At 66.6% G+C, this 57,671-nt stretch carries 52 protein-coding genes (2 of these 52 only partly in view); 26 read left to right on the forward strand and 26 right to left on the reverse strand.

The annotated features are described in order from the left end of the window. The 7 genes from V3G39_01145 to purB all read left to right on the forward strand — a co-directional run. Positions 1 to 306, forward strand: partial view of a DUF4282 domain-containing protein gene (locus tag V3G39_01145; protein XAS76668.1) — the end only. The gene continues 654 nt to the left of window position 1, outside the view; the window shows 306 of its 960 coding nt (coding positions 655-960); its start codon lies beyond the left edge, outside the window; its stop codon occupies positions 304 to 306. 227 nt (positions 307 to 533) lie between these two features. Next, a complete protein-coding gene (locus V3G39_01150; GenBank protein XAS76669.1) occupies positions 534 to 1,652 on the forward strand; it encodes an 8-amino-7-oxononanoate synthase in 1,119 nt (372 codons plus the stop codon). Next, positions 1,649 to 2,329 carry a dethiobiotin synthase gene (locus V3G39_01155; protein XAS76670.1) on the forward strand — a complete coding sequence of 227 codons (681 nt, stop codon included), beginning with the start codon at positions 1,649 to 1,651 and terminating at the stop codon, positions 2,327 to 2,329. The genes V3G39_01150 and V3G39_01155 overlap by 4 nt, the downstream gene beginning before the upstream one ends. A 24-nt stretch (positions 2,330 to 2,353) precedes the next feature. Further along, a complete protein-coding gene (locus tag V3G39_01160; GenBank protein XAS76671.1) occupies positions 2,354 to 3,724 on the forward strand; it encodes a DUF2254 domain-containing protein in 1,371 nt (456 codons plus the stop codon). A gap of 21 nt (positions 3,725 to 3,745) precedes the next feature. Beyond that, a complete protein-coding gene (locus V3G39_01165; protein XAS76672.1) occupies positions 3,746 to 4,246 on the forward strand; it encodes a low molecular weight protein-tyrosine-phosphatase in 501 nt (166 codons plus the stop codon). A gap of 111 nt (positions 4,247 to 4,357) precedes the next feature. Further along, the gene (locus tag V3G39_01170; protein XAS76673.1) at positions 4,358 to 5,137 is read left to right on the forward strand and encodes a VOC family protein; all 780 of its coding nucleotides are present in this window, start codon (positions 4,358 to 4,360) and stop codon (positions 5,135 to 5,137) included. A 73-nt stretch (positions 5,138 to 5,210) separates the two neighbouring features. After that, positions 5,211 to 6,623: an adenylosuccinate lyase gene (gene purB, locus V3G39_01175; protein XAS76674.1), complete on the forward strand. Its 1,413-nt coding sequence runs from the start codon at positions 5,211 to 5,213 to the stop codon at positions 6,621 to 6,623. A gap of 123 nt (positions 6,624 to 6,746) precedes the next feature. Here purB and V3G39_01180 read toward each other — a convergent pair whose 3' ends face one another. The 5 genes from V3G39_01180 to serS form a co-directional block, all read right to left on the reverse strand. After that, positions 6,747 to 7,400, reverse strand: coding sequence for a VOC family protein (locus V3G39_01180; protein XAS78155.1), 654 nt, complete (start codon positions 7,398 to 7,400; stop codon positions 6,747 to 6,749). A 32-nt stretch (positions 7,401 to 7,432) separates the two neighbouring features. Further along, on the reverse strand, positions 7,433 to 8,260 hold the full coding sequence (locus tag V3G39_01185) for an RNA methyltransferase (protein XAS76675.1): 828 nt from the start codon (positions 8,258 to 8,260) through the stop codon (positions 7,433 to 7,435). A 102-nt stretch (positions 8,261 to 8,362) separates the two neighbouring features. Continuing rightward, the gene (locus V3G39_01190) at positions 8,363 to 9,145 is read right to left on the reverse strand and encodes an HAD family hydrolase (GenBank protein ID XAS76676.1); all 783 of its coding nucleotides are present in this window, start codon (positions 9,143 to 9,145) and stop codon (positions 8,363 to 8,365) included. Positions 9,146 to 9,179: 34 nt separating this feature from the next. Continuing rightward, positions 9,180 to 9,911, reverse strand: coding sequence for a hypothetical protein (locus V3G39_01195; GenBank protein XAS76677.1), 732 nt, complete (start codon positions 9,909 to 9,911; stop codon positions 9,180 to 9,182). A 25-nt stretch (positions 9,912 to 9,936) separates the two neighbouring features. Beyond that, a complete protein-coding gene (gene serS / locus V3G39_01200) occupies positions 9,937 to 11,253 on the reverse strand; it encodes a serine--tRNA ligase (protein ID XAS76678.1) in 1,317 nt (438 codons plus the stop codon). A gap of 137 nt (positions 11,254 to 11,390) precedes the next feature. Between serS and V3G39_01205 the strand changes: the two genes are divergently transcribed. Beyond that, entirely contained in the window at positions 11,391 to 12,311 is a 921-nt protein-coding gene (locus V3G39_01205; GenBank protein ID XAS76679.1) for a diacylglycerol kinase family protein, read from the forward strand. 64 nt (positions 12,312 to 12,375) lie between these two features. Here the strand turns inward: V3G39_01205 and V3G39_01210 are convergent, their stop codons facing one another. Both V3G39_01210 and V3G39_01215 read right to left on the reverse strand, forming a co-directional pair. Beyond that, positions 12,376 to 13,845, reverse strand: coding sequence for a cation:proton antiporter (locus tag V3G39_01210; protein XAS76680.1), 1,470 nt, complete (start codon positions 13,843 to 13,845; stop codon positions 12,376 to 12,378). A 113-nt stretch (positions 13,846 to 13,958) separates the two neighbouring features. Beyond that, entirely contained in the window at positions 13,959 to 14,969 is a 1,011-nt protein-coding gene (locus V3G39_01215) for an Lrp/AsnC family transcriptional regulator (GenBank protein XAS76681.1), read from the reverse strand. A gap of 155 nt (positions 14,970 to 15,124) precedes the next feature. On the opposite strand from V3G39_01215, the gene V3G39_01220 reads away from it, so the two are divergent. Further along, the gene (locus V3G39_01220) at positions 15,125 to 16,861 is read left to right on the forward strand and encodes an MFS transporter (GenBank protein XAS76682.1); all 1,737 of its coding nucleotides are present in this window, start codon (positions 15,125 to 15,127) and stop codon (positions 16,859 to 16,861) included. Between the two features lie 22 nt (positions 16,862 to 16,883). On the opposite strand, the gene pheA is transcribed toward V3G39_01220, so the two are convergent. The 3 genes from pheA to V3G39_01235 form a co-directional block, all read right to left on the reverse strand. Further along, positions 16,884 to 17,837, reverse strand: a complete 954-nt coding sequence (gene pheA / locus V3G39_01225; protein XAS76683.1) for a prephenate dehydratase — start codon at positions 17,835 to 17,837, stop codon at positions 16,884 to 16,886. A gap of 40 nt (positions 17,838 to 17,877) precedes the next feature. After that, on the reverse strand, positions 17,878 to 18,750 hold the full coding sequence (locus V3G39_01230) for a DUF5926 family protein (GenBank protein XAS76684.1): 873 nt from the start codon (positions 18,748 to 18,750) through the stop codon (positions 17,878 to 17,880). Between the two features lie 69 nt (positions 18,751 to 18,819). Continuing rightward, entirely contained in the window at positions 18,820 to 19,605 is a 786-nt protein-coding gene (locus tag V3G39_01235; GenBank protein ID XAS76685.1) for a glycerophosphodiester phosphodiesterase family protein, read from the reverse strand. A 204-nt stretch (positions 19,606 to 19,809) separates the two neighbouring features. Here V3G39_01235 and V3G39_01240 point away from each other — a divergent pair, with 204 nt between their 5' ends. The 3 genes from V3G39_01240 (at position 19,810) to V3G39_01250 (ending at position 22,481) form a co-directional block, all read left to right on the forward strand. Then, positions 19,810 to 20,652: a sigma-70 family RNA polymerase sigma factor gene (locus tag V3G39_01240; GenBank protein ID XAS76686.1), complete on the forward strand. Its 843-nt coding sequence runs from the start codon at positions 19,810 to 19,812 to the stop codon at positions 20,650 to 20,652. A gap of 104 nt (positions 20,653 to 20,756) precedes the next feature. Beyond that, on the forward strand, positions 20,757 to 21,587 hold the full coding sequence (locus tag V3G39_01245) for an ANTAR domain-containing protein (GenBank protein ID XAS76687.1): 831 nt from the start codon (positions 20,757 to 20,759) through the stop codon (positions 21,585 to 21,587). A 243-nt stretch (positions 21,588 to 21,830) separates the two neighbouring features. Continuing rightward, on the forward strand, positions 21,831 to 22,481 hold the full coding sequence (locus V3G39_01250) for a GAF and ANTAR domain-containing protein (GenBank protein XAS76688.1): 651 nt from the start codon (positions 21,831 to 21,833) through the stop codon (positions 22,479 to 22,481). A 25-nt stretch (positions 22,482 to 22,506) separates the two neighbouring features. On the opposite strand, the gene V3G39_01255 is transcribed toward V3G39_01250, so the two are convergent. From V3G39_01255 to V3G39_01270, 4 genes are all read right to left on the reverse strand, one after another. Then, positions 22,507 to 23,970 (reverse strand): UDP-N-acetylmuramoyl-L-alanyl-D-glutamate--2,6-diaminopimelate ligase, encoded by a 1,464-nt coding sequence (locus V3G39_01255; protein XAS76689.1) that lies wholly within the window; start codon positions 23,968 to 23,970, stop codon positions 22,507 to 22,509. A gap of 130 nt (positions 23,971 to 24,100) precedes the next feature. Beyond that, positions 24,101 to 24,685 carry a NifU family protein gene (locus V3G39_01260; protein ID XAS76690.1) on the reverse strand — a complete coding sequence of 195 codons (585 nt, stop codon included), beginning with the start codon at positions 24,683 to 24,685 and terminating at the stop codon, positions 24,101 to 24,103. After that, positions 24,682 to 26,619 (reverse strand): ferrous iron transporter B, encoded by a 1,938-nt coding sequence (locus V3G39_01265; GenBank protein ID XAS76691.1) that lies wholly within the window; start codon positions 26,617 to 26,619, stop codon positions 24,682 to 24,684. Before V3G39_01265 ends, V3G39_01260 begins: the two co-directional genes overlap by 4 nt. Then, positions 26,616 to 26,990, reverse strand: coding sequence for a FeoA family protein (locus V3G39_01270; GenBank protein XAS76692.1), 375 nt, complete (start codon positions 26,988 to 26,990; stop codon positions 26,616 to 26,618). Before V3G39_01270 ends, V3G39_01265 begins: the two co-directional genes overlap by 4 nt. A 236-nt stretch (positions 26,991 to 27,226) precedes the next feature. Between V3G39_01270 and V3G39_01275 the strand changes: the two genes are divergently transcribed. Next, positions 27,227 to 28,876: an APC family permease gene (locus V3G39_01275; GenBank protein XAS76693.1), complete on the forward strand. Its 1,650-nt coding sequence runs from the start codon at positions 27,227 to 27,229 to the stop codon at positions 28,874 to 28,876. Between the two features lie 122 nt (positions 28,877 to 28,998). Beyond that, the gene (locus V3G39_01280) at positions 28,999 to 29,922 is read left to right on the forward strand and encodes a cation diffusion facilitator family transporter (protein ID XAS76694.1); all 924 of its coding nucleotides are present in this window, start codon (positions 28,999 to 29,001) and stop codon (positions 29,920 to 29,922) included. Positions 29,923 to 29,999: 77 nt separating this feature from the next. Here V3G39_01280 and fumC read toward each other — a convergent pair whose 3' ends face one another. Then, positions 30,000 to 31,448 (reverse strand): class II fumarate hydratase, encoded by a 1,449-nt coding sequence (gene fumC, locus V3G39_01285; protein XAS76695.1) that lies wholly within the window; start codon positions 31,446 to 31,448, stop codon positions 30,000 to 30,002. Between the two features lie 66 nt (positions 31,449 to 31,514). On the opposite strand from fumC, the gene V3G39_01290 reads away from it, so the two are divergent. After that, entirely contained in the window at positions 31,515 to 32,999 is a 1,485-nt protein-coding gene (locus V3G39_01290; protein XAS76696.1) for a cryptochrome/photolyase family protein, read from the forward strand. 86 nt (positions 33,000 to 33,085) lie between these two features. Here V3G39_01290 and V3G39_01295 read toward each other — a convergent pair whose 3' ends face one another. Continuing rightward, on the reverse strand, positions 33,086 to 34,657 hold the full coding sequence (locus tag V3G39_01295; GenBank protein ID XAS76697.1) for an alanine/glycine:cation symporter family protein: 1,572 nt from the start codon (positions 34,655 to 34,657) through the stop codon (positions 33,086 to 33,088). A 239-nt stretch (positions 34,658 to 34,896) separates the two neighbouring features. On the opposite strand from V3G39_01295, the gene V3G39_01300 reads away from it, so the two are divergent. Then, on the forward strand, positions 34,897 to 36,426 hold the full coding sequence (locus V3G39_01300) for an FAD-dependent oxidoreductase (GenBank protein XAS76698.1): 1,530 nt from the start codon (positions 34,897 to 34,899) through the stop codon (positions 36,424 to 36,426). A gap of 56 nt (positions 36,427 to 36,482) precedes the next feature. Here the strand turns inward: V3G39_01300 and V3G39_01305 are convergent, their stop codons facing one another. Continuing rightward, positions 36,483 to 37,706, reverse strand: a complete 1,224-nt coding sequence (locus tag V3G39_01305; protein XAS76699.1) for a globin domain-containing protein — start codon at positions 37,704 to 37,706, stop codon at positions 36,483 to 36,485. A gap of 78 nt (positions 37,707 to 37,784) precedes the next feature. Continuing rightward, the gene (locus V3G39_01310; GenBank protein ID XAS76700.1) at positions 37,785 to 39,221 is read right to left on the reverse strand and encodes a hypothetical protein; all 1,437 of its coding nucleotides are present in this window, start codon (positions 39,219 to 39,221) and stop codon (positions 37,785 to 37,787) included. A 147-nt stretch (positions 39,222 to 39,368) separates the two neighbouring features. Here V3G39_01310 and V3G39_01315 point away from each other — a divergent pair, with 147 nt between their 5' ends. Next, positions 39,369 to 40,163 (forward strand): methyltransferase domain-containing protein, encoded by a 795-nt coding sequence (locus V3G39_01315; protein ID XAS76701.1) that lies wholly within the window; start codon positions 39,369 to 39,371, stop codon positions 40,161 to 40,163. A 2-nt stretch (positions 40,164 to 40,165) separates the two neighbouring features. Here V3G39_01315 and V3G39_01320 read toward each other — a convergent pair whose 3' ends face one another. Then, the gene (locus V3G39_01320) at positions 40,166 to 40,708 is read right to left on the reverse strand and encodes a hypothetical protein (GenBank protein XAS76702.1); all 543 of its coding nucleotides are present in this window, start codon (positions 40,706 to 40,708) and stop codon (positions 40,166 to 40,168) included. A gap of 340 nt (positions 40,709 to 41,048) precedes the next feature. After that, positions 41,049 to 42,290 carry an MFS transporter gene (locus V3G39_01325; GenBank protein XAS76703.1) on the reverse strand — a complete coding sequence of 414 codons (1,242 nt, stop codon included), beginning with the start codon at positions 42,288 to 42,290 and terminating at the stop codon, positions 41,049 to 41,051. 58 nt (positions 42,291 to 42,348) lie between these two features. Between V3G39_01325 and V3G39_01330 the strand changes: the two genes are divergently transcribed. From V3G39_01330 to V3G39_01355, 6 genes are all read left to right on the forward strand, one after another. After that, positions 42,349 to 43,341: a helix-turn-helix transcriptional regulator gene (locus V3G39_01330; protein ID XAS76704.1), complete on the forward strand. Its 993-nt coding sequence runs from the start codon at positions 42,349 to 42,351 to the stop codon at positions 43,339 to 43,341. A gap of 35 nt (positions 43,342 to 43,376) precedes the next feature. Further along, positions 43,377 to 44,273 (forward strand): cobalamin-binding protein, encoded by an 897-nt coding sequence (locus V3G39_01335; GenBank protein XAS76705.1) that lies wholly within the window; start codon positions 43,377 to 43,379, stop codon positions 44,271 to 44,273. 95 nt (positions 44,274 to 44,368) lie between these two features. Continuing rightward, the gene (locus tag V3G39_01340) at positions 44,369 to 45,379 is read left to right on the forward strand and encodes a zinc ABC transporter substrate-binding protein (protein XAS76706.1); all 1,011 of its coding nucleotides are present in this window, start codon (positions 44,369 to 44,371) and stop codon (positions 45,377 to 45,379) included. Next, positions 45,376 to 46,218, forward strand: a complete 843-nt coding sequence (locus V3G39_01345) for an ABC transporter ATP-binding protein (GenBank protein ID XAS76707.1) — start codon at positions 45,376 to 45,378, stop codon at positions 46,216 to 46,218. The genes V3G39_01340 and V3G39_01345 overlap by 4 nt, the downstream gene beginning before the upstream one ends. Beyond that, on the forward strand, positions 46,218 to 47,135 hold the full coding sequence (locus V3G39_01350; GenBank protein ID XAS76708.1) for a metal ABC transporter permease: 918 nt from the start codon (positions 46,218 to 46,220) through the stop codon (positions 47,133 to 47,135). The genes V3G39_01345 and V3G39_01350 overlap by 1 nt, the downstream gene beginning before the upstream one ends. Beyond that, positions 47,132 to 47,998 carry a metal ABC transporter permease gene (locus V3G39_01355; GenBank protein XAS76709.1) on the forward strand — a complete coding sequence of 289 codons (867 nt, stop codon included), beginning with the start codon at positions 47,132 to 47,134 and terminating at the stop codon, positions 47,996 to 47,998. Before V3G39_01350 ends, V3G39_01355 begins: the two co-directional genes overlap by 4 nt. Positions 47,999 to 48,065: 67 nt before the next feature. On the opposite strand, the gene V3G39_01360 is transcribed toward V3G39_01355, so the two are convergent. After that, positions 48,066 to 48,524, reverse strand: coding sequence for a transcriptional repressor (locus V3G39_01360; GenBank protein ID XAS76710.1), 459 nt, complete (start codon positions 48,522 to 48,524; stop codon positions 48,066 to 48,068). A 124-nt stretch (positions 48,525 to 48,648) separates the two neighbouring features. Between V3G39_01360 and V3G39_01365 the strand changes: the two genes are divergently transcribed. Together V3G39_01365 and V3G39_01370 are read left to right on the forward strand one after the other, a co-directional pair. Next, positions 48,649 to 49,641, forward strand: a complete 993-nt coding sequence (locus V3G39_01365; GenBank protein XAS76711.1) for a D-alanyl-D-alanine carboxypeptidase family protein — start codon at positions 48,649 to 48,651, stop codon at positions 49,639 to 49,641. Positions 49,642 to 49,692: 51 nt separating this feature from the next. Then, positions 49,693 to 50,487: a DUF1295 domain-containing protein gene (locus V3G39_01370; GenBank protein ID XAS76712.1), complete on the forward strand. Its 795-nt coding sequence runs from the start codon at positions 49,693 to 49,695 to the stop codon at positions 50,485 to 50,487. A gap of 21 nt (positions 50,488 to 50,508) precedes the next feature. Here the strand turns inward: V3G39_01370 and V3G39_01375 are convergent, their stop codons facing one another. The 4 genes from V3G39_01375 to V3G39_01390 form a co-directional block, all read right to left on the reverse strand. Continuing rightward, a complete protein-coding gene (locus V3G39_01375; GenBank protein ID XAS76713.1) occupies positions 50,509 to 50,973 on the reverse strand; it encodes a hypothetical protein in 465 nt (154 codons plus the stop codon). A gap of 249 nt (positions 50,974 to 51,222) precedes the next feature. Continuing rightward, the gene (gene acs / locus V3G39_01380) at positions 51,223 to 53,199 is read right to left on the reverse strand and encodes an acetate--CoA ligase (protein ID XAS76714.1); all 1,977 of its coding nucleotides are present in this window, start codon (positions 53,197 to 53,199) and stop codon (positions 51,223 to 51,225) included. Positions 53,200 to 53,237: 38 nt separating this feature from the next. After that, complete coding sequence (locus tag V3G39_01385) at positions 53,238 to 53,840, reverse strand: acetate uptake transporter (GenBank protein ID XAS76715.1); 603 nt, start codon at positions 53,838 to 53,840, stop codon at positions 53,238 to 53,240. Between the two features lie 219 nt (positions 53,841 to 54,059). Continuing rightward, positions 54,060 to 55,397: a glutamate decarboxylase gene (locus tag V3G39_01390; GenBank protein XAS76716.1), complete on the reverse strand. Its 1,338-nt coding sequence runs from the start codon at positions 55,395 to 55,397 to the stop codon at positions 54,060 to 54,062. A 198-nt stretch (positions 55,398 to 55,595) separates the two neighbouring features. Between V3G39_01390 and V3G39_01395 the strand changes: the two genes are divergently transcribed. Further along, positions 55,596 to 56,411 (forward strand): hypothetical protein, encoded by an 816-nt coding sequence (locus V3G39_01395; GenBank protein ID XAS76717.1) that lies wholly within the window; start codon positions 55,596 to 55,598, stop codon positions 56,409 to 56,411. 72 nt (positions 56,412 to 56,483) lie between these two features. On the opposite strand, the gene V3G39_01400 is transcribed toward V3G39_01395, so the two are convergent. After that, positions 56,484 to 57,671, reverse strand: the 3' portion of a protein-coding gene (locus V3G39_01400) for a cation acetate symporter (protein ID XAS76718.1). The gene runs 309 nt beyond the window's last position; the window shows 1,188 of its 1,497 coding nt (coding positions 310-1,497); the start codon falls outside the window, past its right edge — the gene reads right to left on this strand; it ends in the stop codon at positions 56,484 to 56,486.

The following is a 57,671-nucleotide window of genomic DNA, read 5'->3' on the forward strand; positions in this document are numbered from 1 at the left end:
GCGGGCGACGGTGTCGGGGCACTCATCAGCGACTTCGCATTCAAGAAGTCGCTGACCGAGAAGCTCGCGTCCCTGGTCTTTCTGGTGACGGTTGTGTGGGCAGTGCTGCACTTCCTGGCCAACCTGGTCTTCAACTTCGGCAGCCGGGGCGACGGCCAGTACTCGGTCAGCAACATGGGCACCGGTTCGGCGCTGGTCAACACGCTGGCGGACCTGGCGTGGCTGATCCTGGTCGTGGGAGTCGCGCGGATTCTGCTGGAACTCGCGGTCAACGTCGCCAGGATCGCCGGGCGCGAGAAGAAGTAGCGCCCGCCTCTTCATCGAGCGGCAGGGTCCAGGCTCGAGCGGCGGGGTTAGATACCCGCCGCTCGACGCCGGACCCCGCCGCTCGACGGTGACGGTTGACAGTTGGGTGGAGCCGGCGGTCAGAAACAAACCACGAACAGGTCTATGCGATATCCACGTCGGTGAGCAATGCTGGAGGCCTCGAGACCCTCGGTGCAGCGAAGGTCGCCAGAGGAACAGGTGCAGGGATGAGTGCGTTCGAGCAGTATCTACGCGAGGCAGCAGCGGCGCGGGACGCCGCGGGGCTGACCCGTCGAGTGGTCGTCCGGGGGGTGACACAGGCTATTGATCTCGCCGGAAACGACTATCTGGGACTGCGGCGTGATCCTGCCGTCGTCGATGGAGCCGTCGCCGCGCTGGAGTACTTCGGCTCCGGCGCCAGTGCGTCACGCCTGGTCACCGGCACGTGGCCGATCCATGAGGATCTCGAAGCCGCGCTGGCCGACCACCTGCAGACAGATTCGGCGCTGGTCTTCTCCACCGGGTACCAGGCCAATCTGGCCGTGATGACAGCCCTGGCCGACGCCGACACACTGATCGTCTCCGATGAGCACAATCACGCCTCGCTCATCGACGGTATGCGGATGTCCCGGGCAGCACGCATCGTCGTCGCGCACAACGACGTCGCGGCGTACGAACGGGCTCTCGCGCAACGCACGCAGACACGGGCCCTGATCGTGACCGAGTCGATCTTCTCCGTCCTCGGGGACACCTCACCGATCGCAGCGTTGTCGCAGCTCGCCACCCGGTACGACGCCCTGCTGGTAGTTGACGAAGCGCACGCCCTCGGCGTCGTCGGGGACCGCGGCGAAGGTCTGGTGTCCGCACTCGGACTCGCCGCCGAGCCGCACATCGTCATCACCCTCAGCCTCGCCAAATCCCTTGCCTCACAAGGTGGTGCGGTGCTCAGCTCGGAGTTGATCCGCACTCACCTCATCAACACGGCGCGCTCGTTCGTCTACGACACCGGACTGTCACCAGCCTCCGCGGGCGCCGCGCTGGGCGCCCTCGATGTGCTGATCGAACGGCCGTCGCTGGCCAAGGAGGTTCGCACCATTGCCGCCGAGCTGGCTGCTGCCTGCGGCGTTCCGACCCCTGATGCCGCGGTCATGTCGGTGCGGATGGCCGGGTCTCGCGAGGCGCTGGCCGCAGTCGATGTGTGCGCGGCCCACGGTGTGCGGATCGGTTGCTTCCGACCGCCATCGACGCCGGACGGCAGTTCCCGGCTACGACTGACTGCGCATGCCGGTCTGTCGACGCGAGATCTGCAGCACTGCGCCGAAGTACTGCAGCGAGTGGCTCGTTGACCGAACGGACCGTTGAGGCACCGACCGCGTGCCCGGTCATTCTCGTCACCGGCACCGGCTCGAAAGTCGGCAAAACCATCGCCACCGCAGCTGTCGCAGCAGCGCTGACCGGGCAGGGCCAACGGGTGTCGGCGATGGAACCGGCCTACTCAGCACCATCGGCACCCGCTGCCGGGGGCACCGTCGATGTCGCCGAAACCAGCGAGGTGTCACGCCTGACCGGAATCGATGCACGGCGATTCGGCCCGGCGAGCGTTGACGAACACGCGACCGCGATCGCCGATCTGGCGAGCAGCGGCTGCTATGACGCGGTCCTGGTCGATGGGACAGGCGGTCTGCTTGCGTGGATCGATGCGTCCGGCGGGACCCTTGCCGACCTCGCCACAGCTCTGCAGCGGCACGACCTACGCACCGGCTTCGTGGTCGTCGCAGACTCTGGCCCTGACGCGCTGAGCCATGCCGCACTCACCCTGGAAGTACTGAACGCCCGCAAGCTGGACCTCGTGGGGATCATCGGCGGGTCGGCGCCACGCAGCGACGATCTGGTAGGCCACACGAGGCTCGAGCAGCTACGGCAGGCAGCGGACGGACGGTTTCTGGGTTGCCTACCGCAGCACGCCGGTCAGCTACCGGTAGACAACTTCAGGGCATCCGCAGGCGATTGGCTGCTGCTGTGAAGGTTGACCTGATCTACTGAGCTGATGATGAGCAGGCAGCGCGAGACGCTGTGGGAGTACGAACGCGGCGCCCTGTGGGTACTACCCGGTCTCGCGGTCATGGCGGCGTTGTTGCTCGGCGGTCTGCTCTCCTCGATCAGCGTGCCCAACCGCTCCATAATGCACTACCTCGTCTTCGAGGGCACCTCGGACGATGCGCGCAATCTGCTGATCGGCATCACCGGCACCATCGTCACCGTCATCGCCCTGGTGCTCGGGCTGATGGTGGTCGCGTTGACATTGTCCTCGACGCAGTTCTCGCCCCGCCTGCTACGCAATTTCCTGCGGGACCGGCCGAACAAACTGGTGCTCAGCGCATTCGTCGCAACGTTCTCCTACTCCGCTGCCGGCCTCTACACAGTCGGGGTCTCGGCGGGCAGCCGGAGCGTCAACTTCCCCCGACTCGCCGTCACCGGCGCGATCCTGCTGCTCTTCGTGAGCCTCTTCGCACTCGTCTACCAGGTGCATCACGTCTCCCACTCGATGCAGCTGGACGAGATCATGCGGCGCGTGCAGAACGAGACGCAGAGCGTGCTGCGGCATCAGCGCGTGCGGCCGTGTGACACCCCTGCGCCACTACGGCCGCCCTGGGCCAAGGAGGTGTCGGCGACCCGGTCCGGATACGTGCAGACAGTGCATGCCGAACGGTTGATAGGTCTCGCCGACCGACTGCGGATGCACGTCGCGGTGATCCCGCGGATCGGTGACCATGTCGTGTCCGGGTCGCCCCTCGCGTGGGTGTGGCGCGACGACCCGGCCGATGCCCTGGGCGACGTTCACCTGCACGACGGGGCCCACCATACGGTCCGGCTCGGTTTCGAGCGCACCTCCGAGCAGGATGTGGCTTTCGGGCTGAGGCAACTGGTCGACATCGCCTCCAAGGCGCTGTCCCCCGCTGTGAACGACCCGTACACCGGTGTCCAGGCGGTCAATCACCTCGCGGTGGTGATGGCCACCATCGCCAGGCGCAGTCACGGCACGACGGTGCATGAGGGACCCGGCGGCGGCAGCGTCACGGTACCGGGGTGGACCTTCGCGGACTACCTGGATCTGACGTGCGCGCAGATCCGCCGGTACGGCGCGTCGGAGCCCACCGTCATCCGGGAGCTGATCAGCCTGCTCAGCTCGACCGCGCACCTCACCGACGACCCGGCGCGTCGGGCCGAGATCCTGCATCAACTGGACCTGATGGTGTCCGATGCCGAGCGGGAGATCGCCCAACCCGCCGACCTGGTCGACATCTATGCCGCGGCGAAGGATCTTCGGGACCGGCTGGCCGTGGCGCAGTCGCTGCATGCCGCCCCTGACCCGCCCCCGACGGTGGCCGCGAACAGCCCGGCGCTGCCCCCTCGTTGACCGAGGCTGTTGACTGGGACGATGCCCGCCCCCTACCGCGTCAGTTTCGTGTGCACCGGCAACATCTGCCGCTCCCCGATGGGCGATGTGATCCTGCGCTCCATGCTCGCCGACGTCGGACTCACCGAGGTGGTCGACGTCGATTCCTGCGGCACCGGCGAGTGGCACGTCGGGCAGCCCGCCCAGCCGCTGGCTCTCGCGGCCCTGGCCGAGGCTGGGTACGACGGGTCGCCGCACCGGGCCCGACAACTCGATGCGAGCTTCGTGACCGAACGCGATCTGCTGCTCGCCCTGGATGACGGGCATCTGCGGTGGCTGCGCACATTGTCCCGCAAGGCCCGCGGCACTGCCGAGGTCAAACTGTTGCGCGAGTTCGACCCCACTGCCGTCGAGGAAGGCACGCTGGAGGTCGATGACCCCTACGGCGGCACGCCGCAGGACTACGAGCGGGCCCGTGCGGAGATCGAGCGCGCCTGCGCGGGTCTGACGCGTTGGCTCGCATCCCAGCTGGCGACACGCTGATCCACGACGCGTTCCCTTCGGCGCCCCCAGCCGCGCACGGACGCCTGCTGTCACACCTGCTCGATAGGGTCGAGCTCGGCCCGAACCTTTCCCCGCCCCAAGGAGTACGACATGCCCGCCCGTGACGTCACCGAGATTGCTTGGCCGCCCGGCAGCCCCTGCTGGGCGGAGTGCGCGTTCGAGCCGGAGCACCGCGGCATGCATCACGCGCGCGACTTCTACGAGAAACTCTTCGGTTGGCGCACCGTCGAGGCCGACGAAGACCAGGGCCGTTACGTCACCTGCCTGAATGACGAGCGAGCCGCCGCCGGCCTCTCCCCGGAGCTCGAGGAGGGCGAGAAACCCGACTGGGTCACCTTTTTCGCCACCCACAACGTCGACGCCTCCGCCGAGGCCGTCACCCGAGCCGGTGGCCTCGTACGCACTGGGCCGGTCGACGTCGGCGATCGGGGGCGGGTTGCCTACTGCACCGACCCGGGCGGTGCGCACTTCGCGCTATGGCAGGCGGGGGCCCACCAGGGCTTCGGTATCGTCGCCGAGCCGGGTGCCGTTGCCTGGCACACCCTGCTCACCCGTGACATGGCCCTCACCCGGGCGTTCTACGCCGAGGTGCTCGGCTGGACCTATGAAGACCGCGCACCCGACCTGACGATGGCCGCACTGGCCGACGGCGCCCAGGTCGCCGGTCTGCACCTGGCCGACCACCTGCCCGACAATGTGCCCTCGCACTGGCTGATCCACTTCTCCGTCGTCGACCGCGACTCCTCCGCACAGATCGCGCAGAATCTGGACGCCGATGTGCTGATGACCAGCGACTCCCCGATGGGCCCCGAGGCACTGGTTCGCGGTAAGCACGGCGAGTTGTTCAGCCTCATCCAGGTCAGCGACTGAGCTGAGCCGCGGCCGAGACGGCCACCGAGCCTGTCGTACGACGCGCCACCCGCCGCCTGAGAGGATGGCCGTTATGCGTTCGCTGGCCTCCACCACCCCGCCCATCGCCCTCGGTGCCCTCGACGGCCGCTACCGGGGCGTCGTCGAATCATTGATCGATCACCTCTCCGAGCCTGCGCTCAACCGCGCACGGGTACAGGTCGAGGTCGAGTGGCTGATCCACCTGACCGAGGTAGGCGCCGTGCCAGGCGTACGCAGGTTGACGCAGGACGAGCAGCGTCAGTTACGCGAGATCCCCGAACAGTTCGACCGCGCCGATATCGATGAGCTTGCGGAGATCGAGCGGGAGACGGTGCACGACGTGAAGGCCGTCGAGTACTACCTCAAGCGTCGGCTGCCCCAGGTCGTCGGGGAGAGCGACGCGCCCGCGCTGTCCGAACTCATCCACTTTGCGTGCACCAGCGAGGACATCAACAACCTGTCCTACGCGCTGATGGTCCAGGGCGCCGTTACCAAGGTGTGGGCACCGAAGGCGGCTCGGCTGGTCGCCCAGATCTCCGATATGGCGCGCGATCTGGCCGACGTACCGCTGCTCGCACATACCCACGGGCAGCCCGCGACGCCGACCACGATGGGCAAGGAGATCGCGGTGCTCGCCCACCGCCTCAGCCGTCAGCTACGTCGTATCGAGGGCGCCGACTACCTCGGCAAGATCAATGGCGCAACCGGCACCTACGGCGCGCACACCGCCGCCGTGCCGGATACCGACTGGGTGACCGTCAGCCGTGATTTCGTGGAATCTCTTGGGCTGCAGTGGAATCCACTCACCACGCAGATCGAGAGCCACGACTGGCAGGCCGAGCTCTACTCCGACGTCGCGCGGTTCAACCGGGTGCTGCACAACCTGTGCACCGACTTCTGGACCTACATTTCGATGGGTTACTTCGCGCAGGTCCGCGGCCAGGGCACCGTCGGGTCCAGCACGATGCCGCACAAGGTCAACCCGATCCGCTTCGAGAACGCCGAGGCCAACCTGGAAGTCTCCAACGCACTGCTCGACGTGCTCTCGGCGACGCTCGTGCAGTCCCGGCTACAACGCGATCTGACCGACTCCTCGATGCAGCGCAATATCGGCACGGCGTTCGGGCATTCGCTGCTTGCGCTGGACAACGCCGGGCGCGGCCTGGCCGGTCTCGATGCCGTCCCGGAGACGATGGCCGCCGATCTGGACCGCAACTGGGAGGTACTCGGCGAGGCGATCCAGTCCGCGATGCGGGCGTTGGGTGCGGCCGGCGTTGCGGGCATGGATCAGCCGTACGAGCGCCTCAAGGAGCTCACCCGCGGGCGTCGGATCACCGGCGACGACCTCCGCGAGTTCGTGCGCGGCCTCGGCTTCCCGGCCGACGTCGAGGCCCGGATGCTGGCCCTGACGCCCGCGACATACGTCGGGCTGGCGCCGGCGCTGGTCGATCTCCTCGACCGTTGAACACCGAACAACCGTGATCCAGCATGACCGCCACCGGCGGTCATGCTGGATTTCCACCGGCGGTCAACGCTGTACTTCCGGACTGTCAAAGGCTGCTGCCGATGACACCGGCAGCCCGGGAGATCAGATCGTGACGGGACCGGTATCGGTGTCGAAGCTCACCGAGAGCAGTCCCGGTGTGCCGTGCGGAGCGGCGAAGTCAAAATGAATACCTGGCTCCCACTCGTCGCGGTCCACGCCGGGCTTGCCGTTCAGGCCGAGCCACTCGCGCACACGCGTCGGTGAGCCGCCGATCTGCAGACCCAGCAACTGGGCATGCGTGGGACCGTCGCCCGAGGGGTGTGGGGTGTTCTCGGCCCACTGGATGAAATAAGGGACCTGCGCATCGGAGGTCAGGCCCTTCAGGCCCAACTGCTTCCAGGTCAGCTCGACGCCGTCGGGACGGTGCCGGTTACCAGGCACCGACTGACGGCCCACCAAACCCTCCGCGATGCCGATGTCGTCAACCCGGACGCACCAGCCGAGCCAGCCACCGCCGGCTTCGGAGCGGGCGCGCACAGCCTGGCCGAAGGGCGCCTTGTCCGAGGCGGGGTGATCGAGCACCTCGACCACCTCGACGAACCGCTCTCCCCGCAACGGGATGATCGAATTGCGGGTGCCGAAGCGTGGGTGTATACCGCCGTCACTCGGCTCGACACCCAGCAATGCCCCGACTCTCTTCGCCGTTGCGACTAATCCATCAGCACCGGCGGCGTACACGACATGGTCGACTCGCATGCCGAGCATCGTCGCACTCATTGCCCCAATCTTCATATTCGGGTCACTGCTGAGCCCGACTTCCGCTGCCGCACGGCCTCGTACAGGATGATCGCGGCGGACGTCGCGACGTTCAGAGAGTTCGCCGCGCCCGACATCGGAATCGCGACTTTCTCATCGGCCGCGGCGAGCACATCACCGGTAAGGCCCTGCTTTTCAGCACCGACCGCGATCGCCACCGGCCCCGTCAGATCGACCTCGGTGTACGACGTACGGGTATCCGGAGTGGCTGCGACCAGTCGGACACCGTGCTCACGCAGCCACGCCAGCGTCTGCGCGGTGCTCGCTGTCGCTACCGGCAGCGCGAAGACCGTGCCCTTCGAGGCGCGTACGACATTGGGGTTGCCCCAGTCGGTCACCGGGTCGGCACTGATCACGGCATCGACCCCCGCACCGTCTGCAGTACGCAGCATCGCGCCGAGGTTGCCCGGCTTCTCCACACCTTCCGCGAGCAGAATCAACGCGGCGTCACCGACCGGTAGATCCCTCAGCGCACCCCCTGCGAGCGGCGCAACCGCTACGAACCCGTCCGCTCCCTCGCGGTAGGCGATCTTCTCGAACGCGGCGCGGTTCAAGCGCATCACCTGCGCGCCGCGATCTCCTGCCTCGCGCACCAGGGCAGCGCCGTCCGAGCCGGTCGCTGTCAGCTCCGGGCAGTGCAGCAACTGCCGCGGCACCACCCCGGCGTCCAAGGCGAGCCGCAACTCGTCGTACCCCTCGATCAGCGTCAGGCCCAGTTCGTCGCGTCGCCGGCGTTTGCGTAAGGCGACAACGTCCTTGAGGCGGGGGTTGGACGGGGAGGTGATGATCAGATCCGGCACGGGATGACCCTACGGCGGCAGAGTTCACGCAGCTGGAGGCCGCCCGGCCCGACGTCGCCGCCCGCACCCGGCACTGCCACTGCCACTGCCCGGGAACGTGACTCAGAGCAGCGAGCGCAGCACCATTGCGAGGCCGTCCTCCTCGACAGTGCCGGTGACCTCGTCGGCGACGGCTCGCACGGCCTCTGGGGCCTGGCCCATGGCCACGCCGCGCGCCGCCCACTCCAGCATCTGCAGATCGTTGAAATGGTCACCCACCGCGACCGTGTCCATCGGCTCGACGCCGAGCGTGCGACGCACCTGCTCCAGTCCCGAAGCCTTCGAGACACCCTCGGGGTTGATGTCCAGCCACGCGGTGTAGCCGATGGCGTAGTTCACCCCGTGCAGCCCCAGCCGCTCAGCGAGCGCAGCAAAATCGGCGGAGGTGCCACTCGGCGAGCGGAACGTGATCCGGGTCGTGCGGGTGGACTTCAGTTCCTCCCATGAGACGACGCGCTCGTCACCTTCGAGCTCCCCCACGGGAAAGGGCGCGCTGACAAGGTGGCCGATACCGAGCACCTCGCTGGCGAACACCCCGTCTGTCCACTGCCCCTCCAGCGCGGTCAGTGCCGCACCGGGGTCGAAGGTCACCTCTTCGATCACGTCAAAACCCCCCGCGCCGTCCAACGCGATGGTCACGGCCCCGTTGGAGCAGACGGCGTACCCCGCGCTGAGCCCGAGCTGGTCGGCGATGGGAACCGTACCGATCAACGAGCGTCCGGTCGCCAGGACGACGTGGTGCCCGGCCTGCCGGACAGCCGTGACTGCTTCGTGCACGGCGGGTGCCAGCGCTCCGTCGTGATGCACGATCGTGCCGTCGATGTCCAGTGCTATCAGGTATGCCACGGCGCCAAGCCTAAGCAGTGGGGGGCAGTCCGGGTCACAGCCGGATCAGGCGCACGCCTTCGTTGCGGTCCTGCACCAGTGCACCGACCGCGAGCGCGAGAATGACGAAACTGAGCAGGAGCTGCACCCAGATCGCCCACCCCACCGAAAACGTCGCCGGAGAGCCGAGCGCTAGCGCGTTGAGCGCGAGCTTGCTGTAGAAGTCGCCGACCTGGGAGAACACCACCACCGCACCGTAGATCGCTGTGACGACCTGTCCGAGCGCCGCAGCGATGGCCACCGCGAGCACCCACTGGGACGCCGGCCGCTTCCACCGCAGCACCGCGACCACGATCAGCACCGCAGCGAAAGCGCACATCACCCATGCGCCGAGGCTCGGACCGCTGACGGGTGCCGGTTTAGCGCCTGGGAGGTCCGTGCTCACCGCACCGAACCCATTGACGTAGACGTGGTAGACCTCGCCCTGGAAGACGCCCCCCAACCGGTAGGCGATGGAGGCGAACGTACCCAGGCACAGCAGGATCGTCGCTACTGCTGCGACGACGAAGAACACCGGCAGCGCCCGGGACCGCTTCGGCGCGACCGCCTCGTCGCCACCCTCGACGTCCCCGTCGTCTTCAACTCTGCTTTCTTCGTTGGCTTCGCCTCTGTCTGCATTCGCTTCGCTGTTGTGGCTCGCGTCGACAGCCGACGCGCCGCTCTTCTGCGGCGCTGTCCCCGGGTCGTCGTCGTCCAGGTCAGCATCGCCGTAGTCGTCCTCAGTCACCCCGAGAGGGTAACGAGCCGCGCTGTCAGACCGGTCGCAGCACCTCGTGGCCGATGAAGGGTTGCAGCGCGGCCGGCACCCGCACCGAACCGTCGGCCTGCTGGTGGTTCTCCAGGATCGCGACCAGCCAACGAGTCGTGGCCAGCGTGCCGTTCAGCGTGGCCACCGTCTCGGTGCGGCCCTCGGCGTTGCGGTGCCGCGTTCCGAGTCGACGGGCCTGGTACGTCGTGCAGTTCGACGTCGAGGTCAGCTCGCGGTAGTCACCCTGCGTGGGCACCCAGGCCTCGCAGTCGAACTTGCGGGCGGCGGGGTTGCCGAGATCGCCGGCGGCGGTGTCGATGATGCGGTAGGGCAGTTCGACCTTGGCCAGCATGTCGCGCTCCCACGCCAGCAGCCGCTCGTGCTCCGCTTCGGCATCCGCCGGGTCGCAGTAGACGAACATCTCGACCTTGTGGAACTGGTGCACCCGGATGATGCCGCGGGTGTCCTTGCCGTGCGATCCGGCCTCGCGGCGGTAGCAGGCAGACCACCCGGCATACCGTTTCGGGCCGTCGCTCAGGTCGAGAATCTCGCCCGCGTGGTAGCCGGCGAGCGCGACCTCGGAGGTGCCGGTGAGGTAGAGGTCGTCGGCTTCGAGGTGGTAAACCTCGTCGGCGTGATCGTCGAGGAAGCCGGCGCCCTGCATGACGTCAGCCTTGACCAACGTGGGGGTGATCATCGGGGTGAACCCGTGCTGGACGGCCTGCGCCATAGCCATATTGAGCAGCGCGAGTTCCAGCATGGCGCCGACACCGGTCAGGAAGTAGAACCGCGACCCGCCGACCTTCGCGCCGCGCTCCATGTCGATGGCGCCGAGGCGTTCACCCAGGGCCAGGTGGTCCAACGGTTCGAAGTCGAATTCCATGGGGCTGCCGACGGTTTCGCGAATGGTGAAATTCTCCTCACCACCGGAGGGCACCCCGTCGATGACGATATTGGCGATCTTGCGCAGACCCTGCTCGTAGGCTGCGCCGGCCTCGCCAGCGCTCGTCTCCAGCGCTTTGACCTGCTCGCTGAGTGCACTTCCGCGCTCGCGGGCCTGGGTTGCTGTGGCCTCCAATGCGGCGAGGTCATCCGGCTCCCCGCCCTTCTTGCGGGCGGCACCGAGCGCGCCCATCGCCGCGCCCACGTCCTTGCTCACACTTTTCTGCTGCGCACGAAGCGCTTCGAACTCCTGCAGCGTCGAGCGTCGCAGTTCATCGGCGCCCAGCACCTGGTCGACCAGACTTTCGTCGTATCCACGGGCACGCTGGCTGGCGCGGACGAGGTCGGGGTTCTCGCGCAGGAATTTGATGTCGATCACGCAGCTCAGGCTATCGGCGTGCGACGTGGGCGCCATTCGAGTCGACGCTGCGTGGCGCAGACGTCGTCGCGGGGGATGATCCCGTGGGTGACCGTCGGGTAGGTTTTACTGCACCAGGGCTAGGGAAGGTGTGTGCAGTGCGGCGAGCGGCGGTCATCGTCAACCCCACCAAATTCTCGGCGCTGGGCCCGCTCAAGGACAGCCTCGAGGACATTTTCCGGGCCTGGGGGTGGGCCGGTCCCCGTTGGGCGCAGACGACGATGGAGGACCCCGGCACCGGCCAGGCTCGGGCAGCCGTCGCTGCAGGCGTGGATCTGGTGTGCGCGCTCGGGGGTGACGGCACCCAACGGTGCGTGGCGCAGGGCCTGCTCGGGTCCGGTGTGCCGCTCGGCATCCTCGCGGCCGGCACCGGCAACCTACTGGCCCGCAATTTGAAGATCCCGCACGACCGGTACGCCGACGGGTTGCGGATGGCTCTCGGCGGTCGGGATCGGGCTATCGACGTCTGTCATGTCGAATTGGACAAAGCCGGCGACGGGGTGTGGGCGCCTCCGCAGGTCGGTCTGGTGATGACCGGTATCGGGTTGGACGCGGAGATCCTGGCCTCGGCCAACGATGACCTCAAGGCCCGGGTGGGCTGGTTGGCCTACCCCGCCGCAGGCCTCGGACACGTCGTCCACGACCAGATGCAGGCGCAGATCATCCTGGATGACGGGGCGCCCGAGCCGATCACCGGGATGTCGAGCGTGATGATCGGCAACTGTGGCCTGCTGACCGGCGGTATGCGCCTGATGCCGGACGCCGATCTCGATGACGGGATCCTGGACACGGTGATCCTGCGACCGGCCGGGATCATCGGCTGGCTGCCGATGATCGCCCAGGTGGTTGCCGGCGCTCGCCGCGAGACCCGCACCATCGGTCGGCTCCGCTCACAGATCATCGAGGTCCGCTGCGAGCAACCCGCCATGATCGAGATCGACGGTGACGTGCTGCACCGCGCGTACGCCACCAGGGTGACCGTGGACCCGCTGGCGTTGACGGTCCGTGTCCCCCGCTGATCTCGCGATTTGGACATGCGCAGCGGGGCATATCTGCCCCGCTGCGCATGTCCAAAAGGTGAGATCAGCCGCCTGATTCGGTGAAGGTCCGCTCGATCTCCGGACGGTGCTCGGCCTCGGCCAGGATCAGGACGTCGTCGCCGGCTTTCAACACGGTGTCCCGTCGGATGTTCACCAGGTCACCGCCACGCACCACGAGGCTGATCCAGGCGTCCTCGGGCAGCTCGTCCAGGTCTTCGATCCGGGTGCCGTCGGCCACCGAACCGGCCGCGACCATGAGCCGCACTGCGCTGTCGGGCTCGGAGCCCAGCCGGACACCGAAGGCAAACGGTTCCGGTTCGATGGTGTGCATCGGCAACCGCAGCCGTCGGGCGACCGAGGGCACCAGCGTGCCCTGGAAGGCCACGGACAGGATCACGACGACCACGATGATCCCGTAGAGCCGCTGCGCATCGGGCACCCCCGAATGCAGCAGCATGTCGCCCAGCAGGATCGGTACCGCGCCTTTCAGACCCGCGAAGAGTACGAAGCTCAGCTCCTTGGGTCGTAGCTTCGCCGGCCACAGCGTCACCCCGACGAACAACGGGCGAACGACGGCGCTCATCACCAGCCATACGGCCAGGCCCGGAACCCACACGTCCGGCTGGATCAAACTGCTCAGATCGATGGTCAGGCCGAGCACCACGAACGCGATGATCTCACCGAGACTCGCCATGGCCGCAGCAAACTTCTCGACCTCTCGTTTGTACGGCGCCCGTTCCTCACCGATCGCGATCCCCGCCACGAAGACCGCCAGGAAGCCGGATCCGTGCGCGATCGTCGCCACGCCGAAGATGATGAACGCGCAGGCGATGGTCCGCAGCGGGTAGAGCGCCTCACCGGGCAGCGGCACCACCCGCATGAACCACAGCAACGCCCGCGCACCGATCAGGCCGATGACCAGGCCCACGCCCATCTGCAGCGCGAACTCACCACCCACGTGCAACACCGTCCCGCCGTCGAGGCCCCCCGCGGTCAGCAAACTGGCCATCAGGGCGATACCGACCGGGTCGTTCGCGCCCGATTCGCCCTCCAGGATCGTTCCGCTGCGCCCGGAGATCTCCCGCTTGCCCAGCACCGAGAACACCACCGCTGGGTCTGTCGGTGCCACCGCAGTGGCGACGAGCGTCGCGAGATACCAGTTGATCCCGACCGCGAAGTGGATGAATGCCGCGGTGCCCAGCACCGTCAGGAAGGTTCCGAGCACGCCCACGAGCGCGATCGGCGCCAGCGCCGCTCGAAACCGGGACCACCCGATATGCAGACCGCCGTCGAACAGCACCATGACCAGCGCGACCGTGACCACCCGTTCGACGGTGCGCTCGGGAGGCGCGTGCAGGGCCGGGATCGTGGTCACCGCGACTGCGGATGCCACCAGCACGAGCAGCGGAGCGGGCACCCTCAGTCGCTCGGTGACCCGGTTGGACAGCAGCGCGAGCACGCCGACGGAGGCAGCGAGCAGCACAATGAAAGCAAATGTCTGGGTGTCGCCCACGTCAACCTCCGATCATCGTGTTGGGTCCGAGGCACAGTCTCGCTCTATCGACGCCCTCGTCCTGCAACGGTTTCAGTCTGCGACCGCGCGACCGGCCTCGAGATTCCCGTATGTCAGGGTGCCAGGCGCTGCCGATCCACCAGCGCACCGGCCTGTTTGACGGTACGGGTCCGCGGCGACACCTCCAGGCTGATGATGCCGGGTACGGCACCGATCTGGTCGGTGACCAGACGGTAGAGGTCTCGATGGTCGCGGCAGACGGCCACTGCCGTCAGATTGTGCGGTCCGGTGATCGCTGCGGCGAACGTGACCTCCGGCAACGCTGCGAGGGCGGTACCACAGGCATGCAGATCGGCCGGTGCGGCGGTCATCCACAACTGGGCGGTGACATTCCAGCCGAGCGCCTCAGCGGACAGGTCGATGTCCACTACCGCCATCCCACGCTCCAGCAAGGACTGCAACCGGCGACTTGCGCGACCCTCGGTGATTCCGGCGACCGTGGCCAGCTGGGCGTAGGAGGACCGACCGTCGAGCACCAGCTGCGCCAGGATCGCCTGGTCGTAGGTATCGGCAATCTGCACCGTCTGTGTGGCGCGCGGCACAATCGAGGGTGCCGCCGTACGCAGGGTCTGCTCCTGCCGGTCGGTCAGCGCGTGGGCGAGACCGGTCCAGTCGTCGGGCTGGCCCGCACGGAAGAGGTGCAGCGTCATCGCGGCGCTGACCCCGAGCACGGGAGCGGTCCGCGCCAACTGCTCCAGCAGCAGGTCTTCACGATCCTGCGCGGAGGGCGACCGGACGACGCACAGCACCTCCGCCGCACCCCCGGAGATGGAGACCCAGCCGACATCGCCGCGTTTGGCGAGGGCCTGGGCCAGCGCCAAGGTCCCGTTTGGTCGGCATTGGATGCGCACGATCCAACTGGTCTCGCCGAGGGTCTCCGCACTGATCACCCCCGTGACCCGTAGAACGCCCGCCGCGCGTAGCCGCCGGTATCGGCGCGCGATCGTCTGTTCGGAGGACTGCAGGACCTGCGCGTAGAGGCTGAAAGGCGCACGCGGCGCAACCTGTAGGCAGCGGACAAGAGCGCTGTCCAGATCATCCAGCGTGGCGGATTCTGCGATCACACATTCATTTGTAGCAGAAAGCACCAAATTCGACCGATGTCCGGGGATGTCGGGAATGCCCGGGCAGGCAGTTGAACTTGTTACTACAGTTCCGGCCATTTCATCGTGCCGACCCACATCACGCATCCTGCCCACGAAGAATCGAAGGAGCCGCCATGAGCGTCGCCGACAACGCCGCCGCCGAGGAGTCGACAGGACCGCCGCGCAGACACCCGGCGCACCTCGCCTCCGAGGCACCCACCCGGTCTCAGCGCAGCCCTGACAAAGGCGCCCAGGTTGCGGACGGTGAAGCCAGCGGTAACAAGTGGTGGACGCTGACTGCCGTCTGCTTCGGCACCTTCATGCTGCTGCTGGACGTCACGATCGTGAACGTCGCCCTGCCGGACATCCAGTCCTCGCTGGGGTCCAGCTTCTCCGATCTGCAGTGGGTCATCGACGCGTACGCCCTGACGCTCGCCTCGCTGTTGTTGACGGCCGGTTCGCTGTCCGACATCTTCGGACGACGCAAGCTCTACATCATCGGCCTGGTGATCTTCACGATCGCCTCCACGCTGTGCGGCGTGGCCCAGGACACCCTGCTGCTGGAACTGAGTCGCGGCCTGCAAGGCGTCGGTGGAGCCATCATGTTCACCGTGTCGCTGGCGTTGCTGGCGAGCTCTTTCCAGGGCAAGGATCGTGGCACGGCCTTCGGTATCTGGGGCTCCATCACCGGTGTCGCCGTTGCGGTCGGACCGGTCGTCGGCGGGGTGTTGGTCTCGTCGCTGTCCTGGCGGTGGATCTTCTTCGTCAACATTCCGATCGGTATCGCGGCCCTGGTCATTACCGTCCTGAAGGTCGGCGAGTCGCGCAACCCGAAGGCGCACGGCCCGGACTGGATCGGTTTCGTGGTGTTCACCGCATCGCTCAGCTCATTGGTCTACGCGCTGATCGAGTCGGGGCAGAAGAGCTTCAGCGACCCGGTCGTCATCAGCTGCTTCACGGCCGCTGCTGTGCTCATGGTGGGCTTTGTGCTCTTCGAGATGAAGACCAAGACCCCGATGCTCGACCTGAGTCTGTTCCGCCTGCCGACCTTCTCCGGTGGCGCCATCGCGGCGTTCGGCATCAGCGCCGGCATCTTCTCGATGCTGCTCTACCTGACGCTCTACCTGCAGAACGTGTTGCAGTACAGCGCGCTGCAGACGGGTCTGCGTCTGCTGGTGCTGTCCGGTGCGATCCTCGTGGTGGCCACCGTGTCCGGCCGACTCAGCTCCCACCTTCCGGTGCGAGCGTTGATCGGTCCGGGGCTGGCCCTCACTGCGATCGGCATGTTCCTGATGCGCGGACTGGATGCCTCCACCTCCTGGACGCACCTGATCCCCGGCTTCATCGTGGCCGGGATCGGCGTCGGGATGGTCAACCCGCCGCTGGCCTCGACCGCAGTCGGCGTCGTGCCACCCCGCCTCGCCGGGATGGCCTCCGGCGTCAACAGCACGTTCCGACAGGTCGGCATAGCGACCGGTATCGCGCTGCTGGGAACGCTCTTCGCCTCCCGGCTGACGAGTGCGGTCAGTAGCGCCGCAGCGGGTACTCCGCTGGCCGGTAAGGGTAGCTCGTTGGCCGCCCTGGTGCAGTCGGGTCAGTTGAAAACGGCGCTGCCCAAGTTCCCGAAGGCACAGATCCCAGTGGTGGAGAAGATCGCCGCGACCGGGTTCACCTCGGCGTTGAACGACATCCTGCTGATCTCCTCGATCGTCACCATCATCTGCGCCGTGGCAGCATTCGCGTTGATCCGCGCCAAGGACTTCCACAACCCCGAAGAGGGTAAAGACGCAACGGACAGCAAGGACACGACGTCCGAGTCGTTCGATGCACCCGAGGCGCCCGAGCTCGCTGAGCAGGGTGCGAACGCCTGACCCCGGTACCACTCACCTACCCTCAGGTGCTGCGTACCCTGGCCAACCAGGCGGCCGCGTCCTGGAAGGCATCGTCGGTGGCGGTCGCGAGTACGTGGGCGTCCTGGCCGTCGGCTCGAGGGTAGGAGCCGAGGAACCGGACGTCGGCTGCCACCCGCCGCAGACCGGTCAAGGTCTCGCCGACCCGCGCATCCAGTACGTGGCCCTCGAAGTCGAACGAGAAGCAGTAACTGCCCATCGCGCCACCTGTCGGGCGGGATTCCAGTCGCGAGATGTTGATGCCCCGCGCCGCGAACTGCTCCAGCAGTTCCAGCAGTCCACCGGAGTGGTCGTCGTACTGGTAGACCACGATGGTGGTCTTGTCGGCGCCGGTGGGTGCGGGAAGATTCCCGGGGCGCGCGACCAGCACGAACCTGGTGACCGCTCCGGTGCGGTCGCCGATGTCGTCGGCGAGGACGACCAACCCCGTGGCGTCCGCTGCGACGCGGGCGCATACCGCGGCCTGGTAGGCCTCGACCCGCCCCGCTGCGAGATCGGCCGCAGCAGCAGCCGTGGACAACGTGGGTACGTGGATGGCGTCCGGAAGGTTGGCGCCGACCCATCCGCGTACCTGCGCCCAGCCATGCGGATGGGTCCCGACGGCCCGTACATCATGGCTACGCACCCCGGGGCGAGCCGCCAGCACGAAGCTGATCGGCACCAGCACCTCGCCGACGACGGCGAGTGGATCGCCGGTGTTCAGAGCGTCCAACGTGGCGGACACCCCGCCCTCGACGGAGTTCTCGATGGGCACCATGGCAGCATCCACGTCACCGTCACGTACGCCCGCCAACGCACGGTCCACCGAAGCGAACGGCACCTGCTCATCGCCAGTGACATCGGTGCTCCCCGCAGACCCCCCGCCCGCACCCGACCATGCGTTGAGCGCAGCCTGGGTGAACGTGCCCACCGGGCCGAGAAAGCCGTAGCGCGTCATATCCGTTGCCGTCCGCTGTCGCTCACGAGCGCAGGGTATGTCAGCGCAGGGTCAGTTGGCGGCTCACGATGCCCGCACGCGCGCGGCGTTCCGCATCGCTCAATACCGTCGTCACCGCCGCCGCATCACCGAAACGCGCTGCCAATGCGGCGAAATCCTGGTCGTGCGAAAGGGGTTCGGCATCGCGGTCGACCTCCCACACCGGCACCAGCAGACCGTGCGCCCGGAACGCACCCAGCAGCCGACCTTCGCCCAATGATGCTGCGCCCGCGGCCTGCAGCCGCGCGAGGGCATCGGTCGCCGCCTCCTCGTCGTGCGGTAACACCCATCGCACATAGGTCCGCACGCCGATCCGGCACCAGTAGGCGTGCGCCGCGGACGGCAGCGCAACCGTCGGCGTGATTGCCTCATTTGCGCGGGCAAGCGAGGCGGCGCCCTCACCGTCGAGCTCCTGACCCTCGACCCAGAAGTCGAAACCGTCGTGCAGCGAGACGGTGAAGTCGTCTCCGGTCAGTAGGTCCTGCAGACGTGGCCCGGTCGCCGTCACCCGCGGTGCGTTGATCAGCGGTTCGCCCGGCGCGAGCGCGGCCGTGGCCAGTAGTGCCTGCGCAACATCACTGCTCGGATCACTGGAGGACGCACCGGTCTGCAGAGCGACGAACAACGAGCCGTCAGCGCGGTGCAGCCCGGGCCAGGCCAGCGGCAGCACGGAGGCGACGGTCGCCTCTCGAGGCTGCCCGTCGAGGCGGAAGGTCACAGCGGCGGTGGCCGCCGGCACGATCTCGCGCATAGCAACCCACCCCGCTTCGTTGGGCAACCCCTCGAACGGGCGCCTCACGAACGCCGGGGGCGCGGTGGACGGGTCGAACGGAATACGCGTGCGGTCGCCCTTACGGCGGGAGGCTTTACCCATGGCCCGGACTGTAACGAGCCTGGCGGCCACACCTGCGGCGACCTGCCGCAACAGTGGTCACTCCCGGCATCACTCCCCGGTGCCGGCCCAGGCAGCATCCACGGCGTGACGCACCATTCGGGGCCTGTTGGTGATGATCGCGTCGACGCCCAATTCGATGCACGCCTGTACATCAGCGGGGTCGTCGACCGTCCACACGTGCACCTGGTGACCAAAGCTGTGCTGCCGCTTGATGAACGCCGGGAATCGGCGCACGACGGCCATCCGGGTGCCGACGATGTCGACATTCGGGGGCAGCGAATCCACGAACCGCAGCGTGGTCGGCAGATCCATCAGGTGTACCCGTTCCAGCTGCGGGGCCAGTCGGGCCATTCGCTGGACGGCGAGACTTGAGAACGACATCAGCCGTACATTGATCCGCCCCGGGGTCAGCAGACCGAACTCGCCGAGCGTGTCGACCAGCACCCGCTCCACCTCGCCGGAGTAGCGGGTGGGGTGTTTGGTTTCGATGACCAGGTCGAGCGGCCGGTCGACCTTCTGCACCGTCCGGATCAGCTCGCGCAGCGTCAGCAGGTGCGCCCTGTCGCGCTGCGGCAGCTCGGTCTCGTCGGGGTGCGCCTTCTTCCAACTGCCCCAGTCGAGCCCCTCCAGGGTCGCCAGTTCCAACGCCGACACGACGCCCGCCCCGTCGGAGGTGCGATCGACCCGCCGATCGTGCACGCAGACGAGATGCCGGTCGGCAGTAAGCCGGACATCGCACTCGACACCATCGGCCCCGTCAGCGATAGCGCGCTTGTAGGCCCCCAGTGTGTGCTCGGGCTCAATACTGCTGGAGCCACGGTGGGCGATGACCATGGGAGGCCCACCATGCAAGGTCTGCAATCTCTGAACCGGCGTTCGCACCCGGACATCGTGCCGCAGATCAGCGCCCGACGAAAGTTGCAACACGGGGTTTGTCGATCCTTGCCTTGTTCACCACCCTCGTGTGTGGTTGGCTCAAGCACCGTCGACTCGGACAGGGTGGTCGGCGCAACTCTTCCTCTTCCTTGCGAGTGCTGCGTGAGCGATCTACTCGACGTCCCGGCGGTGACCGCCGATCGCGGACTATTCCCCTTTGCCCCCTTCGCGCCCGACGAGCGCGAGATCCGCACCCATCGGCTGCTGGAGCTTGCCGCCGCCTGCACGGACGAACGTGGGGCGGCCACCCTGCGCAACACGGCGATCGAGACCAATTACGACTTTGCCCGCGGGATCGCCCGCACGTACGACCGGCGAGGTATCGAGCTGGAGGACCTTCAGCAGGTCGCCCTGTTGGCTCTCGTTCTCGCCGTGCGTCGATTCGACCCCGATGCCGGTCGCAGCTTCACCGGATACGCCGTACCGACCATCTCAGGGGAGATCAAAAGATACTTTCGCGACCACGGCTGGATGGTGCGCCCGCCGCGTGCACTACGCGAGACCTACCGGGAGATTCAGCACGCGCTGGCAGAACTGGAGCAGCTCGGAGTCCACACACCTCGCCTCACAGATCTCGCGAGCCGGTTGAACGTTCCGCAGACCTCCGTGCAGTCGGCGCTGGCCATCCAGGGCTGCTTCACGCTGACCTCACTCGATGCTCCCGTGCATGGTCGGCCGGGAACGACCGTAGGAGATGTACTTTCACCGATTGTTCCGGATGAGACAGATCGTCTGATCTGGACGATCGCCGTCCATCAGCTGGTGGCCGGCCTGGGCGAGCGCGAGCGTGAGATCCTGCGGCTGCGGTACGAATCGGACCTGAGTCAGCGCGAGATCGCCGGGCACCTGGGTATCAGCCAGATGCAGGTGTCACGGTTGCTGGGCGCCACGTTGACCATGCTGCGGTCGACGCTGACCCGCGAGCTGGAAGACGTCGCGAGCTGAGGCGTGTCCTACCGCGCGACGTGCGTTAGGCATACTGGGAGGTGGTCGAGCAGCCGGCCGCTTTTTCCGCGGACGGCGTGGCACGTGGTGCGAGCCGTCACCGCATGGCTACAGGAGCTTTTGTGCTGCCCGACCTCGAGCAAATGCTGCACGACTACGCCGATGCGGCGCAGCTGTTGCACGCCGGCTCATCCGAGGAGCAACGCCAAACCCAAGGCACCCGGCTGGCCGTCGACCTCATCCCGGGCTGTAGCTGGGCGGGGTTGCTGCAACGTCGTCGTCGCGGCATGGCCGGCGTCGCCGCCACGCACGAGGTGGCCCGCGCGGCGGACAACTACTGCGCAGACCATCGGACCGGACCCGGCATCGATGTCCTCAACGGGCAGCCGTCGGTCATCAGCGCACGGCTGGCCACCGAAACGCGATGGGCTTCGTGGACGCAGTACGCTCACGAATCTCTCGGCATCCAGGCGGTGCTGTCGGTGCCGCTGCTCGGAATGTCGCGTTCGTTCGGCGCCCTGACGTTGTATTTCGCAGAGCCGATCGTCGATGATCAGGACGCGATGTTTGCCCGGGCGACGTCGTTCGCCACCCACTTCACCCTGGCGCTCGGCTGCGGTCTGATGATCGAGCACCAGGCGGCGGCGCTGGAGAACCGCACCGTGATCGGACAGGCGCAAGGAATCCTGATGGTCGGGTCGCGGCTGACGGCCGACACGGCGTTCGCATACCTGCAACGCCTGTCACAGCACTCCAATCGCAAATTACGCGACATCGCCGCTGAGGTGGTCGGCCAGCGTGGACCGATCCACCCGGTGCCCGAGCCGACACCGGACCAGACGTCTGCGCACCTGGACGGGAACACCGTGCATTCAGGCGGTGGGGCGGCGCTGCCTGAGACGGCGGTCGCCGCCGCGGATCCAACCGGCGGCTGATGGTTGAGGGCCCTGCCGATTTACCTGTGCATCGACGTCCTCGGTTTGATGCGGCATGATCGGTAGTGGGTCCAACAACGGGCTCTTGTAGTTCATATGCCTTTCTTGTCCCCTGGGTGTGTGCGAGACCCCGTCGGAGGCACTATGGGCCACCTGGATTCAGCGTCAGTGGAAAACTCTCCCGATAGAGATGCCGAACAGGTACCTCGGGAATTACAACGCCCGAGGTCCCCCTCGCAACGGATGCAGGTTGGAGTAGGTCTCGCGACCGAGCTGCTGGACGGTTGCGATCATGCCGGAATCACCCTCGTGCGCAGCGGAAAGTTCAGCGCAGGGCCCGCGACCGACGATCTTGTCGCGCACGGTGACCGGTTGCAGGCGGAGCTTGGGGAAGGCCCCTGCCTGGACGCAATCCGTCAGGGACGCACGGTGTACACACCCAACTTGGCGAGCGACCCGCGCTGGCCGACCTGGGGCGCGCAGATCCATGCCGAGCTGGGTGTCGGTTCGCTGCTGTCGATGCTGCTCTACACCGACGAGCGCTCGTACGGCGCGCTGAACATGTACTCCAACCGCACCGACGGCTTCACGCAGGACGACCTGGTGATCGCCGACGCGCTCGCGACCCACCTCGCGATGGCGCTGGCAGATGCGGAGGAGATCGAGAACCGCGGTGTCGCGATGGTCAACCGCACCGTGATCGGACAGGCCGAAGGCATCCTGATGGAACGCCTCGGGGTGCAGGACGACCAGGCCTTCGCCTATCTGCGGCGGATCTCCCAGGACACCAACCGCAAACTGCTGGACGTCGCCAGGGAGCTGGTGCTGACCAGAGAACTTCCATCCGGTGCCCCCCGCGCCGAATCCACAGCTGCGAAGGCTGTGTCGGCCTGACCTGGGCCGGCGCCGGGTGACTGCGCTAGGGCTGCGTCAACAACTGCCGCACCACGGTGGCATCGTGGAACTGCACGTCACCGGTGGGCAGATGCTGGACCTGTTCGTGGCCCTTTCCCGCGATCACCACGACGTCCCCCGGCCGCGCCTGCGCGATGGCGGAGGTGATCGCCGAGCGTCGATCGAGCTCGATGACTGTCCTGCTCGGGTCACCACCGGCTACGACCTCATCGGCGATCCGAGCCGGCGATTCGGTATAGGCGTCGTCGGTGGTGACGATGCAGACGTCGGCCAACTTCGAGGCCACCTGACCCATCAGGGGGCGCTTCGCGCGGTCCCTGTCCCCCGCTGCGCCAAACACGCAGATCAACCGGCCTGACGTGGCGTCCGCCACCCCGCGTGCAACCTGCAGCACCTCGCGCAACCCCACATCGGTGTGGGCGTAATCGACGATGACCTCGATCCCGCGCGACCGGGCCTCGGCAATGCGCTCGAAGCGACCCGGCACCTGCGCCATCGTTGCAACTGCATCGATCAGCGTGGGCCCGGACATTCCCATCTCCAGGGCAAGCGCCGCTGCGCCGGCGACATTGTGCACGTTGTAGTCACCGAGCAGCGGGGTGCGAATGTTCAGAACGTCACCGGAGGGGACGCGTAGCCCGAAGTACGTCTCGCCGGCCTCGACCCGGACATCCTGGATGCGGTAGTCGGCATCATCGCGGGTACCGAAGAGCAACGTGCCGTCGATCTCATCGGCCAGCCGGGCACCGTACTCGTCGTCGGCATTGGCCAGTTTGGGACCGGACGTCCACTCGAAGAGTCGCCGTTTGACCGCGAAATAGGACTCCATATCGCCGTGCAGATCCAGGTGGTCGCGGGTGAGATTGGTGAAAAGAGCTGCGGCGTAATGCGTTCCGTCGACGCGATGCAGATGGATGCCGTGCGAGCTGGTCTCCAGCACCACGTGCGTGACCCCCTCGTCACGCATCAGAGCCAGGTTGCCCTGCAACTGCGGCGCTTCGCCGGTCGTACGGACCGCAGGTGTGCGGTGGGCACCGACGACCACCTCGGCCGTGGTCAGCAGGCCCGTTGCCGGCTGCCCGTAGGCGGCGGTGAGGATGGAATGCAACACGTATGAGCTGGTGGTCTTGCCGTTCGTGCCGGTGATCCCGTAGACGGTCAGGCCACGCGAGGGGTGGTCGGCCAGCTCGGTCGCCAGTGCGGCGAGGGCGATGCGGGCATCGGTCACGATGACCGTCGGGATTCCTTCGAGGTCCGGCACCTCCCCTTCGGCCACGACGAGCACGGCGCCGGCCACGACAGCGGCCTGCGCGAAATCGGCGCCGTCCTGCGCGAACCCACGGATTGCGACGTAGGCCGCGCCCGGCCCCACCTGCCTGGAGTCATTGGTCACCGATGTGACCGGGTTCGCAAGCGGGGGCACCCGGACACCCAGGACACGGGACAGGTCGGTGGCAGCCAGCTTCACTCCGGGACTCTAACAAGCGCAGCGGATACGACGCTGACTCGATGACCGTTTCTCGGTATTTCTAGTCAATTCGCTAGATTTGGGTAGAAACGGCAAGCGAGCCAGCTACGGACAGCCCAGGACGGATTGCTCAGGACGGGCGACGCAGGCCGAGCTTCATGAAGACCTTGTTGGCCGCGCGCGGCGTCTGCGTCGCCCGCAGCTCCCGCAAGCCGGGCGCGAGTTCGCGGATCGCGACCTCGAGCCGCTCATGCAGGGTGAATCCGGCTGCAGGGCAATGCGAACAGGTACCGCTGAGGCGGATCTCGACGTGGCCTTCATGTACCGAGATGATCTCTGCCTTGCCTCCGTGCGACCGGATGTAGTCGCCGGCGCCGCCTTCGAGCACCTGTAACACCGCCGTGCGTAGCTCGTCGTCGGCCGTCACGGGCTGCTGTGCATCCCACTGCGCAGGCACGGACAACGCCTGCAGCAGCGCGGTACGCACCGGCTCGCCGTGCTCACGCCATCCCTGTCCGACCGGCAGCGCGATGTCTATACCGGCGGTGTGCACGTCGATCGAGGCCAGCGTGCCGGCTCGCAGCATCGTGCCGAGGTCACCGGGAGCACCGGAAACCGCCCCGAGGACCTGCAGCGTGCCCGCAGGGACGATCCACCGGATGACCTGCGGATCGGCGGTGGCCTCGGGGTGCAGCGCAAAAGTGGCGACGCTCATACGATCGCCGTCACGATCAGGCGGGCGAGGAACGCCATTCCCCACGCGAGTACGAACATGTAACCGAACGCGATACCCGGCCACTTCCAGCCGCCGGTCTCGCGGCGCATCATCGCGACTGTGGACATGCACTGCAGGGCGAACATGAAGAACACCAGCAGAGCAGTGACGGTGCCCGCGTTGAAGAGCTTCTGGCCCTGGTGCGCGCCATCGGTGTAGGTCATCGCCTTCAGCGCGTCACCGGGCGCCTCCGCATCCTGCGCGGACGCCACCTGTCCGAGGGTCGCAACGAAGGTCTCGCGAGCCGACAGTGACGACACGACACCGATATTGATCCGCCAGTCGAATCCCAATGGAGCGAAGACGGGCTCGATGGCCTTACCCACGCTGGCTGCCGCACTGTGGTCCAGCACGAACGACGCCGCGGCCACCTTGTCGCCCGGATTCACGCCCGCGCTACGCATCGCCGCATCGCTCTGCCCGGGGATGTTCAGCAGCGCCCACATGATGATGGTGACCACCAGGATGATCCGGCCGACCTTGGACAGGAACATCTTGCAGGCGTCCCACACCGACACGCCGACCGCCCGCAGGCTCGGGAGCCGATAACTGGGCATCTCCATGTAGAACGGAAGGACGGGCCCACGCTTACCGGTGAACCGTTTGAAGATCCAGGCCGTCGCCATCGCTGCGACAGCGCCACCGGTGTAGAGGGCGAACATGATCGTGCCCTGCGCGCCGACCGGCCCGATTCTGGCCGAGGAGGGAACGAGCAGGCCGACCAGCAGGATGTAGACCGGCAGCCGCGCCGAGCAGGTCATCAGCGGAGCGCCCATCATCGTGGCGATCCGGTCCTTGGCCGACGGGAGCGACCTGGTGGCCATGATGCCCGGGATGGCGCACGCCATCGAAGACAGCAGGGCGACGAAGGCGCGACCCTCCAGGCCGGCCTTGGCCATCACCCGATCCATCAGGAACGCCGCCCGCGACAGATACCCGCTGCCCTCCAGCAGCGAGATCAGCAGGAAGAGCAAGGCAATCTGCGGCAGGAACACCAGCACCCCACCGACCCCGCCGAAGATCGCCTGGGACAGGAAGCTGGCCACCCAGTGGTTGCCGATGCCGCCGGTGACAAAGGCACCGAAAACGTTGACCTGGGTCTCCACATAGTTCTGGATCGGCGCCGCGACAGTGAAGATCACCTGGAAGAAGGCGAACATCGTCGCGAGGAAGATCAGCGAGCCCCACAGCGGGTGCAGCAGTACCTTGTCGATGCGGGCGGTGCGGGCATCGATCTGCGCAGATTCGTACGCCGCGCTGTCCAGCACCGACGCCACCCAGCCACGCGACTCCTCGGTGCGCACCGGCGGCGGGATGATCGGGCTGGGCCAGGTGGCCACCTGCCCGATCGCATCTTTGAGCGCGCCCAGCTCATCGCGCGATCCGCTGCTCACAGCCACCACGCGTACCCCGAGCGCACGCTCGAGGCGTGCCACGTCCAACGCGCCCCCGCGTCGGGCCAGCTCATCACGGAAGGTGAGGACCACACAGGTCGGCAGGCCCCGCGCCAGCACCTGCGCGAGCAGACCCAGCGAGCGGCGCAGCGTGGTCGCGTCCATCAGCACCAGGAGAGCATCGGGAGTCTGCAACGTCTGCGAGGTCGGATCCAACGCATCGTGCACGACCTGCTCATCAGGACTGATCGGGTCCAGGCTGTAGGTGCCCGGTAGATCTTCGATGACGACACTGTGATCACCGATGCGGGCAAGGCCTTCATAGCGGGCGACGGTGACGCCGGGGTAGTTGCCCGTCTTCGCGCGCAGCCCGGTCAGCGCATTGAAGAGGGTGGTCTTGCCGCAGTTCGGACTGCCGACAAGGCCGACGTGCAGCTGGGTTCCGGATGGAGCCGCAGCAGCAGGAGCGGACCTACTCACGCGATCGGAGCGACCAGGATGGTGGACGCCTGGCTGGCGCGCAGAGCGACCTCACACCCCGCAACCCGGAAGATGACGGGGTCGCGCAGCGGCGCGCGGCGTACGACGGTGACCGCCTCTCCGGGAGCCAGACCCAGGTCGCACAGCCGACGAGCGATTCCGGGATCAAGCGTGTCGTCGTAGCCGAGCACCTGCGCCGACTGGCCGGGTGATACCTGCGCGAGGGTGGTGGCCGACGGAACACGCGAAGCGGAGGGAACGCTTACAGCGGCCGCGTGAAGCACCGCACGCGAACGATGTCCGGTGCGTCCGGCGAGTGCGAATGTCATTGGCACGAGCAGGTCCTTCGCGGGGGTTGAGGTGCGGATCACCTGGTGAGGCCATCCTTACTTAGCTGAGCCTAACCGATCACTGCCGCATCATGTCAACTGCCCTCGACTGGCGCAGGAGGGAACGCTACTCATCGGTACTTCATGATTCTGCCAGGCATTCATCAGCTTCCGCTGTCAAGGTCCCCCCGCCCCGAAATGTGACGTGATTCACATGCCGACGCTGGAGCAACCGACACCTCGGATGCCTCACCGATTGACTCAAAGGTGACGACAAGATGACAGCTGCACCCGCTAAACCAGAAGTCGAGGTCCGAGGTGGCGAACTACAGCGCTCCGTCGGCTTCTGGGGCCTGACCTTCGTCTCGCTCGGCTCCATCATCGGCTCCGGCTGGTTGCTCGGCGCACTCAACGCATCCAAGATCGCCGGTCCTGCCGCCGTCCTGACCTGGGTCCTCGGCGCCATCATTCTCGGCTCGCTCGCGCTGGTCTACGCCGAACTCGGTGGCGCGTACCCGGTCGCCGGTGGCACCGGTCGGTACGCCTTCTACTCCCACGGTCCGGTGGCCGGATTCGTCTCCGCCTGGGCGTCCTGGCTGCAGGCGGTCTTCATCGCCCCGGTCGAGGTGCTGGCCGCGCTGGCCTATTTGAACTCCGTCGGCTGGGTTACCAAACACTTCAACATGCTGACCACCGCGGGTCTGTTGAACCTGCGCGGAATCATCGTCGCCGTCCTGCTGATGATCCTTTTCACCGTCATGAACCTGGGCGGCGCGAAATTCATCTCCGAGAGCAATACCGTCATCGTGATCTGGAAGACCGCAGTACCGATCCTCGCCGTCGGCGTCATCGCGTCGTACTCCTTCCACCCGCACAACTTCACCTCAGGTGGCGGATTCATGCCGCACGGTGCGCACGGCGTCTTCGCCGCGCTGACCGGTGGTGTGGTCTTCGCGATGCAGGGCTTCGAGCAGGCCTGCCAGATGGCCGGTGAGGCGCGCAACCCCAAACGCGACATCTCCCGCGCGGTCATCTTCGCCATGGCGATCGGCGCCACCCTCTACACCGCACTGCAGGTCGTCTTCATCGCCGGCGTCAACCCCGCTGACGTTGCGAAGAACTGGGATCACCCGCTGGAGAAGGGCGACTACGGCGCCTACTACACCTTGGCCCTGGCCATCGGCGCTACCTGGCTGGCCACGATCCTGATCATCGACGCGGTGATCTCACCCGGCGGCACCGGCATCGTCTATGTCGCCACCACCGCTCGCCTCTCCTACGCCCTGGGCCAGGAGAAGGAAATGCCGGCAGCACTGGCAAGCACCACCAGCAAGGGCGTGCCCGCAGTGTCGATCATCGTCACCGGGGTGTTGGGCTGTCTGGCGTTCGGGCCGTTCAAGAGTTGGTCGGAGCTGGTCGACGTCGTGACCGGCGCTACCGCGATCATGTACTCCTTCGGCCCGCTCGCGCTCGCCACCCTGCACAAGCACGACTTGAAAAAGCACGACGGCTACCGCGCACCGTTCCCCAAGGTGCTCTTCCCGGCGACGTTCTGCTTCGCGAACCTGATCCTCTACTGGGGTGGCATCGACGTCACCTGGAAGCTTTTCGTGCTCCTCGGCGTCGGCCTGCTGATCTTCACCATCGGTTCCCTACGCACCGGCGGCACCCCGTTCGTGCACATCAAGTCCGCGAGTTGGATCCTTCCCTGGTTGGCCGGTCACCTGATCATCGGCAAGTTCGGCCAGTACGGGCACGGAGAACTGAAGGACATCCCGAACAACGTGGACATCCTGGTGATGATCATCTTCTCCCTCGCCATCTATTTCCTGGCCGACTTCCTGAGCGCCAGCCCGGAGTACGTCCAGGCTGCCATCGAGGCCGACCGCAACCTGGAGCCCTTCGACGAGGGTCTGGCAACCGCCTGACCAGCACCCGTCCTCGCTCAAGTTTTACGACACTCGACCGGCGAGTCGGGCCGATTCTCGCGAATCCGGCCAGACTCGCCGGTCGAGTGTCGTACTCCTGGGGCACCTAAGCTTGGTTGACGATGACTGATTCCGATAGCCACGACACCCACGATCACGGAGTTGTCGCTGACGCCGATGAGCGGTGGCTGTGGATCGCGGTCGGGCTGCTCGGGACCTTCCTGGTCGGCGAGGTCGTCGTCGCATTCGCGTCCAGTTCGCTCGCGCTGCTGTCGGACGCCGGGCACATGCTCACCGACGTTGCATCGCTTGCTGTCGCCCTCTGGGCGCTACGGCTGGCCCGCCGGCCGGCCGGCGGGGCGATGACCTACGGCTGGAAGCGCACCGAAATCCTGTCTGCCGCTGTCAATGCCGGCACGCTGCTCGTCGTCGCACTCATCGTGCTCATCGAAGGCGTCCGCCGGATGATCAACCCGCCGTCCGTGGACGGCGGCCCCGTGCTGATCACCGCGCTCGTCGGCATAGCGGTCAATATCCTCGTTGCCTGGTCGGTCTCCCGTGCCAACCGGTCGAGCCTGAACGTCGAGGGTGCCTACCAGCACATCCTCACCGACCTCTACGGCTTCATCGCCACCGCGATCGCCGCGGCAGTGATCATCACGACGGGTTGGGTACGCGCCGACGCCGTGGCTTCCCTCGTGCTGGTCGTGCTGATGGCACGATCCGGCATCACGCTGGCTCGGGCCAGCAGTCGCATCCTCTTGGAAGCAGCGCCCGACGGGACCTCCGTGGCCGAGATCCGTGAGCACCTCCTACGGGTCGACCACGTGCGCGACGTGCACGACCTGCACGTATGGACGGTCACCTCGCACGAGCATTCGATATCTGCACACGTAGTCGTCGACGAGGGCTGCTTCGGCGACTCGCACGCCCCGCAGATGCTCGACCAGTTGCAGGACTGCCTGCACGACCACTTCGGCATCGAGCACTCCAGCCTGCAACTGGAGCCCCCGTCCCACGCGGCTCACGAGGGCGCCATCCACTGAACCCAGTTCCGTCGAAGTTGTCTGAACGGGTGCGCCCTATCGAGCGCACCCGTTCACACAACATGCCGATCTGGAGGTCAGGACGGGTGGATCATCAGGGTGGGGTCCACGACCCGATCGAAGTCCTCGCCACTGATCGCGCCCGATGCGAGCGCCGCCTCGCGCAGTGTGCCGCCGGATTCGGCTGCTGTATGCGCGATCGCAGACGCCTTGTCGTAACCGATGACCGGCGACAACGCAGTTACCAGCATCAGCGACCGGTCGAGGTACTCCTTGATCTGCGGAAGATTCAGCTCGATGCCGTCGATGCAGTGCACCCGCAACAAGTCACACGCGTCACCGAGGATCAATGCTGAGTGCAGCACGTTGTTGATGATGATCGGACGCATCGCGTTGAGCTCGAAGTTGCCCTGGCTCCCGGCAAACGTCGTGCCCAGGTCGTCGGCGATGACCTGGATACAGACCATCACCGTCGCCTCGCACTGGGTGGGGTTGATCTTGCCCGGCATGATCGAGCTGCCCGGCTCGTTCTCGGGCAGGATCAACTCGCCGATGCCGCAGCGCGGACCGGACGCGAGCCAGCGGATGTCGTTGGAGATCTTCATGACCGGCACCGCGACGGCCCGGATGCCGGCTGACGCACCCACCATCGCGTCGAGTCCGCCCTGCGCAGCGAACTTGTTGGCTGCGGTGAGGATCGGCTCACCGGTCATCTGTGCGAGCAGCTCGGCGACCTCCTGCGCGAACCCGGCCGGCGCGTTGATACCCGTGCCGACCGCCGTGCCACCCAGGGTGACCTCGAGCAGCCCTGCACTGGACTGCTGCAGTCGATCGATCGCCTGGGCCAGTTGGGCGGCATACCCCGACCACTCCTGCCCGACGGTCAACGGGACCGCGTCCTGCAGGTGGGTACGCCCGGTCTTGATGACGTCGGACCATTCGGTGGCCTTCGCGTCGAACGAGGTGTGCAGTCGTTGCAGGCTGGGCACCAGGTGCTCGCGGAACGCCAGCAGTGTCGCGATGTGCATGGCTGTCGGGAAGGTGTCGTTGGAGGACTGACACATGTTGACGTCGTCGTTGGGATGCACCGGGCTCTTGCTGCCGAGCTGCCCGCCGACCAGTTGGATGCAGCGGTTGGAGATGACCTCGTTGACATTCATGTTCGACTGGGTGCCCGAGCCGGTCTGCCATACATACAGCGGGAAGTGCTCGTCCAGATCGCCTGCGATGATCTCGTCGCAGACCCTCGCGATGAGGTCGGCCTTCCACTGCGGTAGCCGCCCGCCTCGACCGTTCGCGATCGCCGCGGCCTTCTTCACATACCCGAACGCCCGGCAGACAGCCACGGGCATCCGGTCTGCGCCGATAGCGAAGTGGACCAGCGAGCGGGCAGTCTGCGCACCCCAGTACTTGTCCGCAGGCACCTCGATCGCGCCCATCGAGTCGGTTTCGGTGCGCGTGCCGGTCGCGTCGATACCGATGGGCAGGTTGTGAACAGCAGGGCCGGCGTGATCAGGATCAGTCATTCTTCGATGATGGCACTGCTGACGCCGACCGGTACAACCTCCCGGGGCTGGGGCAGACTTCGCTGTGTGACTCAGAACGGCGGTCCAATGGTGCGGTTGGTCTACCCCCACCAGCTCTTCACGCAGCAACTCGACGTCCCGGCCGACACCCGGCACGTGCTCGTCGAGGACGACCTGTACTTCCGGCAGTACCGTTTCCACTCCCACAAACTCGTGCTGCACCGGGCGAGTATGGCGAGCTTCGCGCAGCAGTTGCGGGAGGCCGGCTTCGATCCGCTGGTTATCGAGTCGTCCCCGGACGACACATCAGCGCACGAGCTGACCGCGGCCGTGCGGGAGCTGACTCCCGCCCGGATCACCGTCTACGACGTGGTCGACGACTGGCTTGCTCGTGACTGCACGGCAGCCCTGCGCGCGGCCGGTTACGAGCTGACGGTGGACGACGTGCTGGAGACACCCAATTTCCTGACGTCCCGGGCACAGTTCACCGGCTGGTTCGAGGCGAACAAGGCGCAGATGCAGTACTTCTACCAGTGGCAGCGTGCGCGTCTGGACGTCATGGTCGAGCACGGCAGACCGGTCGGCGGCAAATGGTCCTATGACGCCGACAACCGTAAGAAGCTACCGCGCGGCGAGCCGGTGCCAGCGGTGCAATGGCCGGCGCGCAGCCCTGCGGTGACGGAGGCCATCGAGTGGGTCCGACGCGAATTCCCGGGCGCGCCCGGGGATCCGGAGACCTTCGGGTGGCCCACCACGCACGCGGAGGCGGACGCGGCGTACGAGCAGTTCCTCATCGAGAGGTTCGAGAAGTTCGGCCCCTACGAGGACGCCATCGCAGCAGCACACCCGGTGCTCTTCCACTCGGCGCTGAGCCCGAGCCTGAACGTCGGCCTGCTCGATCCGCACGACGTTGTCGCACGGGCGCTGGACGCAGCCGATCAGCAGGCCGTGCCGCTGTCGTCCGTGGAGGGATTCATCAGGCAGGTGATCGGGTGGCGGGAGTACATGCGCGCCACGTACCATCTGTACGGACGCCGGATGCGGTCAGCGAATCAACTCGGGCACACCCGGTCGCTTGATGATGGCTGGTGGACCGGCCAGACCGGACTGGGCGCGGTCGACCACGTGGTCGGCGAGGTCCTGGAGCGCGGTTGGGCCCACCACATCGAGCGCCTGATGGTGCTCGGCAACGCGATGTGCCTGCTGCGGGTGGACCCACAGGAGATCTACGAGTGGAACATGGCGATGTTTGTCGACGCCTACGACTGGGTGATGGTGCCCAACGTCTACGCGATGAGCCAGTACGCCGCCGGCTCGGCGATCACAACCAAGCCGTACGTTTCGGGCAGCAACTACCTGCGCAAGATGTCGGACCTGGCGCGCGGCGACTGGGAAGCGGACTGGGACGGCCTCTACTGGACCTTCGTCCGCGATCACCGCGAGGTCTTCGAGGCCAACTTCCGCTCCCGGATGATGGTGGCGATGTGGGATTCGATGGACACCGACAAGCAGGTCGGGCACGTCCACCGAGCCGGCCGCTACCTGACCTGACCTTCTGCCCAGCTCGGCCGACGCCGACAGCACAACGCCCCGCCACCATCGCGCTGCTCGCGATGGTGGCGGGGCATTCTGAGCACTTACGCAGTCGCCCAGTCGGGGACCTTGTCCACCGAGGTCGGCGGGTCGTCCAGCAACGTGCCGGCCTTGCGCTCCGCGAGGTAGCTCTTCAGCTCCCTACGAACCACCGGCAACAGGATGTACACGCCGGAGAGGTTGATGAACGCGCAGAGGAAGAGCATCGCGTCGGCGAAGTCCAGGACCTGGCCGAAGTTCAGGATCGTACCGATGACCGTGAACACACAGAAGATGATCTTGTAGGACATCTCCTTGGCGGGGCTGCGACCGATCAGCGTCGTCCAGGCGCGCAGGCCGTAGTAGCTCCAGGTGAGCAGGGTGGAGAAGGCGAACAAGGTCACCGCGAGCGCCAGCACATTGGGGAACCAGTCCACGACGGTCTTGAAGGCCTCGGAGGTCACCACGACGCCGTCGGGTGCCGGTTTGCCGTTGGCAACCGCGGCCTGACCATCGACCCACGCCTTCGGCTCGGCGATGACGATGGTCAACGCGGTCATCGTGCACACGATCACGGTGTCGATGAAGGGCTCGAGCGAGGCGACGAAGCCTTCACTGACCGGACGACGGGTCTTCACTGCGGAGTGCACGATCGGGGAGGAGCCCAGACCGGCTTCGTTGGAGAAGGCCGCACGCTGGAAGCCGACGATCAGTACGCCGATGAATCCGCCCTGGACGCCGCTGCTGGAGAAGGCACCGCTGATGATCGAACCGAACGCCGGGAACACGCTGGTCGCGTTGAAGGCGATGACGGTGAGGCACGCCAGGATGTACAGGCCGGCCATGGCAGGTACCAGTTTGCTGGTCACGTTTCCGATCGACTCGACACCACCCAGGATGACTGCCGCCACCAGGGCCGCGAGGATCAGACCGAAGATCAGCGCTGCACCGTCGCTGCCGAGGAAACCGCTCTCGCCGCCGGTGACGTTCTTGGCCTGAGCAAAGGTCTGGTTGGCCTGGAACATGTTTCCGCCGGCCAGACCGAACAGGATGATCGCGACGGCGAACGCACCGGTAAGAATCTTCGCGGGGATCCTGCCCAACTTGGCAAAGGCCACCGGCAGGTAACGGAAGGGGCCACCTTCGACGCTGCCGTCCGCATTGACCTTGCGGTACTTCACGCCGAGCGTGCACTCGGCGAACTTGGTCGCCATGCCGAGCAGACCGGCACACACCATCCAGAAGGTGGCACCGGGGCCACCGATGGTGACGGCGACGCCGACACCGGCAATGTTGCCCAGGCCGACTGTGCCGGATACGGCAGAGGTCAGAGCCTGGAAGTGGGTGATCTGACCCGGATCCTGACTACGACTGAACTTTCCCTTCGCGACCTGCAGGGCCAAACCGAAGTGACGCAGCTGCACGCCCTTGAAGAGGAAGGTGCAGATGAGGCCGGCAAGGACCAGCCAGAAAACCACGATCGGACGATCGGTGCCGTTGATGTTGACCGGGTAGAAAACGATGTCGGACGCGAATTTGGTGATCGGCTTGAAGACCGAGTCGACCTTTTCCTCGAAACTCTTCAGCGCCCCACCTTCCGCGGCATGGAGGGAGGCAGCAAGTTGGGAGACGCTCATGAGAGTGGAGTCTGGACTATGGCCCATGTAATTTCAATCACACTCCCAGGTAACTTTAATGTATTGCCTGTATAAGCGCCTCAGAGTCCGCCGGATCCGTAGGGTCTGATGCCCCGGACAGGGAAAACGATACTGAATCGTTATGCAGCAAGTTCCGATGCTCGGCCCAGTCGTCGGCCCAGGCGGCTGCCGGCGCCCCGTCCGCCTGCCCGTGGCGAACAACGCGGAGAATGGCCGATATGACGAGCCCGGCGAACGCTGCATCACCTGTGACCGATACCGGCACGATGACCGCGCAGTGGGTGTCAGATGATGTGATGCGACCGGATCGGCAGCCGTGGGACCTGCTGGTCATCGGCGGTGGCACCGCCGGTCTTGTCGCCGCGCAGACTGCTTCGAGCCTCGGCGCCAGCGTCCTGATGGTCGAGCGGGCGCGCACGGGGGGTGACTGCCTGTGGACCGGTTGCGTGCCGAGCAAGGCACTGCTCGCGGCCGCCCACGCCGCCGCTGACGCCCGTGATGCCGCGCGGTTCGGAATACGCATAGACGGCGTTCGGGTCAACTTCGCCGAGGTGATGGCGCATGTGCACGACGCGATCGTCGCTGTCGAGCCGAATGATGCGCCCGACACGGTGCGGTCGGCAGGGGTGCAGGTCGCGCACGGTGCGGCCGTCTTCACCGGTGCGGACCGGGTGCGCTTCACCGCGAACGAGGGCGGCGCCTGCCAGACCGTCCGGTTCCGGCACTGCGTGGTCGCGACCGGATCGCAGCCACGGATGCCCGACGTGCCGGGCCTCGCGGATGCAGCACCGCTGACCAGCGAAACTGTCTGGGGTCTGAGGAAATTGCCACGTCGGCTGTTGGTGATCGGCGGCGGCACCATCGGCTGCGAACTGGGGCAGGCCTTCGCCCGGCTCGGTTCGCGGGTCACGATTCTGGAGAGCGCCGACCGGTTGCTCGGACCGGAGGATGAACGATCAACGCGCATCGTGCAGGAGTCGTTGGTCCGTGACGGTGTGCGGGTGCTGACGGGGATGTCCCTGGAGCGCATCGAGGCCGGCGTCGATGTGCACCGCGCGGATCTGGCCGGTGGCCGCAGCGTCGACTTCGACGTTGTGCTCGTAGCGACGGGTCGCGCGCCACGCTCCGTCGGGCTGGGGCTGCAGGCAGCCGGAGTCGACACCGATCAGGGCGGGCATGTCATCGTCGACAAGCATCTACGGACGGGAAACCCGCGCATCTATGCCGCCGGTGACGTCACTGCGCACCCCAAGTTCACGCACGTGGCCGGCGTGCACGGCAGCCTCGCCGGGTCCAACTCCGTGCTCGGGATACCGCGCAGCGTCCCCGCCGGGGCTCCCCCACGGGTGACCTTCACGCAACCCGAGCTCGCGGCGTTCGGTGTCGCTCCGGCGGCTGCGGCAGACGACGCATCCCTGACGGTGCAGGTCATCACTCACGACGTCGTCGACCGGGCGGTCGCGGAAAAACGCACCGCCGGACTGACTCAGATCGTCCTGGACAAGCGGGGCAAGATCGTGGGCGCCAGCATCGTCAGCCCGCGCGCCGGGGAGTCGCTCGCCGAGCTCGTGATCGCCGCGCGCGGCGGCCTCGGTGCGCGAGACGTCGCGAGCGCCATGCATGCCTATCCGACGCTGAACGATGCAATCTCCAACGCGGCCATCGCCCAGGTGCGCCGCCAGTTGGGCGCTACACCGGTGCGCCTCGTTACCCGCGCTCTGGCGGCCATCCAACGCCGTCGTTCATAGACCTGGACAGCGGCACGGCTTCACGACGGCCGTGCCGCCATCTGCAGATCGGCCCGTCAGACCATGGCTGCGGCAGCTGGGTTCTGGGCCCACAAGTCCGGGCCGAAGACTTCGTAGTGGATATTCGCCGACAGGATTCCTTTCGCGAGCAGCGCGGCTCGCGCCTCCTGCATGAAGGCCAACGGACCGCACATGAAGACCTGCGCCTCGCTCGGTACGTCGATACCGCTCAGGTCCATGCGCCCGGGAAGCGCCGGATGCAACGTCGGCGCGCTGTCTGCATCGGCCTCGTACCAGTTCTGCGCGGTGGCGTCATCCATGGCGAGCACCTGGCGGCGCAGGTCGGCGTAGAGGGCGTGATCGTGATGTGTGCGATCGGCATGGAAAAGGCGCACCGTGCGGCTCGGCTGACGCCGCGACAGATCCTCCAGGACAGCCGCCACAGGCGTGATCCCGATACCCGCTGACACCAGAACGATCGGACCGTCCGACTCGTCGAGCACAACGTCCCCCGCGGGTTGACTGACATCGAGCACGGCACCGGGTGTCGCGTGCTCGTGCAGCCAGGACGAGACCTGCCCGTCGGGCAGCCCACCCTCGCCGGATACCCGTTTGATCGTCACCCGCAAAGAGTCGCCGCGCGGACCGGAGGAAATCGTGTACTGCCGCGGCTGACGCTCGCCGTTCGGTAGATCGACGGCGATGGCGATGTACTGCCCGGTCCGATGGGTCGGGGCCTCGCCGCTCACCGGCGCCAAGATGAGAGAGAAGACGTCATCGGTCTCATCAATTCGCTCGACGACCCGGTATTGACGCCACGGGTGCGCCGGGTCGGTGCCGCCGAGCGCGTAGAGCTTGCCCTCCTCGGCGATCAGCGAGCACGCGAAGAGCCAGTAGACCTCGTCCCACGCTGCGGCGATCTCCGCAGTGACCGCGTCCCCGAGGACGGTGCCCACCGCTTTGAGCAGGTGATGGCCGACGATCGTGTATTCCTGCGCCGCAATGCCCAGCGACACGTGTTTGTGCGCGATACGCGCCATGATCGGGGTGAAGTCGGGCGCGTCGGGATCGATCAGGTTCACGGCGTACGCCACCACGGACGCAGCGAGTGCCTTGGGCTGCTCACCGACCGCCTGGTTGGCCTTGTTGAAGACACGCATGAGCTCCGGGTGCGCCGCGAACATGTCGGGATAGAAGGTGCTGGTGATCTCCTCGGCGTGCTGTGCCACTACTCCTGCGGTGGCCGCGACGATGCTCTCGGACTGTGGTGACAGATTCAACTGTGTTTCCTCTTCAGGTGTTCTGCGAGACTCCCGCTCGCTGGACTGCCTTATCTTTCCTACCGGGACGCAGGTCGGCTAGGGAACAAGGTCCTGGGCCAGCGAGCGCAGCCGTGGCATGGGCAGGGGCAGGGGCAGCTCTCGGCGTAGTACCTCGTTCTCCTGCGGATCAAGGACACTGTGCTGCACGCAGGCGGGCACCAGCTCGCCGGTCTCGGGGTGGGCCATCGCGTACGAGCAGGCAGCCAGTCGCTCCTGGGTGGCCGCGATCCGTGGATCGGTGCTGATCTGCCCGGCGAGTGAGGCCCGCCACGCCGGAGCAACATCGGCCGCGTCCATGAACGAGTGCATCACGAAGGTGACCGGACGCACTCCATGGCGCAGCAGCCGACGGATGCCGACCCTGCGCACCATCCGGCCGGCCCACCCGGTCGCGGTCACGACCACCCCCGGATGCCGGGCGCACACCCGTGCGACCTTCACGGCCAACAGCGACGGGGCGGTACCCGTGAAGCTGACCCCGCCGAATCGGGCGAAGAACACGTCGCGCACGTGCAGATCACGCGGATCCTGCTCCTGCAGCACCGGGAAATAGTCCGGCCCGGCGAAGAAACCGTAGGAGGTCCTGTTGCATCGCACGTCGCCGGTCTGCAGTACCCGGAAGGGCAGCGACGTACCGACACCGGCCTCGATCTGCGCCCACACCTCGTCGCCGGTGGTATCGCCATAGGTCTCGTGCCAGCGCCGGTCATCGCCGACAAAAGCCGCCGGTTGGAAGGAAAACAGACCGAAACCGAAGGCTTTGCAGTCCCGGATCACGTGGGCGATCTGCCCGAGATTGCTCGGTGTCACCGTCATGTTGTGCGCGAGGAAGAAGCGCACCCCGTGCTCCTCGCGCAGCCGCCGGAACATCGCAGTGAACTGCTCGCGGTAGGGGTTCAGGGACGCCTCGTCCGATGGTCGCGCGATCCCGCGCCGACCGAACATCAACATGTCGAAGTGCGCCGCGAACGACAGCCGCGGTAGTCGCTTCGTCCCGTCGGGAGCAATGGCCAACGCCCGCAGGTAGTCGTAGTCGAAGTCACCATGCGTCATGCTCATCGGTTCACGACCGTGCGCCCGCATCCGGGTGAGCACCTGCGCATGCTCCTGCGGGGGCAGCAGGGTGACCTCGCCGCCGATCAGTTGCGCGTGCGCGTGCGGACCGCGCAGTCGGCGCAGCAGACCCATCTGCCCGGTCACCTCTCGCAGCGTGTGCTCGCCGTCGACTCGCACTCGGTTCGCATCCCGCGAGTGGTAGCAGGGCGTACACGCCAGGTTGCATTTCGGGAACACCCCGTGGGTGCCCTCGCAACCCACCGCGTGCTGGCCGAGGGTCTGAGCGGGCGTGCGAACACCGATCGGTAACTGACTCCACCTCGTCCGCAACGCGGCGACTGTCTCCGGGTGCACCGGCCGGGTGGCCAGCTCAAAGCGTCGCACCCAGTGCGGAAGTCTCAGTCGCACGCCGGTCATGTCCGCCACCATGTGCGCGAGTGTCGCACCGCGGGCTGACACCAGTCGCCGACCACGGCCCGATGGATGATGTTCACCCGTCATCTCAAATCCACATCGTGAGACTCAAGTCTTGCCATGTGAGAACGTCGCGACGAGGCTGACCGGGTGGACACCTACACGCACGGACACGCAGACGCCGTGCTGCAGTCGCATCGCTGGCGCACTGCACAGAACTCCGCCGGTTACCTGTTGCCGTTGCTTCACCCCGGCCTGGAACTACTGGATGTCGGGTGCGGGCCGGGCACCATCACGGTGGACCTCGCCCGGATCGTCGCACCCGGAAAGGTGCTCGGTCTGGATATCGCGAATGCCCCGCTGAACGAGGCGCGCGATCTCGCCGCCCGCGCTGAGATCGCAGTGGATTTCGCCGTCGGCGACGTCTACGACCTGCAGCTGGCCGACGACAGCGTCGACGTCGTGCACGCCCATCAGATGCTGCAGCATCTGACCGATCCGGTCGCGGCGCTGCGCGAGATGGCCCGGGTATGCCGTCCGGGTGGCGTGATCGCCGTCCGCGAGGTGGACTACGCCGCCACCACCTGGTTCCCCGCCGACGAGGGTTTGGACCACTGGCTGCGGGTGTACTCCGAGACCGCCCGACGCAATGATGCCGAGCCCGATGCCGGCAGACGGCTGCGCTCCTGGGCACACGCTGCAGGGTTACGCGACATCGCCGCCACCACCTCGGCGTGGTGTTACGCCACGGACGTCGAGCGCGCCTGGTGGGGCAACTCCTGGGCCGGTCGTGCGACAGCGTCATCGTTCGCCGAACAGGCCGTCGCCTACGGCCTGGCCACCCCCGCCGAACTGGCGGAAATAGCCGCTGCCTGGCTGCGTTGGGCCGCAGCCGATGACGGATGGCTGAGCTTCCTGCACGGAGAGCTACTGATTCGAGTCTGAAATCAGCCCGTCGACTCGGCAACGAGCGCGATGGCGATCATCACAGCCGCGAGCGCAAAATACCCCGCCCTACGCATCACCCCGACCGATGTACGCATCGCCAGAACCGCTTGGATCGCGTAATACGCGGCGAATGCCCGGGACGCGACCGCAACGATCGTGAAGGTCGGCGTGGTGGCCGCGAGCAGTACCGCTGCGCCACCACTGACCAGGTACGGCGTGGGACCACGCATGAAGCGGGACAGGCCGCTCAGATTGCCCTGCGCAGCGACCGTGTCGGCCACGGCTGCGCTGAACTGGCTGAGCACAGCCGACAGCACCAGGGGCAGAGCGAGCCATGGCGCTACCCGGCCGGTGATGTCCAGCAGCGTGTTGTCGGGCCCGGCGGCGGTCCCCAGCCCCATGACCGGGGTCGCGACCGCGACGAAACCCAGGTAGATCGAGGCCGCGACCAGCTGCGCCAATCGCGAGGCCCGGACGCGGGTTTCGGCGTCGAACCGGTCGCCGAGATACTGCACCGTTTCGAAGCCCTGGACCGTGATCACGGTCCCACCGAGCACCAGCAGAAGCGAATCGGCGGGTGACGCCGACGAGGACGATCACTGCGACGGCCGCGCACGCCACGGACCGCTCCCACAGTGCGGAGCCACCGGGGGGCGCCTTATCGGTCGACCGTGCCGCAAGTGCAGGTTCGACGACGCGGACACAGTGCCGCACCGAGGTGCCCACCACCCAGGCCACTGCGCACACTCCAGCGGCGCCGAGCAGTGACAGCGGGCCGAGCGTGCGCTCCAGCACGGGCACGATGATCAACAGGCCGGAGCCGAGGATCGACGCTAGTGTGCGGTGACCGAGGCCCGCATTACTCGAGAGGGTGTTGGCACCCTATGGACTCGCTGCCGCTGCGAGGTTGCGCACTCCTGCGACACTCAGCGGCAGCAGCACGGCAACGGCGAAGAGCGCGGCACCGTAGATCGCGACGTGTTCGGCGCCGAAGATCGCCGCCAGTGGGATCACGGCCAGTTGCCCGACCGGGATCGCCGCGTAGGAGCCGAAGTCGTCGTAGGAACTGACCCGCGACATCATCTGCGGCGGGATGTGGGTATGTCGCGCGGTGTCCCACGTGACGCCCATGAATGAGGTCCCGAGCCCGGCCAGCAGGGCGCCGACCGCGAGCACCGCCACGCCGACTCCCAGCCCGAGAAGTAGCAGCGGGAGGGCTCCGAGGGCCTGCAACATCAGACCGAAGACCAGCGGCCGACGCACGGTCAACCGGAGCATCACCACGCTCATCACGAGCAGCCCGACCGCCCGGACACTCAGCACCGCGCCCCAGCCATCCGCACCGAATGTGTGCGTCGCGATCACCGGTCCCAGGATCTGCCACACTCCCGTCTGGACGGCGTTGACGACCGTGAAGGCCGCCGTGACCGACCAGATCCAGGACGTAGACCGGAAGTAGGTCCACCCCTCGCGAAGGTCGTGAGCCAGCCCGCGGGCCGGCGCGGCGGGTCGGTCGGGCAGTGCGACGAAGAGCATGCACCACGCGGCGATGAGGAAGGATGCTGCGTCGATAAGGATCGCGATGCCGCCGCCGACGGTGGCCACCAGCACGCCGGCCGCTGTCGGGCCGAGGACTCGGGCCGCGTTGCGCGCCGATGCCAACTGCGAGTTGGCCTTCTGCAACCCCTCGCGGGCGACCAACTGCGGGATGATGCCGCTCATCGCCGGGCCGGCGAATGCCTGCGTCGCGCCGTTGATGAACGCGAGCGCCACCAGGTACCGGATCGGCTGGTCGGTGATCACGCAGAAGGCCACACCGGCTTGGGATACGCCGCTGAGCAGGCTGGTCCAGCGCAAGAGCGCATCGCGCCTGAACCGATCTGCAATACCACCACCGAAGATCGTCAGGCTGATCATCGGCACCATCGAGGCGGTGAGGACGTAGCTCAGATCGGCTGCCCGGCCGGTCATCTGCAGCACGGCGAATGCAAGCGCCACCGGAGTCATCGAGCTACCGAGCACCGAGACGGTCCGGGCTATGAAGAACCAGCGAAAGTCGTGCGACCGCAGCGGGTTCGGCGGGTTGGCGGCTGAACCCTCGGCAGCCCTCGGCGGTGTGGTCACGATGTACAGCTTGCCTATCCGGGATTGTGATGGCTAACGTTTCGCGTGGAGGCGAAATATGGGGACGTGGCAGGTACCACCCGATCTACTCGCGTCGGCGCGCTTCGTCATCTCCGCAAAAGCCGAGATCGTGACGACGCTGATCGCGCTCTTCAGACCGCGCGACGCGACTGAGCGCGCCTTCCACACCGCGAACAAGGCGGCCTACGACGCGATGCTGGATCGGTTCCCGCAGCGTCGCACGCTGCTCGACTGCAGTTTCCGACCGCGGCGCGGCGCGAAGCCCGGGTGGATCGCGGACTACCTGAGCTCACCGCCGCCCTCCCCCACGGCGAGCATCGCGCAAGAGTTGGCGTGCATCGCCGAGCTGACTGGTGACCGGATGCGCGCCGATCTGCAGGAGACCATCCAGGGCGCTCTGCCGGCCGAACTCGCCGACCTCGACCTGGCCGAGTGCGCGGTCGACCTGCTGTCGTGGGTGTGGACCCATACCCTCGAGACCGACTGGCAGCGGCGGGAACAGATCCTGCGCGCCGATATCGTCGCCCGCACCAGCCGGTTGGCGACCCACGGCTGGGCTGCCGTGCTGCATGACCTCGGTCGCGACCGGGACTGGGTGGGCGACGGACAGTTGCGGGTCAGCCGCCTCGATGTGCCCACGCAGATCCTTCCCGCAGGCGCCGATCTCTACTTCATCCCGGTGATCGGGTCTGCGACGTGGATCGGCTGGACGCAAGGACGCACGTACGCGGTCTACTACCCCGTCACCGGTCGGCTGGCGCAGACCGACGCGTCCCGCAAGGGCGGGCTGCCACTGCTGATCGGCACAAATCGGGCAGCCCTGCTGCGGATGCTCGAGCACCCGGACAGCACCACGAACCTTGCTGCCCACCTTCGCCTGCCGATCGGATCCGTGGGCAACCACCTGCGCGTGCTGCTGCAGGCGGGCGTCGTCACCCGGCGCCGGTCTGGCCGCATCGTGCTCTACTGGCGCACCCCGCTCGGCGACGCCCTCGTGGCTGCGGACGGCACGGATCAAGCGCCTGGCTGAGCGGTTGAGCGCCGGTGCAGGCGAGACTGGTCGGCATGCGCATCATCTCGCTGCTTCCGTCAGCCACTGAGATCCTCTTCGACCTGGGTGCAGGCGACGATGTCGTCGGGGTCACGTTCGAGTGCGACTACCCGGCGCAAGCTCGGGAACGCACGATCGTGTCGTTCTCGGCGATGCCGGAGGGGCTGACTCCCCGCCAGATCGATGACTTCGTGACCGCAGCGATGGCGCGCGGCGACGAGCTCTACCGGCTGGACGCCGACGCGCTGCGCGGCCTGGATGCTGATCTGGTGATCACTCAAGACCTCTGCGCCGTCTGCGCGGTGGACGTATCCACGGTTGACGATGCGCTGACCTACCTGGGATGCCGAGCCGAGGTCGTGACCCTCGATCCACACACTCTGGACGAGGTGTTGACCTCGATCGGGACCGTCGGGCGGCTGACCGGACGCTCGGCGCAGGCCGACAGGAACGTCCGCGCGCTTCGAACCCGGTTGGCTGACGTGGCCTCAGCAGTTGCGGGTCGACCTCGGCCACGGGTAATGCTGCTGGAGTGGACCGAGCCACCCTTCGCGCCGGGCCATTGGATTCCCGAGATGGTGACCGCAGCAGGCGGCGAGTGCGTGCTCGGCAGTGCGGGCCAGAAGTCCGTGCGCACCACCTGGGAGGCCATCCGTGCCGCGTCGCCCGACGTCATCGTGTCGGCGCCCTGCGGATTTCACGCCGAAGCAGCCGCCGACCTGACCCGCGAGCTACTGCCGCTGGACGTACTCCCGGACGGAGTGCCCGTATGGGCGGTCGATGCCAACTCATCGTTTGCCCGCCCCGCCGCACGGCTTGTCGACGGCGTCGAGGCGCTGGCCGCGATCCTGCATCCGGACGTCGCGCCCACAGCAGACGCGACCGGCTCCACCACCATCCGCATCCGTTGACCGGGGTGCGCTGCAGGGTGGACGCGGTCATGACAATCCAAGAACAGGTGGATGAACGACACCTCACTGAAATTGACAATCGTTATCATTAGGAGGTGGAATGGGGCCACCGCCTGATTGGCGGGATGGACAACGGATCAGGAGTAGCAATGGCGCGGTGCGCTGTAACCACAACGGCTGTTCTCGCGGTAATCGCAGCCGCCACGATGACGGGTTGTGCCACCACGAACCCGAACGATGCGAAGCCCGCACCGGCCAGCGGTTCGGGCAGTAGTTCAGGTTCGGGCAAAGTCATCCAGGTGGCTGCGAGTATCAACGCGTGGGGCAGCATCCTGACCCAGCTCGGCGGTGACCACGTCATGGCGACCTCGATCATCACCAACCCCGACACCGACCCGCACGACTACGAGCCGACCCCCAAGGACGGCACGATCATCGCGAAATCACAGCTGTTCGTGGACAACGGCATCGGCTACGACTCATGGGCCTCCAAAACCCTTGCGGCCAGCCCGAACGACGCACGCAAGGTCATCACCGTCGGAACCCTTGTGGGCATCCCCGACGGCGGTAACCCGCACCGCTGGTACTCCCCGAGCAATGTCAAGACGGTGGCCAACGCAATCACCGCCGACCTGAAAAAACTGGACCCGAGCAGTGCTACGTATTTCGATCAACAGAACAAGAAGTTCCTCACCACCGACCTGGCGACGTACAACAAACTGATCAACGAGATCACGACGAAGTACGCCGGAACTGCCGTCGGGGCCAGTGAGTCGATCTTCACCCCGCTGGCGAGCGCGCTGAAGCTGAATCTGGTCACGCCGCCCAGTTTCCTCAAGGCGATCAGCGAGGGCACCGATCCGAGCCCGGCCGATCTGGGCACGATCAAGAACCAGATCTCCGCCAAGAAGATCAAGGTCTACGTCTACAACTCCCAGAATGCCACCCCGGATGTTGCCGCCCAGGTGAAAGCCGCGACGGCAGCCGGTATCCCGGTGGCGACTGTCACTGAGACGCTGTCCCCTGCAAACGCAACCTTTCAGGACTGGCAGTCTGCACAACTACAAGCCCTGATCACCGCACTGAAGAAGGCCACCGGTAAGTGAGTTCGATCCACGAGAGCAGTACCCCGCACGTCGTCGTCCAGCTATCAGGTGCGGCGGCGGCGGTAGGTGGGCGGCGCATCTGGTCCGGCGTGGACCTGTCGATCGAGGCGGGTGAGTTCGTCGCAGTGCTCGGCCCGAACGGCGTCGGCAAGTCCACCCTGCTGAAGGCAATACTCGGTCTGGTGCCGACCGCCGAGGGCACGATCACGGTGCTCGGCGGCAAACCGGGCCACCGCAACAAGCGGATCGGATATCTGCCGCAGCGACGGGCGTTCGATCCGTCGACGCGAGTGCGCGGGGTGGACATCGTCCGGCTGGGTCTGGACGGCGACCGGTGGGGCGTACCGCTGCCGTCGTGGGTGCCCGGATCAACCAGTCATCAGACGAACGAACGTGTCGAGGAAGTCATCGACCTGGTCGGCGCGACCGCCTACGCCCGCCGCCCGATCGGGCAGTGCTCCGGCGGCGAACAGCAACGACTGCTGATCGCGCAGGCGCTCGCCTCTCGACCGGAGCTGCTCATTCTGGACGAGCCGCTGGACAGCCTCGACGTGACCAATCAGGCCTCCGTCAGTGCCCTGATCCGCGATGTCAGCCGCAGCGAAGGGGTCGCTGTGCTGCTGGTCGCGCATGACGTCAACCCGATTTTGTCCTATCTGGACCAGGTCATCTACCTCGCGCACGGTGGTGCCGTGATGGGGCCACCAGCACAGATCATCACCGCCGATACGCTCACCATGCTGTACGGCACCCCGATTGACGTGCTGCACGACCACGCCGGGCGACTGGTCGTGATCGGCCAACCCGACAGCCACTCCCACCACCACGGTGAGCACTGATGGGTGCGGGCACGCTCAGCTGGAATCTGGTGAACGACCTACGACAGTTGCTGTCCTTCCACTTCATGCTCAACGCCATGCGCGCGGGCACCGTCGTGGCGATCGTGGCGGGCGCCATCGGTTACTTCATGGTGCTGCGGCGGCAGAGTTTCGTCGGGCACACCCTGGCCGTCGCAGGTTTCCCTGGAGCCGCGGCTGCGGTCTACCTGGGATTGTCGACCGCGTTCGGATACTTCGGTTTCTGTATCGCGGCCGCACTCGTCATTGCGGCGTTGCCGGGGTCGGGTCGGGCAGACTCGGGCCTCGGCGGGTACGGCGAGGAATCTGCCGCGATCGGTACTGTCCAGGGGGTCGCGCTGGCTACCGGATTCCTCTTCGTGAGCCTCTACCAAGGCTTCTCCACCAGCCTGACGAGCCTGCTCTTCGGCTCGATCATCGGCATCACCGACGACCAGGTCATCACCCTGCTGATCGCCGGCACCGTCTGCCTGGTTGTTCTTGTCGTCATCGGGCGACCATTGCTCTTCGCGAGCGTGGACCCCGAGGTGGCGCGTGCCAACGGGGTTCCGGTCCGATTGCTCAACGCCGCATTCCTGCTGGTGCTCGCAATGGCTGCCGCCGGCACCAGTCAGGTGACGGGCAGCCTGCTGGTCTTCGCGCTGCTCGTCGCGCCCGCCGCCACTGCCAGCCGGTTGACCGCCCGGCCCTCGGTGGGGCTGGCCCTGTCCATCGTGATCGCGCTGCTCGTGGTGTGGGTGGGCGAAGGAATCGCATTCTTCTCGCCCTACCCGATCGGCTTCTGGGTGACCACGCTCGCGTTCGCGCTCTTCCTGCTCGCCACCGTCTACCGCGCAGCATCGGATGTCCGGGGTCGGCGCCGACTGCGCCCGGACTCTTCGCAGGCGGCTGCGGCGTGAGCGGCTTTCTCGGCGCCGACTACATCCAACATGCGCTGCTGGCCGGAACCGCGATCGCGTTGCTGTCGGGCCTGGTCGGCTACTTCGTGGTGCTACGCGGACAGGTCTTCGCCAGCGACGCACTCTCGCACGTCGCCTATACGGGCGCGCTCGCCGCTCTGGCCGCTGGGTTGGACCTGCGGTTCGGGCTCTTCGCCGCCTGTATCGGCGTCGGTCTGATCCTGGGTGTGCTCGGTGGGAAGGGCGGCGGTGACGACGTGGTGATCGGTACGACCTTCGCCTGGATTCTCGGGCTCGGCGTCTTCTTCCTCGCGCTCTACACGACGCATGCCTCGACGCAGACCGGCGGCGCGAACGTCAACGTGCTCTTCGGTTCGATCTTCGGGATCAGCGCCTCGGACGCACGTACCGCTGCGTGGATCGCACTCGGCGGCATCATCCTGCTGCTGGCCATCGCGCGTCCGCTGCTCTTCGCCAGCCTCGACCCGGCGGTCGCCAGCGGTCGCGGCGTACCGGTGCGGGTGCTCGGCCCGGTATTCCTGGCCCTGGTCGGGGTCACCGCCGCCGAGGCCAGCCAGGCGGTCGGCGCGTTGCTGCTGTTCGGGCTGGTTGCGGCTCCCCCCGCCGCAGCCCAACTGCTCACGGCCCGCCCGTGGCACGCGTTCGCGCTCTCCGGGGTACTCGCCGTCGCCGCTGTCTGGATCGGCATCGTCATTGCTTATGTCGCCCCGGTGCTGCCGGTGAGCTTTACGATCATGATCACGGCTGCGTTGATCTACACCGGCGCTGCGGCGCTCGCTGCAGCCCGCCGGCGGCATACCCGGGCGGCTGCCGCGTTTGCGTCGCTGGCGACGCAAAAATAGGCCGAGCGGCACTATTCAGGCGCGTTTGCGTCGCTGGCAGCGCAAACGCGCGAAGTGGAGTCGCCGATCAGGGCTGCGAGTGCTCGGGACAGAGTCCGAAAAGTTCGACTGTGTGGGTGATCTGCGTGTAGCCCGCTGTTGCCGCGACCCTGTCCGCCCAAGCCTCGACCTCGGGACCGGAGACCTCGACGCTGCGCCCACACTCCCGGCACACGAGGTGGTGGTGATGAGCGTCCTCACCGTCGGCGGAGTGCGGACCACACAACCGGTACTGCGCCTCCCCTTCCGCATTCAGGACGATATCGGCGCGATGGGTGTCGGCGAGCAACGACAAGTGGCGGTAGACGGTGGTCAGCCCGATGCGCATCCCGTCTCCACGAATGACGGTGAACAACTCCTGGGCGGTCCGGAACCCGTCGGCGTCGGCGAGCGCACCCTCGATGGCCTGGGCCTGGCGGGTATTACGCTGCCGACCTCTTGCGGGAGCCTCCGCCGGGGCAGGCTGCCCATCTCCGACCTCGTCCACGTGCGCCCCTCTGTTGTCGGAAAGTCCTTCGCCGCACCGTACCTCGACCACAAATCCGAACGGACCGCCTTTCCGATAGCCTCCTGGGGGCGCGGCCGCGCCCCAGCGATCGAAAGAGCATTGAATGAGCCTGCGCCGCGCCCGGATTCTCGCCGGATCGACTGGAATAGCCACGCTCCTCGGCATGGGCGCAGTGGCCGTGCCGGCAGCACACGCCGCACCATCGCCCGCAGCCATCTCTCCTTCGTGTCAGATCGCGACCATCGGCTACGGCGATACCGGTGCGTTGGTCAAGGCGTGGCAGTGGCGCCTGCACAGTCGCTGGGTCGCGCTGAACAGCACGTTCGACCCGGCGACACTGACCATGACCAAATATTTCCAGACAACCCACGGATTGCCGGCGACCGGCGTGGTCGACCCGACGACCTGGAGCGCGATCGGCTCCTACCCCGGTTGTTCCAGCGTGCCGGCCGCGTCACTGGTCACCCGGTACGTCACCGCAAATGACACGCGCGCGAATATCCGGACGGCGCCCAGCTACAGCGCCGCCATCATCGGTTCCTACCCCGGCCGGTCCCAGGTGACCGGGGTGCTGGCCGGGGACTGGCTGCAGACCAGTCGCGGATACGTCAACCAGGGCACGCTCACCACCACCTCGGACCCGTCGGACACCAACGGCAGGATTGCGCTGAGCTCGATGTGCGAAGTGCCGCTGGCATGGAACGCCGCACACTCCTTCGACCCCGGCTACACCAAGAGCGCTCAGCGCTACCTCAACTGTTACGCGCTGGTGGGTCTGAATCAGCTGCAGAACGCCTACCGCGCGAAGTTCGGATCGTGGGCCGCCATCGATCTGACCTATCGTTCGTTCGCCGAGCAGCAGTACTGGTACAAACTGCTCGGCTTCCCGCAGGCCGCTGTGCCCGGCACGTCCAACCACGGATACGGCCAAGCGGTCGACTTCGAGGAGGGTGACGCCACCAACCCTGTAAGCCCCTTCGACTGGGGCCGGCCCGGGAACACGTGGTTACAGGCCAACAGCGAGCGTTATGGCTTCGTCAACCCCTTCTCATACGGCACTTTCGGGGAGAGCTACCACCACAGCTTTGTGGGTTGAGCGACGATAGAGGCGTCGTAACCCCGAGCTGACCCGAAGGACACCAAGACGATGACCCTGCAGATCGACAACTTCAAGCGAGTGACCGGCCTGGCGACGGGAATGATCGCCGCCGGTCAGGTGGGGTCGTTCATCGCCGGTCGGGTGATGGGCCGCCGCGACACGATCGACGTCGTCTGGGGTCCCGGGCTGTCGGCGATCGCCCTCGTCGGCGCGGCTGCCGGCACGGGTGACCGCACTCGCCGGACGGCGCTCGCTGCAGGCCTGACTCTGTGGGGCGGGCGGCTCGGCAAGCACATCGTCGAGGGCATCGCGGGCACCGACAAGGAAGACCCGCGGTACACCGAATTACTTGAGGGTGTCAGCCCGGCGCAGCAGTTCGTGAAACTGCACCTCACCCAGGCAGCCGCTCAATGGTTCATCTCGTTGCCGGTGCAGATCGTCGCCGCCAGCGGCCCGCCGCGCGGCTGGCGTAAGGCACTCGTGCCGGTGGGCTTGAGCGTGATGGTCGGCGGGATGATCTGCGAAGCCGTCGCAGACAAGCAGAAGAACGACTGGAAGAAGCGCGACAAGGACGAACGTCCCAAGGTGATGGATGAGGGTCTGTGGAGCTGGTCGCGGCACCCGAACCATTTCGGCGACGCGTGCGTATGGACGGGCGTGTATCTGGTGGCGGCCTCCTCCTCACCGGGTGAATTCACCCTCCTGTCGCCTGTCGCGATGGGTTATTTCCTGGTCGTCGCGACGGGCGCCCGGCGGATGGAGAAGAAGATGGAGAAGCGACCTGAGTACCGCGAATACCAGGACCGCGTCTCCTTCTTCATCCCGTTGCCGCCCAAGAAGTAGCTCCCTGCAGACAGGGGCTGCCTACTGGGTGGGCTGCGGGGATTCGGTGACCGTGGTGGTTTGAGTTTCCGTCTGGGTCTGTGTCTGTGTCTGCGTGGTGGTGGACGGCTCGCCGGTTACCGTCGTCGTGGAGGTAGCCGCCGATGCCGAATCGGTCACCGTCGACGGGGTGCTCGTGCTCGTGACGGTCGTGGTCGAGCCCGCGCCAGGGGATTTGGTGGACCCGGTGCTCGAGCTCAACAGGAACCCGACGACCCCGCCGACCACCAGAGCCAGCGCGATCCCTCCGGTCAGCACCCCGCCGCCGATCCCCGAGCGGTCCGGCGGCGGGGCAGGGGCGTATCCGCGGTTGTCGTCCTGATACGGCTGCTGCGGGGGCGGATTGTTGTACGACTGCGGCTCCGGCGAGCGCCCCTGCGGGATGCGCTGGGTGCGGTCCGGGTCTCGGTCGTCGTAGCCGCCATCGGGTCCATAACCGTTGCTCATGTCATTCACCCTGGCACGGACGGGCCGTCACCCGCCATTCCACCCAGCCCAGCGCGGCACAGCTGATTCACTGCCCAGCAGAACTCGTCAGCTGCTTCTGCACGGCGAGCGCGGCGGCACGAGCTTCCGGATCCGATGCTGCGACTCGATGAGAGGGCGACGCAACGACGGAGGGCCGCATCGTGTGGTGAGGGGTGAGCAATAGCTACACCATCAGCACACGATGCGACCCTCGTCGCGTGGAAGGGATCAGCTCTCCGAGGAGTTCGCAACTCCGCTCTGGATCTGTTCCATCACCGTGGAGTCGGCGAGCGTGGTGACGTCACCGACGTCACGTTTCTCGGCCACGTCGCGCAGCAACCGCCGCATGATCTTGCCCGACCGGGTCTTCGGCAACTCGGCCACCACGAGGATCGACTTCGGCCGCGCGATGGCGCCGATCTCCTTGGTCACGTGATCGCGTAGTTCTTTGATCAGGGCCTCCGGCGCTTCCCCGGCGCCCTTCAATGCCGACTCGCGCAGAATGACGAACGCGTTGACGGCCTGACCGGTCTGCTCGTCGGTCGCACCCACGACCGCCGCTTCGGCCACCTTCGGGTGCGACACCAGCGCCGACTCGATCTCGGTGGTGGACAGTCGGTGACCAGACACGTTCATCACGTCATCGACCCGACCCAGCACCCACACGTCGCCGTCTTCGTCGAGCTTGGCGCCGTCACCGGCGAAGTAGTAGCCCTTGTCGGCGTACCGCATCCAGTAGGTCTCCTTGTACCGCTCGTCGTCACCCCAGATGGTGCGCAACATGGCAGGCCACGGCTTGGTGATCACCAGGTAGCCGCCGTTGCCGTTTCCGACACTGTTGCCGTCGTCATCCACCACATCGACGGTGACGCCCGGCAGCGCCTTCATCGCCGAGCCCGGCTTGGACTGGGTCACCCCGGGCAACGGGCTCACCATCAACATGCCGGTCTCGGTCTGCCACCAGGTGTCGACGACCGGCGTCTTGCCGCCGCCGATCTGGTCGCGGTACCAGATCCACGCCTCCGGGTTGATCGGCTCACCGACCGATCCGAGCAGTCGCAGGCTCGTCAGGTCGTGCTGCGCAGGGATATCGCGGCCCCACTTCATGAAGGTACGGATCGCGGTAGGCGCGCAGTACAGCGTGGTGATCTTGTACTTGGCGATGATCTCCCACCAGCGACCCTTGTGCGGGCTGTCCGGAGTGCCCTCGTACATCACCGACGTCGTGCCGTTGGCGAGCGGGCCGTAGACGATGTAACTGTGTCCGGTGACCCAGCCGATGTCGGCGGCCGTCCAGTAGACGTCGGTCTCGGGCTTGAGGTCGAAGACCGCGTGGTGGGTCCACGACGTACCGACCAGGTATCCGCCAGTGGTGTGCAGGATGCCCTTGGGCTTGCCCGTGGTGCCCGAGGTGTACATGACGTAGAGCGGGTGCTCGGCGTCGAACGCCTCCGGGGTGTGCTCGGTGCTGGCCTTGTCCACTGTGTCGTGCCACCACACGTCGAGCTCGTCGTTCCAGGCGACGTCCTGGCCGGTGCGGCGTACGACGAGCACGTGCTGTACGCCGTCACACTGCGCCACGGCGTCGTCGACCGCGGGCTTCAACGCCGACGGCGACCCCTTGCGGTGGCCGCCGTCGGCGGTGATGACCACGTGTGCGTCGCAGTCCTCGATGCGGTCACGCAGCGCCGATGCGGAGAACCCACCGAAAACGACGGTGTGCGGTGCGCCGAGGCGGGCGCACGCCAGCATTGCGACGACGGTCTCGGGAATCATCGGCATGTAGATCGCGACCCGGTCGCCGGTCTTGACGCCCAGGTCGATCAGCGTATTCGCGGCCTGGCAGACCATGTCCTTCAGCTGCGCGTAGGTGATGTCGCGGGTGTCATCCTCCGGCTCACCGACCCAGTGGTAGGCGATCCGGTCACCGAGACCGGCCTCGACGTGCCGGTCCACGCAGTTGTACGCCGCGTTGATCTTGCCGCCGACGAACCATTTCGCGAACGGCGGGTTGTCCCAGTCGAGCACCCGATCCCACTTCGTGTCCCAACTGAGCCGCTCGGCGGCCTTGGCCCAGAAGGCATCGGAGTCCGTCTCCGCCTCGTCGTACGCTGCTGCAGTCACGTTGGCGTGCTCGGCGAAGTCAGCGGGCGGGGGAAAGCGACGCTCCTCGTGGGACAGATTCGCCAGGGTCTCGTTGCTCATCGGGTGCTCCTCATGATCTCGGGACTAGTGGTCGTCGGTCAGCGGGGGCCGACCGGCACCAGCGGCTTCTTGTGCGTGAAAGCCACAATGCCAGCAAATGATGCGTACCACGCCGCGAGCGCAGTTGCCAGGCCGAAGTATCCGCCTGCCTTGTGGATACCGTCGGAACCGGCGAATTCGCCCCATGCAAGGAGGAAGAAGGTAATGGTCAACAGGGCGAAGACCGCGAGGAGCGCAATGCTGATCTTGCTCGCTCCGACAGTCATGTACAGCGTGAAGATTCCCCAGACCAGCAGGAACAGACCGACACCCTTACCGACGTCACCGGCAGGCACCTTGTCCAGGTTGGAGTGACCGGTCAACCACCAGAACGAGACCCAGAAAGCACCGTAGGACACGAACGCCGTCGCGCCGAAGGTGTTGCCCTTGGCGAACTCCCAGATGCCGGCGATGAACTGGCCGATGCCGCCGTAGGCGAGCGCGAGGCCGAAGACGACGGGCTCGACGGTAGCCGGCACCCAGCCGGCGTTGACCGCGCTGAGCACGGCGGTGGTGAGAGCGAAGGCCGCGAGGCCGAGGGGCGCGGGGTCGGCGATATGCGCGCCCGGCTTGAGCTCAGGGGTTGGGTCGGTAGTGGACATTGAGTGTCTCCTGCGGTCATGAGGTTTTCCAGGGGCGCATCGCCACTGCACGGACAACCGCAACCTAGGACGCACCGCACTCCCGGGGCTGCCGTTCTACGCCCGCACTCGACGAGCGGCAGGATCCCTGCGTTGTGTGCTGGGTCACACTGCGATGAACGGTAGTTTCCACGCGACGAACGGCGCGCGCTCAGCTCGTCGAAACGCTGTTGAGAACCGTCAGTGGTGAAAACCCTCGGGGCCGCTGGCGGCGATCGTGGGCTGCGCACCGGCGTCGAGATGCTGGATCGCAGCGTCCAGGTGCTCCAGTAGCAGTTCGGCGAGCGTATGACTGAAACCGTTACGGCAGACGATCCGCAGCACCGCCAGATCCGTCCGATCGGCCGGGAACCGGTAGGCCGGCACCTGCCAGCCGTGTTCGCGCAGCGCCGTGGAGAGCGCGAACACGTCCCACCCCTTCACGTGATCGGTGGTGGTGAAGGCGAACACCGGCAGCTCATCCCCTTTGGTGATCAGCTCGAACTGCGGGTGTGCCGCGATCCTGGACGACAGGTAGGTCGCCACGTCCCGGCTGGCCTGATGCACCTCGCGGAAGCCTTCCCGGCCCAGCCGGAAGAAGGTGTAGTACTGCGCTATCACCTGTGCGCCGGGCCGCGAGAAATTCAACGCGAAGGTCGGCATATCGCCGCCCAGGTAGTTCACGTCGAAGACGAGTTCCTTGGGCAGCAGATCCTCATGGCGCCACAGCACCCATCCGACACCGGGGTAGACCAGTCCGTACTTGTGCCCGGAGGTGTTGATCGAGGCAACCCGAGGAAGCTGGAAGTCCCACAGCAGATCCGGGTCGACAAATGGCGCGAACAGCCCTCCGGAAGCTCCATCCACGTGCATCGGCACATCCGGCCCGCCCGATGCAGCCAACTCGTCCAGCGCGGCGGCGATCTCGGTGACCGGTTCGTAGCTACCGTCGAACGTGGAGCCGAGGATCGCGACCACCCCGATGGTGTTCTCGTCGCAGTACGCCGCCGCCGACTCCGCATCCAGGTGGAAGCGGTCCCCGCTCATCGGCACCATCCGGGGTTCGACGTCCCAGTAGCGGCAGAACTTCTCCCAGCACACCTGCACGTTCGCGCCCATGACGAGGTTCGGTTTACGGCTGGGGTCAGCGGTGGCCGCGACCCAGCGGCGCTTCAATGCCATTCCGGCGAGCATGCAGGCTTCGCTCGATCCGGTGGTCGAGCAGCCGGTTGCGTGCTCCGGGTCGGGCGCATGCCACAGATCGGCCAGGATCGCGACGCAGCGTCGCTCCAGCTCGGCGCTCTGGGGGTATTCATCCTTGTCGATGATGTTCTTGTCGAGGCAGTCGGTCATCAACGCCGTTGCCTGCGGCTCCATCCAGGTGGTGACGAAGGTGGCCAGATTGAGCCGGGAGCTGCCATCCAGCATCAGCTCATCCCTGATCAACTGAGCGGCGACGTCTGCCGGGACGGGCCCCTGCCGGAGCCTGGAGGCGGGTGGCTCCAGAGACTCACCGAGAGCAGGATTTGCCGAAGTCATCAGCGCATTGGAGGTGCGTCCGGCGTGGGATCGGTGATGGTGCGCACCTGAGTGAAGAGGCATGCCCGTTACTATCGCGCCCAACCCTGGGCGTTGCGCGCAGACGCCGTCCGTAATACGGTTGTCTGTCAGCTAATATTCAGCTACTTCCCATCCCCGATGCCGTGGCGCACCGGATTTTCCCGAAAGCAGAAGACCATGATCCGTCGTGTCGCCGCAGCAGCTGCGCTACCCATGATCGCCGGGCTGGGCATCGCCCTCGCGGCGCCCGCCCACGCCATCACCGACCACACCACCTCGGGCAGCACCACCCCGGGCCACAGCGCGCAGCGCCAGGCAATGCAGCATCAGTCGCTGCAGCGCGCCGCAGCAAAGATCAAGGCGAACAAGACGAGTGCGGACTCCCCGTTGGACGGCCCCTTCTACGGAAGCTGCCGGCTGATCGTTCCCACCACCGCGCGCGTGGTGCAGGACACCTTCGAGGTTCCGGTCAGGGTCACCGGCGGGTGTGCACTGCACCCCGGCCCGCTCGCGATCTGGTACACCGGGCCCAGTTTCGAAGACGCCACCGACGGCATCATCTTTGCCAATGAAAAGAGCTCCACCTGGGATCTCTACCGCGAGACCCAGCTCGGCACGCGCACCTGGAAGGCATATGGCGCGATCGACGAAGCCGGCAACAGCTATTCCCAGGACACCCCGAAGACCACCGTCAAGGTTGGTTCGTGGTCTGGTCTGCAGACCAGCCGCTCGGGCAACAAGGTAACGCTGGCCTCCCGCACGGTGCGGTACGCCACGAGCTTGGACCGCAACATCGCGTGGGCCGATGAGTCGGGCACGATCCAGTACCGCGCGAACTCCGGGTCGGCGTGGACCAACCTGAAGACGTTCAAGACCAACTCTGCGGGCGCCACCAGCTACAGCTACAACACCTCCCAGACGCGCGACTACCGCGTGGTCTACAACGAGAACCCCTATATCTGGGGTTCAACCAGCCCGACCTCGCGCCGCTGACACCAGCTGCCGAGCCAGAAAGTCAGGCGAACGCGCGCGCTTTGTTGAGCGCGCGCGTTCGTGCATCTCGCCCTACCGGCTGCGGGCCAGGTCGAGGTCCTCCGGGGTATGCAACCGCACCATCGTGCGTCCGACGTGCGCGGGCATCCGCGAGCGCGTGGCCAGTGACACCCCGATCATCGCGGCGAAGGCCAGCGGCACGGTGACCAGCGCTGGTTGGCTGATCACTGCACCGAGCGCGCCGCCGGGCTCGCGCCCCAGCAGCACCACGATCACCGCGGTCACCGACGAACCACCACCCACGACCAACCCTGCGATGACTCCTGCAGCAGTCAGCCCGCGCCACCAGATGCCCAGCAGCAGCATCGGCGCGAAGGTCGATGCGGCGACCGCGAACGCCAACTCGACGGCTTGCGCGACCGCGACCCCGGTCGCGGCCACCGTCAGGATCAACGCGCCGACCGTCGTCAGTACCGCGCCGACCCGGAACGCACGCACGCCGGCGAACCACCGCCCCAGTAGGTCCTGCCCCAACACCCCGCCGATGGAGACGACCAGCCCCGAGGATGTCGACAGGAACGCAGCAAACGCGCCTGCCCCGAGCAGCGCGCTCAACAGGTCTGCGCCCATCCCGCCGAGCATCCGGCGCGGCAACTCCAGCACGACGGTGTCCGTCTGCCCGCTGCCGACGAGATCGAATGCGAAGACCCGGCCCAGCACCCCGTACACCGTCGGTAGCAGGTAGAACACGCCGAGCAACGCGAGCACCCGCACCGTCGTACGCCGCGCGGAGCGCCCATCGCGGTTCGTGTAGAACCGCACCACAACGTGCGGCAGCCCCATCGTGCCCAGGAAGGTCGCCAGGATCAGCGAGTAGATGAGGTAGTTGTCATAGGGGCGTTGCATCGGCTCCAGCCAGTCGCTGGACTGCAGCCCGCCATGGGTACCCGTACGCGTGCTCCATACCCGCAGCAGGAAGAAGAGGGGTAGCAGCAGCGCCGCCAGTTTCAGCCAGTACTGGAAAGCCTGCGCGATGGTGATGCTGCGCATCCCACCCGAAGCGACGACGACCATGACCACGAGTGCGACGACGATGGCGCCCACAGCATCGGGTGCGCCGGTCAGCGCGTGCAGCGTGAGACCCGCGCCGAGTAGTTGCGGCACCAGGTAGAACGCGCCGACCAGCACCACGAGCACGCTCGCAACACGCCGCGCGACCAGGGACTCGACGCGGAACTGAGCGAAGTCCGGCAGCGTGTA

The organism is Dermatophilaceae bacterium Sec6.4 (assembly GCA_039636865.1).
Taxonomy (GTDB): domain Bacteria; phylum Actinomycetota; class Actinomycetes; order Actinomycetales; family Dermatophilaceae; genus Allobranchiibius.

Coding starts and splice junctions, on each gene's coding strand:
- V3G39_01150 (XAS76669.1), top strand. CDS start 534: ATGAGTGCGTTCGAGCAGTATCTACGCGAGGCAGCAGCGGCGCGGGAC.
- V3G39_01160 (XAS76671.1), top strand. CDS start 2,354: ATGATGAGCAGGCAGCGCGAGACGCTGTGGGAGTACGAACGCGGCGCC.
- V3G39_01165 (XAS76672.1), top strand. CDS start 3,746: ATGCCCGCCCCCTACCGCGTCAGTTTCGTGTGCACCGGCAACATCTGC.
- V3G39_01170 (XAS76673.1), top strand. CDS start 4,358: ATGCCCGCCCGTGACGTCACCGAGATTGCTTGGCCGCCCGGCAGCCCC.
- purB (XAS76674.1), top strand. CDS start 5,211: ATGCGTTCGCTGGCCTCCACCACCCCGCCCATCGCCCTCGGTGCCCTC.
- V3G39_01180 (XAS78155.1), bottom strand. CDS start 7,400: ATGCGAGTCGACCATGTCGTGTACGCCGCCGGTGCTGATGGATTAGTC.
- V3G39_01220 (XAS76682.1), top strand. CDS start 15,125: ATGAGCGTCGCCGACAACGCCGCCGCCGAGGAGTCGACAGGACCGCCG.
- pheA (XAS76683.1), bottom strand. CDS start 17,837: ATGACGCGCTACGGCTTTCTCGGCCCGGTGGGCACGTTCACCCAGGCT.
- V3G39_01230 (XAS76684.1), bottom strand. CDS start 18,750: ATGGGTAAAGCCTCCCGCCGTAAGGGCGACCGCACGCGTATTCCGTTC.
- V3G39_01235 (XAS76685.1), bottom strand. CDS start 19,605: ATGGTCATCGCCCACCGTGGCTCCAGCAGTATTGAGCCCGAGCACACA.
- V3G39_01245 (XAS76687.1), top strand. CDS start 20,757: ATGGCTACAGGAGCTTTTGTGCTGCCCGACCTCGAGCAAATGCTGCAC.
- V3G39_01250 (XAS76688.1), top strand. CDS start 21,831: ATGCAGGTTGGAGTAGGTCTCGCGACCGAGCTGCTGGACGGTTGCGAT.
- V3G39_01260 (XAS76690.1), bottom strand. CDS start 24,685: ATGAGCGTCGCCACTTTTGCGCTGCACCCCGAGGCCACCGCCGATCCG.
- V3G39_01275 (XAS76693.1), top strand. CDS start 27,227: ATGACAGCTGCACCCGCTAAACCAGAAGTCGAGGTCCGAGGTGGCGAA.
- V3G39_01280 (XAS76694.1), top strand. CDS start 28,999: ATGACTGATTCCGATAGCCACGACACCCACGATCACGGAGTTGTCGCT.
- fumC (XAS76695.1), bottom strand. CDS start 31,448: ATGACTGATCCTGATCACGCCGGCCCTGCTGTTCACAACCTGCCCATC.
- V3G39_01295 (XAS76697.1), bottom strand. CDS start 34,657: ATGAGCGTCTCCCAACTTGCTGCCTCCCTCCATGCCGCGGAAGGTGGG.
- V3G39_01300 (XAS76698.1), top strand. CDS start 34,897: ATGACGAGCCCGGCGAACGCTGCATCACCTGTGACCGATACCGGCACG.
- V3G39_01310 (XAS76700.1), bottom strand. CDS start 39,221: ATGACCGGCGTGCGACTGAGACTTCCGCACTGGGTGCGACGCTTTGAG.
- V3G39_01330 (XAS76704.1), top strand. CDS start 42,349: ATGGGGACGTGGCAGGTACCACCCGATCTACTCGCGTCGGCGCGCTTC.
- V3G39_01335 (XAS76705.1), top strand. CDS start 43,377: ATGCGCATCATCTCGCTGCTTCCGTCAGCCACTGAGATCCTCTTCGAC.
- V3G39_01350 (XAS76708.1), top strand. CDS start 46,218: ATGGGTGCGGGCACGCTCAGCTGGAATCTGGTGAACGACCTACGACAG.
- V3G39_01365 (XAS76711.1), top strand. CDS start 48,649: ATGAGCCTGCGCCGCGCCCGGATTCTCGCCGGATCGACTGGAATAGCC.
- V3G39_01370 (XAS76712.1), top strand. CDS start 49,693: ATGACCCTGCAGATCGACAACTTCAAGCGAGTGACCGGCCTGGCGACG.
- V3G39_01375 (XAS76713.1), bottom strand. CDS start 50,973: ATGAGCAACGGTTATGGACCCGATGGCGGCTACGACGACCGAGACCCG.
- acs (XAS76714.1), bottom strand. CDS start 53,199: ATGAGCAACGAGACCCTGGCGAATCTGTCCCACGAGGAGCGTCGCTTT.
- V3G39_01385 (XAS76715.1), bottom strand. CDS start 53,840: ATGTCCACTACCGACCCAACCCCTGAGCTCAAGCCGGGCGCGCATATC.
- V3G39_01390 (XAS76716.1), bottom strand. CDS start 55,397: ATGACTTCGGCAAATCCTGCTCTCGGTGAGTCTCTGGAGCCACCCGCC.
- V3G39_01395 (XAS76717.1), top strand. CDS start 55,596: ATGATCCGTCGTGTCGCCGCAGCAGCTGCGCTACCCATGATCGCCGGG.